This window comes from Streptomyces sp. YIM 130001 (assembly GCF_003574445.1).
In the GTDB taxonomy this organism is placed as follows: Bacteria; Actinomycetota; Actinomycetes; order Streptomycetales; family Streptomycetaceae; genus Streptomyces.
In genome coordinates, this window is the sequence record NZ_KZ984550.1 from 343,282 (window position 1) to 400,108 (window position 56,827).

Genomic DNA, 56,827 nt, shown 5'->3' on the forward strand with positions numbered 1-56,827 from the left:
ACCGGACCGGCAGCGGACACCGGACCGGCAGGAGACACCGGACCGGCGGGAGACGCCGGACCTGCTGAGTGGGCAAGCGGCCACCACGCAGAAGCGGAGAGCGGGCTGGATCAAGCCCAGAGTTGGCCGTGGAGGGCCGCGACCGCGTCCGCCGTCGTGGGGGCCGTGTAGATGCCCGTGGAGAGGTACTTCCAGCCGCCGTCCGCGACGAGGAAGACGATGTCCGCGCTCTCCCCGGCCGCGACGGCCTTGCGGCCGACGCCCAGCGCCGCATGCAGCGCCGCCCCCGTGGAAACCCCGGCGAAGATCCCTTCCTGGCCGAGCAGTTCACGCGTACGCGTGACCGCGTCCTCGCTGCCGACGGAGAACCGCGTGGTGAGCACGGACTCGTCGTAGAGCTCCGGGACGAACCCCTCGTCCAGGTTGCGCAGGCCGTAGACCAGGTCGTCGTAGCGCGGCTCCGCGGCGACGATCCGGACGTCCGGCTTGTGCTCGCGCAGATAGCGGCCGACGCCCATCAGCGTCCCGGTGGTGCCCAGTCCCGCCACGAAGTGGGTGATCGAGGGCAGGTCCTGGAGGACCTCCGGGCCGGTGGTGGCGTAGTGCGCGCCCGCGTTGTCCGGGTTGCCGTACTGGTAGAGCATCACCCAGTCCGGGTGCTCCGCGGAGATCTCCTTGGCGACCCGTACCGCCGTGTTGGAACCGCCCGCCGCGGGCGAGGAGATGATCTCCGCGCCCCACATGGCGAGCAGCTCCCGGCGCTCGGACGAGGTGTTCTCCGGCATGACGCAGACGATCCGGTAGCCCTTGAGGCGGGCCGCCATCGCCAGCGAGATGCCGGTGTTTCCGCTGGTCGGCTCGAGGATGGTGCAGCCGGGGGTGAGCCGGCCGTCCTTCTCGGCCTGCTCGATCATGTGCAGCGCGGGCCGGTCCTTGACGGAACCGGTCGGGTTGCGGTCCTCGAGCTTCGCCCAGATCCGTACGTCGTCGGACGGCGAGAGCCGCGGCAGGCGCACCAGGGGGGTGTTGCCGACCGCGGCGAGCGGGGAGTCGTAGCGCATGCGGATCAGGCCATTTCCGGCCGGAGCCCGGCCGGGAGCGCGTCGACGGAGCCGCCTGCCACGGCGGGCAGGATCGTCACGCTGTCGCCGTCGCTGAGCTTGGTGGAGATGCCGTCCAGGAAGCGGACGTCCTCGTCGTTCAGGTAGACGTTCACGAAACGGCGCAGCTTGGCGCCGTTGTCCGCGTCGATGATGCGGGCCTCGATGCCCGCGTGCCGGGTCTCGAGATCGGCGAAGAGGTCGGCGAGCGTGTCGCCGCTGCCCTCGACGGCCTTCGCACCGTCGGTGTACTGGCGGAGGATGGTCGGGATGCGGACCTCGATGGCCATGGCTGCGGGCTCCTGTCGGAAGGTGTCGGTCGGGAGGGTCGTTCGATGCGGCACGGCGGTCTGGCTGCCCGAGGCCGGCGGGGTACGAAGCTGCCGGTACGAACTGGCGGTACGCGGAGTCGGAGCGCCGCGCCCCGGCCGTACGGCGGCAGGGGTCAGCGCGGACAGATGGCGCTGCAGAGCCTGCACAGGTCGACGTGCAGCCGCGCCACGAGCAGTGCGCCCGGCGTCTTCTCGCTCACGTCGTGGGGAACCATGCGGTCATCGTATCGATTCCCGTCCCGCTTCCCGGAATGTGATCTCACATCGTGGATGACTTTGGTTCACCGGTCGGGACGGGGAGGGAATTGTCCACCTCTGTCCGGTGCGGCAAATGCCGGTGCCGGTCGGGCAGATACGTGATCGTGGGCGCTCCGGTGGACGGATGCTCGGCCACCTCCGCGCGTACGCCGTACACGTCCGCGAGGAGTTCGGCGGTCAGGACCTCGGCGGGCTGGCCGGACGTCACGGCCCGCCCGTGGTCGAGTACGTACAGCCGGTCGCAGTAGTACGCGGCCAGGTTGAGGTCGTGCAGGGCGATCAGGTTGGTGGTGCCGAGCGTGCGGACCAGGCCGAGGATCTCCAACTGGTGCCGTATATCGAGGTGGTTGGTCGGTTCGTCGAGCACCAGGAGCGTGGGCTGCTGCACCAGGGCGCGGGCCACCAGGACGCGTTGGCGTTCGCCGCCCGACAGGCTCGCGAACCTGCGGTGCTCGAGCGTGTCCGCGCCGACCCTGGACAGTGCCGCGTCCACGATGTGGTCGTCCTGCGCGGTGTCGGCGGCGAGGAAGGACTTGTGCGGGGCGCGGCCCATGGCGGCGATCTCGCGGACGGTGAGCTCGAAACCGGCCGGGGTGTCCTGCGGCACGGTCGCGAGCCGTCTCGCCCGCCGCTTCGCGCCGATCGCGTGCAGGTCGTCGCCGTCGAGCAGGGCGCGGCCGCCGGTCGGGGCGAGCGTGCCGTAGACGCAGCGGAGCAGGGTGGTCTTGCCGCTGCCGTTGGGGCCGACCAGGCCGACGGTCTCACCGGGTGCGGCATGCAGGGACACCGCGTCGACCAGGGTGCGGCCGGCCGTGCGGTAGCTGAGTTCTTCGGTCCTGAGCATCAGTCCTGGCCTCCGGGTCCTCGGTGCAGCAGCCACAGGAAGAACGGTCCGCCGGTGAGCGCCGTGAGCACCCCGACCGGGATGTCCTGGGGCGCGGCGACGGTACGGGCCGCGAGATCGGCGAGGACCAGGAACACCGCGCCCATCAGGGCGCACACCGGAAGCAGTCGCCGGTGCCCGGCGCCGACGAACATCCGCGCGGCGTGCGGCACCATCAGACCGACGAAACCGATCGCCCCGCTGTACGCCACGAGGAGACCGGTGAGTACCGAGGTGACGACGAAGACGGCGACCCGGAAGCGCCCGGTGTCGAGCCCGAGCACGGTGGCGCCCTCCTCGCCGACGAGCAGCAGGTCCAGGGGCCGGGCCAGGGCGAACAGGAACACGACACCGACGACAAGGGCCGCGGCCGGTACCAGGAGCACGTCCCAGCGGGCCGAGCCGAGCCCGCCGAGCGTCCAGTACAGGACGTCCCTGAGGTGCTCGGCGCGGGCCGATGTGACCAGGAGCAGGCTGGTCAGCGCGGACAGGATGTACGCGACGGCGACGCCCGCGAGGATCAGCCGGCCGGTGGTCATCAGCCCGCCCTTGCGGGCCAGCGTGTAGACGAGCACGAGCGAGCCGAGCGCCCCGGCGAACGACGCGATCGGCACCAGGACGGTGGTCGCGAGGCCGGTGCCGAAGCCGAACACGATGGCGGCCACCGCGCCCGTGGAGGCACCGGAGGAGACGCCCAGCAGGAACGGATCGGCCAACTGGTTGCGTACCAGGGCCTGTAGCACCGCTCCGACCACCGCGAGCCCGGCACCCACGATCGCGCCGAGCAGCACCCGCGGCAGTCGTACGTCGAGGACGATGGTGCGCAGTGGGGACGCCTCGGCGCGGCCGGTGAGGATCTCGACGACCTGTCCGGCCGGGATCCGCACCGACCCGAGCGCGAGTCCGGCGACGACGGCGGCGGCGAAGGCGGCCGCGAGGACGAGGAGGACCAGCGAGGTGCGGACCCGGCCGACCGGGTCACCCCGCTCCCTCACGGCGGCCGGCGGGTGATCGTCGGTGCGGGGCGCCGGCGGCGTCTTCTCGAGCGAGCTGGTCACCGTGCGGAGTCCGGGTGCAGCTGGTCGGCCAGCTTCTGCACCGCGGCCGGCGCCCGTACGCCGAGCACCGCGTCGGAGAGCGGGAGCACGGCGAACCGCTTGTTCACGATCGCCGGTACGTCCGCGAGCGCGGGGTCGTCGAGCAGGCGCTTCTTCTTCTGGGCGACGGTGGTGCCGCCGTAGTCGTAGATCACGACGACCTCGGGCTTGCGCTCCACGACGTTCTCCCAGGAGGCGTCGCCGAAGGACTTGTCGAGGTCGGCGAAGACGTTGCGGCCGCCGGCCCGTTCGATGATCTCGTTGCCGATGCCGGTGCCGCCCGCGGTGAAGGCCGTCTTGTCCCCGCTGTCGTAGACGAACGCGTCGAGCGGGTCGGTGTCCGCCAGCTTCTTCGCGGTCGCCGCGGACTCGGCCTTCGCCTCCTCGATCCAGCGCTCGGCGCGGTCCGGTACGCCGAAGGTCCGGCCGGTCTCGCGGACTTCGCGGTGCACGTCGGCCATGGTCACGGCCTTCTTGGTGCAGCCCTCGATGTTGAGGCGGCTCTCGATGCCGGACTTCTTCAGGGCGGCCCTGCTGCGTCCGGAGCCGGCCTCGAAGGCGCTGGTGTAGCCGCCGTACACGAAGTCCGGGTTCACCGAGAGGAGCTTCTCGTAACTGGGGTACTCGTCGGCGATCACCGGACGGGACTTGTACGCCTTCGCGTACTCGGGGAGGACCTTGTCGTCGAGGTAGGCGGTGCCCACCAGGCGGTCTTCCAGGCCGAGTTCGAGCATGATCTCGGTGACGTGCTGGTTCATGGTGACGACGCGCTTCGGCGGGGCGTCGAAGGTGGTGCTGACACCGCAGTTGTTCACGGTGTACGGGAACCCCTCGGCCTCGGCGGCCGGCTTCTTCGCGTCGTCGTCCGGGGCGCCGCAGGCGGCGAGCGGGACGAGCAGCGCGGCGGCTATCAGCGCATGGGCGCGGGGACGCCAGGTCATGGCGAGGCCTCCTCCGGGGGATTTCCACGTCCCCTCATCGGCGGGAGAAGGCGGCAGGTCAGTTCCTGACTCCCCGGCGCACCGCCCGGAAGGGGCGCGCGCCGGTCACAGTGGCGGGACCGTGCCGGATTCGCACCGGCTTCCTGGGTCCTGCCGCCTCGTTGTCACCGCTCAGTATGCCGGGCTCGAACACCCGGCTGATCCCAGGGCGGGCCCCGGGCGGGCTCAGCCCACCACTTCGACGTCCTCCTCCGTGACCTCGCCGTCGACGATGCGGAAGGAGCGGAACTGGAAGGGGCCGGCGTCGTCGGTGTCGGCCGTGGAGACCAGGACGTAGTGGGCGCCGGGTTCGTTGGCGTACGTGATGTCCGTGCGCGAGGGGTACGCCTCGGTGGCCGTGTGCGAGTGGTAGATGACCACGGGCTCCTCGTCCCGGTCGTCCAGGTCGCGGTACAGCTTGAGCAGGTCGCCCGAGTCGAACTCGTAGAACGTGGGCGAACGGGCCGCGTTCAGCATCGGAACGAAGCGTTCGGGACGGTCGGAACCGGCCGGGCCCGCGATCACGCCGCAGGCCTCGTCGGGGTGGTCCTTCCGTGCGTGGACGACGATCTGGTCGTACAGATCCCGGGTGATGGTCAGCATGCCCAGAGAATAGGCAGGTGGTCCCCGGATCCGAGATCCGGGGACCACCTATTGAGACGCCTTTGTCCGGGGAGTGAAAACGCTCCGCGGTGGGGCGGTCGCCGTCAGGACTTGCCGCCCGCCTGCGCCCGCTCGCCGATCTGCGGGTTGCGGGCCTTGAGCACCCGGTACGAGACGACCAGGATCAGGGCCCACAGGGGCGCGCAGTACAGGGCGTTGCGGGCCGTCGAGTCGATGCCCATCAGGACGATCACCAGGCCGATGAAGGCCAGCGCGAACCAGCTGGTGAACGGTGCGCCCGGGGCCTTGAAGGGGGACTCCGGCAGCTCGCCGCGGGCGACCTTCGCCCGGAACTTGAGCTGGCTGCACAGGATCATGATCCAGGCCCACATACCGGAGATCGTGGCGAACGAGACGACGTAGTTGAACGCCTCGCCGGGCCACTGGTAGTTGATCCAGACGCCGAACATCATCAGCGCCGCCGAGAAGGTGGTGCCGATCAGCGGGATGCCGCGGGTGCTCAGGCGCGTGAAGATCTTCGGGCCCTGCCCGTTGAGCGCCAGGTCGCGGAGCATCCGGCCGGTGGAGTACATGCCGGAGTTGCAGGAGGACAGGGCGGCGGTCAGGACCACGAAGTTCACGATCGCGGCACCGACGCCGAGACCCATCTGCTCGAAGGCCTTCACGAAAGGCGAGACACCGTCGCTGAAGACGGTCCACGGCACCACGGAGAGGATCATGATCAGTGCGCCGACGTAGAAGACGGCGATGCGCCACGGCACGGTGTTGATCGCCTTCGGGAGCACCGTCTTGGGGTCCTTGGACTCGCCCGCGGTCACACCGACCAGCTCGACGGCGAGGAAGGCGAACATCACGATCTGCAGCGTCATCAGCGTGCCGCCGATGCCCTTGGGGAAGAACCCGCCCTGGTCCCAGAGCATCGAGACGGACGCGGTGTCACCGGCGTCCGAGAAGCCGATGGTGAGAACTCCGGCGCAGATCAGGATCATGCCGAGGATCGCGGTGACCTTGACCATCGAGAACCAGAACTCGATCTCACCGAAGAGCTTCACCGAGATCAGATTCGCGCCGTAAAGAATGAGCGTGAAGACGAGCGCGGAGAGCCATTGAGGAATGTCCCACCAGTACGTCATATAGGTGGCCGCGGCGGTGACTTCGGTGATTCCGGTGACGACCCAGAAGAGCCAGTACGTCCAGCCGGTCACGAACCCGGCGAAGGGGCCGATGAATTCGCGCGCGTATTCGGCGAACGACCCGGAGACCGGGCGGTACATCAGCAGTTCGCCGAGCGCCCGCATGATGAAGAAGATGACCAGGCCGGCGATGGCGTAGGCCAGGATGAGACTCGGGCCGGCCTTGGAGATCGCCTTGCCCGCGCCCAGGAAGAGGCCGGTGCCGATGGCTCCGCCGATGGCGATCATCTGGATCTGGCGGGCGCCTAGGCCGCGCTTGTATCCCTCGCCCGACGTTTCGGCGGAGGGTCCGGCCGCTTTGCCGTCGTCGTTCTGCTCGACCTGCAACGAGGTCATGATGGTGCGCCTTTCTCCATGCCGGTCCGTGCCACGTGGCCGGATCGGCGGCGTGGGGGTCCCCCCGGACGAAACTGGGGAAATCCTGTGGCGATCCCCCGGATGCAGATGGACTCGCCTGCCGACGGTTTGCCGGTGGGGCGCACCCGGGAGACAGGGGTGGTGTCCCGCCGGGCGATCGTGAACTTTTATCACGCCACGATGGCCCGGCCGGGCATGAAAATGTGACCCACCACACAGGGAGAAGCGGACAAAATTCCCCCGCGGCGTCAAAGGAAGTCCGCGGGAGCTGCGCCCATTGACGCGATCGTTATGCGGATTTGAGTGTCCGTTGAGCGAACAGCGCTCCGCACGGGAGGCATGGCGCGAGAAGGCCCGCCCGCACCTTCAAGGGCACGGACGGACCCGGCGGAACCTCAGGGCAGCAGCGTCTCGACCAGCGTCTCCTGCAGGCCGCCCAGCCACAGGTACGCCATCACCATCGGCTTGCGCTCGTCGGAGTCCGGCAGCTGGTAGAGCAGTTCGGTGTCCTCGTCGTCGATGACGTCGAGGCGGGCCGCGATGGCCAGGCGCAGGTCGTTGAGCGCGCTGAGCCATTCCCGCGACTCGTCGGCGGAGAGCTTGAGGACGGCGCCGCCCTCACCCTCGATGGTGAGCGCGTCGAGGGTGCGCACCACGGTGAGCGCCTTGTCGCGCTTGCCCGCCCTCAGGTCGTTCTCCGTGAAGCGCCTGAACTCGGCGGAGTACTCCTTGAGTTGGTCGTCCGGTACGGCTTCCGGGTCGCCGTAGGCGTCGGGGAAGAGCCGCTGCAGGACGGGGTCGCTCGGGGGTTCGCTCGGCCCCTCGGCGAAGAGTTCGGCCAGCGGGTCGTCCTGGTCCTCGCCGCCGGGCCCCGGTCCGATCAGCTCGAGGAGCTGGACGGAGAGCGAGCGCAGGATGGAGATCTCGACCTCGTCGAGGGCGACGGCCGCGCCGCCGCCGGGCAGCGGTTCGAACTGGCCGGGCATCAGGTGCGCTCCTGACTCAGCGTCGCCCACAGGCCGTATCCGTGCATGGCCTGCACATCGCGCTCCATCTCCTCGCGCGATCCGCTGGAGACGATCGCGCGGCCCTTGTGGTGGACGTCGAGCATCAGCTTGTGCGCCTTGTCCTTCGAATAGCCGAAATAGCTCTGGAAGACATACGTCACATAGCTCATCAGGTTGACGGGATCGTTGTGCACGATCGTGACCCAGGGGACGTCCGGCTCGGTGACGGCGGACACGTCCTGAGCCGACTGGGGCTGACCGGTCTCTACGGGGGTCACATCGGGAGCCACACTCACTTGCCCCATGCTGCCACTCGGGACCGCTCGGCGCATAAACGGAATGCTGGTTTCCGCGCGGACGAGGCCCATTTTCCGGGGTCGGCACAGCCTCGTACCCCTGTCGCGACCCGGCTCGCACCCTGAAATCGTCAAACTGACGAGATGGGGGTAGGATCGCCGCCATGAACACTGCGGACCTACGGCTGCCGGTGGACGTTCCCTCGACAGCACTCTTCACGGACCATTACGAACTGACGATGCTGCAGGCTGCCCTGAAGGCCGGAACGGCCGATCGGGGCTCGGTGTTCGAGGTCTTCACCCGCCGCCTGCCGGAGGGGCGCCGCTACGGCGTCGTCGCCGGCACCGGGCGGGTCCTGGACGCCATCGAGAGCTTCCGCTTCGACACCCGCGAGCTGACCTTCCTGCGCGAGCGCGGCGTGGTCGACGAGCCGACCCTGCAGTGGCTCGCCGACTACCGCTTCCGCGGCGACATCTGGGGCTACCCGGAGGGCGAGGTGTACTTCCCCGGCTCCCCCGTGCTGCGCGTCGAGGGCTCCTTCGCCGAGTGCGTACTGCTCGAGACGGCGATCCTGTCGATCCTCAACCACGACTCGGCGATCGCCGCCGCGGCCTCCCGGATGGCCTCGGCCGCCGGCGACCGGCCGCTCATCGAGATGGGCGCCCGGCGCACCCACGAACTGGCGGCGGTGGCCGCCTCCCGGGCCGCGTACATCGGTGGATTCACCACCACCTCGGACCTCGCGGCCGGATTCCGTTACGACATTCCCACGGTCGGCACCTCGGCCCACGCCTTCACGCTGCTCCACGACAGCGAGCGCGACGCCTTCACCGCCCAGGTCGACTCGCTCGGGCGCGGCACCACACTCCTGGTGGACACCTACGACGTCTCCGAGGCGGTGCGCACGGCGGTCGAGGTGGCCGGCCCCGAGCTCGGCGCCGTACGCATCGACTCCGGCGACCTCCTCCTGGTCGCCCACCGGGTGCGCAAGGAACTCGACGAGCTGGGCGCGCACCGCACCAGGATCGTGGTCACCTCGGACCTCGACGAGTACGCCATCGCGTCCCTCGCCGCCGCCCCGGTGGACGCCTACGGAGTCGGCACCCAGCTGGTCACCGGCAGCGGGCACCCCACCTGCTCGATGGTCTACAAGCTGGTGGCCCGCGCCCGCTCCGCCGAACCGGACGCCCCGCTCGAGCCGGTCGCGAAGAAGTCACTCGGCGCCAAGTCCTCCAAGGGTGGCCGGAAATGGGCGGCCCGCAGGCCCGACGCGGACGGTTACGCCGAGGCCGAGGTGGTCGGTACGGGCCCGGTGCCGGAAGAGCTCGCCCCGCACCAGCTGCTCGTCGAACTCGTCAGGCGCGGCGAGGTGGTGGCCCGTGAGCCGCTGGACGCGGTGCGCGCCCGGCACGCCGCAGTCCGCGCCGCGCTCCCGCTGTCCGCGACCCAGCTGTCCCGCGGCGAGGCCGTCATCCCTACGGAATACGTCTGACGGCTCCCCCTCCACAAAAGGGGGCCCGACCGCCGCCGGAGCGCGGTGTATGCGCATCCCCCACCAGGTACCGGACACTCCGGCGGCAAAATCGTGCACCCTTGAACGAATACGCATGAACGATCGGTGAGCGGGCATGCAACGGCTGCTCCCGTCCACCGCCCGGACCACCCGTCCCCCAGTCGAAGGAAAGGCATCATGCGTCGCGCCCTGATCGTCGTAGATGTGCAGAACGACTTCTGCGAGGGCGGCAGCCTCGCGGTTTCCGGCGGTGCCGACGTGGCTGCCGCGATCACCGAGCTGGTCGGCCAGACCGCAGGCGCCGGGTACCAGCACGTGGTGGCGACCCGTGATCATCATGTGGACCCCGGAGACCACTTCTCGGACAACCCGGACTTCCACCGCAGCTGGCCACGGCACTGCGTGGCCGGGACCGAGGGAGTCGGCTTCCACCCCAATTTCGCTCCGGCCGTGGCCTCCGGCGCCATCGACGCCGTTTTCGACAAGGGCGCCTACTCCGCCGCGTACAGCGGCTTCGAGGGCTCCGACGAGAACGACACGGGGCTCGCCGACTGGCTGCGCACCCGTGAGGTGGACGAGGTCGACGTCGTCGGCATCGCCACCGACCACTGCGTGCGGGCCACCGCGCTCGACGCGGCCCGGGAGGGTTTCCGCACCCACGTGCTGCTCGACCTGACCGCGGGCGTCTCCGAGGCGTCCACCGACGCGGCCCTGGACGAGTTGCGCACGGCGGGCGTGGAGCTCACCGGGAAGCCGGTCGTCTGAGCCGCCCGCGGGGCTCACACCTTGCGGACGGCGCCGCCTCAGGCCGGCCGGGCGGGCCTCAGCAGCGCACGGATCGGGTGCCAGAGCTCCTCGGCGCAGTCCGGGGCCGTACGCCATACGAGCCCGTCGGGATGATGCAGCACCGCCGTGATCTCGTCCGGTGTCGGTGGCTGGCTGTTACCACGCAGATACACCGCGCGCAGGCCCAGGTTCCTGAGCCGGGTCAGAGCTCGCGCCCGGTTGCCCGCGTGCACCAGTACCCGCACCGTGCCGCCGCCCGGTCCCGTAGCCGGATCCGGTAGTGACAGGGCCACCACAACGCTGCCGTTCGGCAGCTTGCTGAAGCCTCCTCCTGCCATCCCTCTTCACACCCCCGTGAGACGTCGCGTCAATAAGAGAACCACAGGACGCACCTAAACACGATTGGCCGCGACCCGCTAGAGGGCCGCGGCCAATCACGCTCTGACCTGCAGTTTTACGCCTCAGCTGCCCGAGGGGCCCACTTGGAGCGTGATCGTCTCGCCGCTGCGCGGCTCCTTCACGATCTCGATCCTGGTGTTGGTGTCAGCGACCTTCACACTTCCCGCGGGGTTCGACGGGTCGTAGTACGAGACCCAGTGACCGTCGTCGAAGACGGACACTCCCTCCTTGCCGGGGACCTTCGTCGGCACGCCGTCGTTGTGCAGCGTGAAGCCGTCGGTGCGGTGCCGGCTGAACGGAACGTCGTAGGCCTGGATCCGGTTGCGCATCAGCGAACCGTCCGCCCACTTCTCGGCCTTCGGATGGGCGTCGACGGGCAGCACGAGCCCCTCACCGGGGTGCTGGCTCGTGTTGTTGTCCGACTGCGAGGTGTCCCACTGCCAGATCATCAGGCCGTTCTGGTAAGGGAAGTGCTCCACCCAGTTCGGCCGGTCCGTCGCCCAACCGAAGTTGTACGGGCCGGACTTGAGGGTCTTGTCGTAACTCACGTACTGACGGTTCTCGGCGATGTAGTACTGCGGGTAGTCCTTGGAGAAGGACTCGCCGACGCGGCTGAAGCCCTTCGCCTCCCAGCCGTTGTCGTCCTCTTCGGCGCCGTCCGCGAAGAGTTCCTCGCCGTCGGCGGTGATGCTGATCTCGTCCGCCGTGAATCCGCGCTCCGCCAGGCCCCCGTCGGTCTGGTACCGGAAGCGAAGGTCGACCTTCTTGCCCGCGTACTCGTCCAGCGGGAAGACCAGCTTCTTGTACTTCTCCGAGACACCGGTCAGGCCCGGCTTGTCGCCGCCGTCGCGCGGAATGGCCTGGCCGTCCGCGGTGCCGTCCAGCGGGGTGTAGCTCGCGCCGCCGTCGGTGGAGGCCTCGGCGTAGAGGAAGTCGTAGTTCTCCTCGATGGACCACCAGCCCGAAAGGTCGAGACTGGCCTCGGACTTGCCCGTGAGGTCGACGCTGCGGGTCAGGGTGTTCTTGAGGTCGTTGCCCTGGCCGCTCCACCACTGCTTCGTGCCCTCGGCGGGCTTGGTGATGGTGGTCTTCACCGACTTCTCGGGCAGCTCGACCACGAGACCCTGTTTGTTCTTGGTGTTGTACTCCGCGAGCCCCAGCTTGTGCGTGGACTTCGTCGCGGCCTTCGCCGTGTCGTAGTCGAGCCAGCCGAGCTGCAGCTTGTCCCAGGCGGTCATGTCGCCGGGCAGGTCGCCGATCGCGTCCTTGCCCCGGCCGAGCCACGATCCGGACGACATCAGGGTCCAGAACGAGGTGGAGTTCTCGCCGCCGTCGGTGTCGTAGTGGTCCGGCAGACCCAGGTCGTGGCCGTACTCGTGGGCGTAGACCCCGAGTCCGCCGTTCTCCGGCTGCATCGTGTAGTCGCCGACCCAGATGTCGGAGTCACCGATCTCGGTGCCGCCCGCCGGGTTCGCCTCGGGGCCGGTCTTGCCCGCGTCGGTGCCGTACGCGTACCAGCGGTGCGCCCACAGGGCGTTCTCACCCTCGGCCCCGCCTCCGGCGGACTCGTCCTCACCGGCGTGCACGATCTGGAAGTGGTCGATGTAGCCGTCCGGCTCGTTGAACTCGCCGTCGCCGTCGAAGTCGTTGCGGTCCCACTTGTCGTACTCGGCGAGCTGCGCCTTGATCTCGGCGTCCGTCTTGCCGGCCGCCTTCTGGCCCTCGGCCCAGGCGGTCACGCCGTCGCGGACCGCGTCCCAGACGTTGGGGCAGTTGGTGTCGCCGCAGTAATTGGACCCGTAACGGGCCTCGTTCCAGTCGACCTTGACCCAGTCCGAGACCTCGCCGTCCACCGAGTAGCGGCCCGAGGACTGCTTCTCGTAGTACTTCTTCACGGACTCCTTCTTCTTGTCCGTGGAGAAGTAGAGGTCCTGGAAGTGCTGCCGGTCGAAGTCCTCTTGCCAGTCCGTGGAGTTGTCGTCCTTGCGGTCCGGCTCCGCGATGGTGTTGTGCAGCGGGCCGGGCTCGCCGCCGTACTTCTTCACCGGCTCCTCGGGCCCGTCCGGGCCGTCCGGGTCGTACATGGTCTCGTCGTCGACCTTGTCCCCGAACTCGACCAGGATGGTGAAGATCTTGTCCGTCTTCTCACGGCCGAGCTCGACGTACTTGCCGTCGTCCAGCTTGACCACGTTCGATCCGCCGCGCTTCTTGACCTCTCCGTCGCCGGATATGACCTCGCGCAGTGCGTCCTCGCGCAGTTGGGCCTGGCGGTCGCTGAACGGGCCCTTGAGGTCGTGCTCCCCGTGTCCCTTCGCGGACGCCGGGTCGCGGCGCTCCACTCCGGGTGCCTCCGCGGACCGGTCGTCCGCCTGCGCGGTCGCATACGCCGAGGCGGTGGCGCCCGTCGCGGCGAGCGCCGCGAGCACGGCGACCGTGCGCATCGACCGGCGGTGTCTGCCGGTACCTGGCTCTCTCTTCACTTGGCATGTCCTCCCCCGCGGCCGCGCCTGCGGATGGAGGTGGATGTAGGGGGATGTGCGGAATCCGCGCGCCTGACCGCGTCACAAGTGACGACATTCGACCGGAGTTACGGAAGAAAAGACAGACCTTGACTTGAACCCGCCAAGTGCGTTACGCGGATGAGGAGTTGCGGTATCCGGACGGCGGGCGGCGCGTACGTCTCGGGTGCTGGAACGAGGAATGAACCTGTGCGCCCCCCGTGCACCGGCGCCGTGGGTTAGGTCACGCTTACTTCAGCTTCCTGGCGGGAATCCAGCGGACTAGAGTCAGTTGACATGCTGACGGTCCGACCCGGGTTCCGGTCCGCACCAGGACGGGATCCGTCCGGTCCGTGCGGTCGACAGGCTCCGCAGTGCAGTTCACCCCCGTAACCGCTGTTCCGAGGACGGATTACGCCATGCCTCGTCCGACTGCCGCACAGCTCGCTCTCGGCTCCGCCACCGTGGTCTTGTCGACACTCGCCATGCTGCTGCTCTCCGGAGCGACTTCGGCTCTCGGGGCCGCGGTCGCGGCCGTTGCGGGTCTCGGGCTCGGGCTGCTGGTCGCGGTCACCGTGCCGGCCCGGCAGCGGGCCGTGCCGCGCACGGTCCCGCAGCAGACCGTCGTCGCCTCCCCCGTCTCCGCCCCGGCCGAGACGGAGCGGGTCTCGGCGCTGCGCCACTGACACGCCGAACGGCGGGCCGTGAGTGCCACGGCCCGCCGTTCGTGTGCGCCGGCTGCGCTTATCCGGTGTGCGTGCTCAAGGGACCGTCACCACCACTGTCTTGGCCGCCTTGTCGTGCAGACCCTGCTTGTACGGCTTGTCGAAGAAGCTCCAGCCGCCACAGATCACGGTCCAGATGCAGGCGCAGCAGAACGCGAACGGCAGCCACAGGACCGCGGCGCGGATCAGCGCCGTCTGCAGGGTCGGGGTCGCCCCGTCGTTCAGGTTCGCGACCCGCAGTCCCATCCACTTCTTGCCCAGGGTCTGGCCGGTCCTGGAGATCATCACCGCGTCGTAGCCCATGTACAGGACCGCGGCGAGCAGCGACTGGCCGAACGACGTCCCGTAGTTGACTTCGTCGGGGTCCGTGTCGAAACGGACGCCGCCGAAGAGCAGCGACAGCAGGTAGACCACGATCGCGACCATGAGCATGTCGATGATCCTGGCGAGGACGCGCTTGCCGCTGTCCGCGAGCGGGGGCATACCGGCGAGTGGGTCGCCGCCGCCTCCGCCGTAGGGGTCGCCTCCGTACGGAGGAGGTGTGCCGTACGGGCCGCCGCCTCCCGGGGGAGGTGGACCGCCCGCGCCCGGCGGGGGGCCGTACGCGCTGCTTCCGCCGCCCGGGGCGTCGTAGGGGGAGCCGCCGCCGGGACCACCGGTGGGCGGTTGCTTCTTGAACGGGTCGTCGTCCGGCGGTTGGCCCGCGCCGGGGGGCGGCGGTTCACTACTCATGCGTCGAGTCGAACGCGGGGCCGGGGACGGCGCATCCGGGTGGGGGCCATTCGGGGTTGGGCCAGGGCCGGGCACCGGGAGGTGACGGGGTGCGGCGCAGTGCGGACGGAAGCGGTGTCGGCCTCCGTGCGCCGCGTGGCACGACTCAGAAGTCGTTGCGCACGATGTTCTCCACATTGCGCTCGGCGAGGGCCGTGATGGTCACGAACGGGTTCACCGTGGTGTTGCCGGGGATCAGCGCGCCGTCCATCACGTACAGGCCCGAATAGCCCTTCAGGCGCCCGTGGTTGTCGGTCGCCTTGCCCAGGACCGCGCCGCCCAGCGGGTGGTACGTGAGGTGGTCGCCCCAGATCTTGCCGGCACCGAACAGGTCGGTGCGGTAGATCGTCCCCTCCTTCTGATTGATCTTGTCGAAGATCGACTTCGCCATGTCGATCGAATCCTGCTTCCAGGCGGTCTGCCAGGACAGGCCGACCTTGCCGCTGCCCGCGTCGTAACCGAACTCGGCGCGGTGCGGGTTGTCGGTGATCGACAGGTAGAAGGAGGCGAAGGTCTCGATGCCGGTCGGCAGCGGGGCGACCTCGGCGAAGGCGCCGCCCGCGTCCCAGTTGTCGATGCCGGAGCAGGGGATGGTGGACTGCACGTCGCCGGTGGGGTCCCACAGGTGGTTGGCGCGTCCGCACATCACGTTGCCGTTGTCGCCCCACTCCTTGCCGACGGCGGCGTCGAGGTCCGGCAGTGCGCCGGTGGACCTGAGCTTGACCAGGAGCTTGCTGGTGCCGACGCTGCCCGCCGCGAAGAAGACCTTGCCGGCCGTGACGTTCTTGGTGGCCACCGTGTTGCCGTCGGTGTCGGTCTGCTCGAGCGTGACCAGGTAGCCGCCGCCGGAGGCCGGTTCGACGCCGGTGACCTCGTGCAGCGGGGAGACGGCGACCCTGCCGGTGGCCCGGGCCGCGGCGAGGTAGGTCTTGCCGAGGTCCTTCTTGCCGTGGTTGTTGCCGTAGAGGATCTCCTGGGCGAGTGCGGACTTGGGCACGGTGCCGTTGTCCTCCTCGACCATGTAGTCCCAGTCGTAGACGTCCGGTACGAACGTCCAGTCGAACCCGGAACGTTCGGCGTGCTTACGGCCCACCCGCGAGTACTGGTAGTACGAGGTCCGCTCGAACCAGTCGGGGTCGACAAGTCCCACGCCGAGCCCGGAGTTGGCCCGCGGGTAGTAGGTGCCGTACATCTCCTCCGCGTCGACCGTGGGCAGGATCGCGGCGAAGTTCTGCCGCTTGGGCGTGACCGCCATACCGCCGTTGACCAGCGAGCCGCCGCCGACGCCGCGGCCCTGGTAGACGGTGATCCCGGTGAATTCCTCGGCGTCGAGGATGCCGGCGAACTTCGGCACCTCCTTGTCGAGCGGGAAGCCGAGGAAGTTGGAGAGCGGCGCCTTGGTTTTCGTCCGCATCCAGTACGAGCGGTAGTCGGGCGCGGTGACCTTCGGGTGGATCCGGCCGTCGGGGCCGGGTGCGGCGGTGGACCAGTCCTGGCCCATCTCCACCATCCGTACGTCGACTCCGGCCTCGGCGAGGCGTAAGGCGGTGACCGCGCCGCCGTAGCCGGTGCCGATGACCAGGGTGGCGACCCGGGCCCCGTCCTCGATGGGGTCGGCTGCCGCGGGCGACGGGCCGGGAGCCGCGTAGGCGGTATGCCCGCCGATCACCGCGGCCCCCAGAAGAGAACCCGTTCCCGCGATGAATCTTCTGCGGCTCAGACGGGCGGATACGCCCGTGTAGTGCGATGTGTTTCCCATGTGCCTTACCTCGCTCTTGTCGGATAGAAACGGGTTCTAGTCGGACAAGCGTGAGATGTCGATGACAACGTTCAGGTAACTTCCTGACGATCTACCGCACGATCCGCCGCAGGATCCGGTAAAAGATCTCCGGCGAAGTGGACCCCGCGTGCGTCAGACGGAGCTGTGGCGCGGACGGATGCTGGACGTCAAGTGGCCGAGCACGCGCGGCACTTGACGGAGAAAGGGCGCTCGGCGCCTTCGCGGATCAGCCGCGGTCCGGGCCGAGGACGAACGTCCGCGCGGCCTTGTCGTGCAGGCACTGCCGCCACGGCCGGTCGAACACGCACCACAGCACGCCGACGACTCCGACGACCAGCACCCCCGGCACGATGTACACCAGCCACCGACGCAGCGCCGCACCGAAACCGGGCGGCTCGTGCGCCTCGATGTCACGGACCTGGAGCCCGAGCAGCTTCTTGCCGAGGGTCCGCCCCCACTTGGCCGTGGGCAGCGCCTCGTAGAGGACACCGAAGACGAGCAGTACGGCGAGCACGATGCCGAGGTACAGCGAGGTGGTGCCGTCGATCAGCCAGACCGTGACGGTCTCGCCGGACATCTTCGCCGCCTGCACCTTGCCGTCGATGTGGTCCGACACCTTGGTGACGAAGGGCAGCGCCGCGGCTCCGGTGACGGCTGCCAGGACGACGGTGTCGACGAGCCGCGCGAGGAGGCGCCGCCCGAGACCGGAGGGACGGGCCGAGGCCTGGGCCTGTGCGGCCGCCAGGAAGGGGTCGTTGGCCGGCGGCTTGAACGGCGTGACCGGCTGATCCGCCGACCCTGCGGCCGCGGGCTGGGCGGACTGGGCCTGGGCCTGGGGTGTCTGCGCCAGTTGGTGTACCTGCTGCGCCCAGGAGGCGGAGCCTCCGCCGGGGCCCGGGGTGACCGGTGAACCGGCCTGGGGGGCTGCGGCGGCTTGCGGGTAGCCGTAGGCGGCGGGGGTGGCGGGAGCGGGCGCCGGGGCCGCGGGCGCCGGGGCAGGGGCAGGGGCAGGGGCAGGGGCGGGTGCAGGCGACGCGGCGGCAGGACCCGACGTACCGGCCGACGCGGAACCGCCCGCCGCGGGGCTGGAGTTGGCCGCGCCTCCGGGCAGCGCCCGGATCGTCATCGTGCCCTCGGTCGCCGGCGCGGGAGGCGAGGACGGAGCAGAGGCGGGCGTAGAAGCAGCGGCCTCGTCCTCCGGGCGCCCGTCGCCGGCCTTCGCACCTCCGCGCCGCACCCGGCGCACCATCACCGTGTCCTCGGCGGGCTTCTGCTCCGGCACCCGCGCGGCGGTGTCGGTGGAGAGCGACCGGATCGCCATCGTCCCGTCCGGACGCCCACCCTCGTCCGAAGCGCCGGACGGCGTACTGGCCGCATCCGAAGGGGTGGCGGCGGAGGGGGCGGTTGACGCACCGGAGGCGGCCGCCGCCGCGGCGTCCTCGGGCTGCGCGGACCCGCCGTCGGGCGCGGAACCACGAGGATCGGGCCCACCCGGCACCCGCGGCGTACGCCCCGACCCCCAGGACACCCGCCGGTCGGCCTCACTGCCGAAGCCCGCCTGCCGGTTGGTGTCCGCCTGCCAGGCAGAGGCCGGTTCGGGACGGGAGCCGTGCAACTCCGCCTGGTCCTGCGGCTCCTCGTCGAAGAAGACGGGGCCGGTCTCGTCCACGGGGCCGCCGTGCGCGGGAGGTTGAGCTGCCGCGGCGGGCGGCGTCGGCATGGCCTCGCCCTCCGACGGGGCGGGCCGACTGGTGCCGGGCACCCATGCGACGCCGTTCCAGTACCGGACATAGCCCGGAATAGAGGGATCCGGATAGAACCCTGCCTTGGGGCTGCTGTCGCCGGGTGCCGGAGTTGGGGCGCTCATGGTCCGTCGTCCCGTATCTGCTCGGGGGTCTGTGGAGGGTCCACATTTATCAGACCCACGCTCGACTCCGGGCCGGTCCCACTGTTCCGTCCACTTTCCGGTCACGTTCCTTCCGCTTCTGCGGGCGGAGCCGGTCACAGTACAAGGGCGGCTGCTGAGACGGGAGTTGAGGAGCGCCACCCGTGCGGTACGCGGACCCGGGCCCCACGGGGACATCGCGCGGAACACCACGCGGGAACACGGCCACACGATTCGGGAAGAAGCACAGCAGACCGGCCGGGAAGCGGCGAAAGGAGAACGGTGGACGACGGCGAAGGGCCGGGCAGGCGCCCGACGGCCTCCGGGACGCGGGCGCGAGGCGACGGGATGCCGGCGGGCGGGAGCAGCGCAAGGGCCGGAATCCGGGAGTGGACGGGTCTCGGGGAGGCCCTCAGAAAAAAACTCCGGAAGTCGCGTAATGGATGGTGAGGACCGCGCTCTCTTCGGTTGCGGGCCTGCCGAAGGGCCCTGTCGCCGAGAGGAGCGCATCGAGATGAACACCGTCGTGGAACGCGAGCTGGAACTCAACCTGGTCCTGTCGCCGGAGCGGAGCATCCCCGTACCGGCCCGGCTGCTCTACCGTGCCGACGATCCGTACGCCGTGCACATCACCTTTCACATCGGCTCCGAGCAGCCCGTGAACTGGACGTTCGCCCGTGAACTCCTGGTCGAGGGCGTCTTCAGGCCGTGCGGCCACGGGGATGTGCGGATCTGGCCGACGAAGGTGGACGGCCGCAGCGTCGTCCTGATGGCCCTGACCTCGCCGGACGGTGACGCCCTGCTGGAGGCCCCGGCCGCGATCGTCTCGGCCTGGCTGGAGCGAACCCTGCGCGTGGTGCCGCCGGGCACCGAGCAGGACCGGCTCAGCCTCGACGAAGGGCTGGCCGATCTGCTCACCCCTACCCCGGCCGACGACCTGTGGCTGCAGAACCCGTGGCCGTCCGACGAGTCCAAGGACACCGACTGACCGGGTGCGGCCGAGATGGGCCGGCCGGCACGAGGGCCCCGTTCGCGGCTGGTGGGGGTCCCCGCCGGCCGTCCAGCGCGCGCCCGGGCACCGTACACACTGTTTTCACAACACTCGTTGGTCATAGAATTTGCCGTATGACCGCTGAGGAATCCACATTCGCGGCGCTGGGCATGCTGGGCGATCCGCTGCGCCGCCGGCTCTACGAGTGCGTTGCCGCAGACCCGGGCGAGGTCGGGCGGGACGCGGCCGCGGAGGCGACGGGGATCTCGCGGTCGCTCGCCGCGTTCCACCTGGACAAACTGGTGGAGGCCGGGTTGCTGACCACCTCCTTCCGACGGCTCTCCGGACGCACGGGCCCGGGTGCGGGCCGCCCGGCCAAGATGTACCGGCGGGCCGACGGCGAGCACTCCGTCTCCGTACCGCCGCGCTCGTACGACGCCGTGGGCCGGCTGCTCGCCCAGGTGGTGGAGAACGGCGGACTCGACCGGGAACTGCAGGCCGCGGCGCACGCGGCGGGCGCCGCGGATCCGGACGCGTCGGCCGAGGATCTGATCGCGGTACTGCGGGCCCGCGGCTACGAACCCTTCTTCGACGGGAAGACGCTGCGCCTGAACAACTGCCCCTACCGCGGCCTCGCCGACGAGTTCCCGGCGCTGATCTGCGGCATGAACCTGGCGCTGATCGAAGGGCTCGCGAACAGCGAGTGGTCACCGGCCATGGACCCGTGTCCCGGCGGCTGTTGCGTGGCCCTGGACTCTAAAAATAAAAATCATTGACGATAGAAGGCGCCCAGGCCATGCTGACCCCATGACTGGTTTCCACCTGGCCCAGGTCAACGTCGGCCGCATCGTCGCCCCGCTGGACAGCCCCGAGCTCGCCGGTTTCGTGGACCGGCTCCCCGAGATCAACGAACTCGCCGAGCGCAGCCCCGGATTCGTCTGGCGCATGGTCGACGACGAGGGCAACGACGCAACGAGCCTGCGCCCCGCGGAGGATGACGACCTGTTTCTGATCAACTGCTCGGTATGGGAGTCGGTCGAGACCCTGCGCGCCTTCACCTACGAGACCGGTCATCTGCGCGTACTCAGTCGGCGGCGCGAATGGTTCCGGCGCATGGTGGAGCCGCATCAGGCGCTGTGGTGGGTCCCGGCCGGCCACCGCCCGTCGATCGCCGAGGCGCTGGAGCGGGTCTCGCTGGTGCGCGAGCACGGCCCCGGGCCGGACGCCTTCACCTTCCGTACGCCGCACCCGGCGCCCGACGGGGCCGGGGAGGCCGCCGACGCAGGGCGAGCGGGCTGAGACCGCCGCCGCTCGGCCGGTTCAGAACACCTTCCCGGGGTTCAGGATCCCCAGGGGGTCGAACGTCGACTTCACGCCCCGGTGCAGTTCGAGGGAGACCGGGCCGAGCTCGCGGGCCAGCCATTCCTTCTTGAGTACGCCCACGCCGTGCTCTCCGGTGATCGTGCCGCCGAGCTCCAGGCCGAGGGCCATGATCTCGTCGAAGGACTCGCGTGCGCGGCGCGATTCGTCGGGGTCGCCCGCGTCGAAGCAGACCGTCGGGTGGGTGTTGCCGTCGCCCGCGTGCGCGCAGACGCCGATGGTCAGATCGAACTTCTCGGCGATCCGCGCCGTGCCGTCGAGCATGGCGCCCAACTGCGAACGCGGTACGCACACGTCGTCGATCATCGTCGTACCCTTCACCGCCTCGAGCGCGACGAGCGACAACCGCCGTGCCTGCAGCAGGAGTTCGGACTCGGCACGGTCTTCCGCCGGCACGACCTGGGTGGCACCCGCAGCCGTGCACAGGGCGCCGACCGCGGCGAGGTCGGCGGCCGGGTCGGCGGTGTCGAAGGCGCAGAGCAGCAGCGCCTCGGTGGTCTCCGGCAGGCCCATCTGCGCCATGTCGTTGACGGCCCGGATGGTCGTACGGTCCATGATCTCGAGCAGCGACGGCACGTGGCCCTCGGCCATGATCCGGCAGACCGCGTCGCAGGCGGCCGCGCCGGACGTGAACTCGGCGGCGAGCACCAACTGGACGGGCGGCCGCGGCTTCAGGGCGAGCACGGCGCGCACGACGACACCGAGGCTGCCCTCGGAACCCACGAAGAGGCGGGTGAGGTCGTACCCCGCGACGCCCTTGGCGGTACGCCGACCGGTGCTGAGCAGGCGGCCGTCGGCGAGGACGACGTCGAGGCCGAGGACGTACTCGGCGGTGACTCCGTACTTGACGCAGCACAGGCCGCCGGAGGCGGTGCCGATGTTCCCGCCGATCGTGCATTCCTCCCAACTGGAAGGATCCGGCGGGTAGTAGAGGCCCTGCTCGTCGACCGCGCGGGACAGCACCGCATTGACCACACCCGGTTCGACGACGGCGATGCGGTCGACGGGGTCGATCTCCAGGATGCTGTCCATCCGCACCAGGGACAGGACGATCCAGCCGTCGCCGGAGTTGGCCGCGCCGGACAGGCCGGTGCGGGCGCCTTGCGGGACGACGGGGACGCGCTCCTCGGTCGCCGTGCGCATCACGTGCTGCACCTGCTCGACCGTCCGCGGCAGAACCACCACCGCGGGGGTGCCGGCCTCGCAGAAGCTCGCCATGTCGTGTCCGTAGCTACGGGTGATGTCGGGGTCCGTGAGGACGGCGTCGGCGGGCAGGCCCGCGCGCAGGAGCTCGGCAAGCCGTTCGGAAGCAGCGTCCATGATCCAAGGGTGGCACTCGGGGCCATCGGTGTGAACCCGTATGCGAACCCGTTCCGGTGCACCGATGTGCTCGTCGTACTGGCGCACAGTGTCGGCCATGGAGCTGGAGATGGAGTACGAACAGGAATCGCCTGCGCGGACCGCGCCCTCGCCCGCACCGGCCCCGCCTTCGCCGACCCCGTCCTCGGGGACGTCGTCCTCGCGCACCCGGCCCCGTCGCCACTCCCCCGTCGCGCGGCGGGCGCTGTTCGCATCGGTGGCGGGCTGCGCGGCCGTGGCCGGTGTGCTGACCCTCGTCCCGTGGGGCGACGACGGAGCGCCGCCCGCGCCGGGGCCTTCGGGCCGGGCGACGCTGGCCGCCGGGGCGGGCGTACCGGCGGCGCTGCCCGATCTGACGGCGCTGATCAGCGAGCGCAGCGCGCATGTCACCAAGCATCCGAAGGACGACGAGTCGTGGGCGGTGCTCGGCTCGGCGTACGTGGAGCAGGGGCGCAGGACCGGCAACCACGCCGTCTACCCGCAGGCCGAGCATGCGCTGAAGACTTCGCTCGGCGTCCGGCCGCAGGGCAACGTGGACGCACTCCAGGGCCTCACCGCGCTGGCCAACGCGCGGCACGACTACCGGGCAGCGAAGAAGTGGGGCGAGCAGGCCCTGGCCGCCTCGCCGGCGCGCTGGACCGTGCACGCGCAGCTCATCGACACGTACACCCAGCTCGGCGACGCGAAGCGGGTCGACGCCTCGCTCGAGAAGCTGCAGAAGTACGGCAAGGGGCCCGCGGTCCTCGCCGGTGCCTCGCAGGTGTACCGGGACCGGGGCTGGCGGGAGGACGCGACGGCCGGGCTCTCGGACGCGGTGGCGCTGGCCGGCTCGCCCGCCGAGCAGGCGGAGTACCAGCACCGGATGGGCGAACTGGCCTGGGAGCGGGGCGAGGCGGCCGAGGCGCTGCGCTGGTTCGACGACGCCCTGCGGGCCGACCCGACGCATCACGCCTCGCTCGCGGGCCGCGCGCGGGCACTCACCGGACTCGACCGCGGGACGGAGGCGCTGACCGTCTACCGGTCCGCGTACACCAAGCAGCCACTGCCCCGATATGCCCTCGAACTGGGCGAGTTGTACGAGTCACTCGGCCTCGGTCCGGCGGCCCGCGCCCAGTACGAACGGCTGCGGACGCGGCTCGCCCAGGACGCGGCGGCCGGAGTCGGGGACGGCTGGGTGCTCGGCCTTTTCGAGGCGGACCACGGCGAACCGGACGCCGCGGTGAAGCGGCTCGAGGCGGAGTGGAAGCGGCATCCGGGGCACCAGGTCGCGGACGCGCTCGGTTGGGCGCTGCATCGGGCGGGCGACGACAAGAAGGCGGACAAGTTCGCGGAGAAGGCGATGAAGGACGGCCCGCACAGCGCGCTCTTCGCCTACCACCGGGCGGAGATCCAGCGGGGTTTGAAGGATCCGGGCGCGGCCCGGCGCTACTTCCAGGAGGCGCTGCGCATCAACCCGCACTTCTCCCCGCTGCTCGCCCCCGCGGCACGCCAGGCTCTGGAGGAACTCGGCGAGCCGACGGAGGACGGCCCGGCCCAGATGCAACCCCCGACCCCCGAGCCGGCCACCCCGCCCCGGCCGTCGTCCAAGCCGACCCCGCCCCGAGCCACCGCGAAGCCGAAGCCGGCTCCGCCTCGGCAGTCCACCGAACCGACCCCGCCCGCGCAGACGAACAAGCCGTCTCCGAAGCCGGAGCCCGCACGCTGAGCCCCGGGCGTCACCCCCGGCCGACGCCCGGCAGAACGAAACCGCGGCGGGGTGCGCACAATGCACGCACCCCGCCGAGACCCAGAATCAGAGATTCCCCCGCTTGTCCTGCTCCCGCTCGATCGCCTCGAACAGCGCCTTGAAGTTGCCCTTGCCGAAGCCCATCGACCCGTGCCGCTCGATGATCTCGAAGAACACCGTCGGCCGGTCCTGCACCGGCTTCGTGAAGATCTGCAGCAGATACCCGTCCTCGTCCCGGTCGACGAGGATCTTCTGCTCCCGCAGCGTCTCCACGGGCACCCGCGTCTCGCCGGCCCACTCGCCGAGCGTGTCGTAGTACGAGTCGGGGGTGTCGAGGAAGGAGACCCCGCCGGCCCGCATCGCCCGCACCGTGGCCACGATGTCGTTCGTGGCGAGCGCGATGTGCTGGACGCCGGCGCTGCCGTAGAACTCCAGGTACTCGTCGATCTGCGACTTCTTCTTCGCGACCGCGGGCTCGTTGATGGGGAACTTGACCTTGAGGGTGCCGTCGGCGACGACCTTGGACATCAGGGCCGAGTACTCGGTCGCGATGTCGTCGCCCACGAACTCCTTCATGTTCGTGAAGCCAAGGACCTTGTTGTAGAACGCGACCCATTCGTTCATACGGCCGAGCTCGACGTTGCCGACGCAGTGGTCGATCGCCTGGAAGGTGCGCTTGGCGGGCGGCTCCACGATCGGGGCGGCTGCCGCGTAACCGGGCAGGTAGGCCCCCTCGTACCCGGACCGCTCGACCAGGGTGTGCCGGGTCTTGCCGTACGTGGCGATCGCGGCGAGCACCACGACACCGTGCTCGTCCTTGACCTCGTGCGGCTCGGTGATGCCGCGGGCGCCGTGCTCGACGGCGTACGCGTAGGCGGCGCGGGCGTCCGGGACCTCGATGGCGAGGTCGACGACGCCGTCACCGTGCGCGGCGACATGGCTCTCGAGGAAGGCGCCCCACTCGGTGGAGGCCTTGATGACGGAGGTGAAGACGAAGCGGGCGGAGCCGTTCTCCAGAACATAACTGGCGGTCTCGCGGCTGCCGTTCTCGGGTCCCGAGTACGCGACGAGCCGCATGCCGAAGGCGGTCGAGTAGTAGTGGGCGGCCTGCTTGGCGTTGCCCACGGCGAAGACGACCGCGTCCATTCCCTTGACCGGGAAGGGGTCGGCCTCGCGCGCGGTGGGGGGAGTCTGGTGTGAGGTCTCAGTCATGGTCGAAGCGTCCCGCCGAACCACAAGGTGCGCAATAGTTCGCGCATTCCCTGGGCAATATGCACAGCGGTCGGGCAGTATCACCGGTCTATCTGTACAGGCTGACCACTGGGAGTGTGACACAGGCCATGGCGATCGACGCACTGGACGGAAGACTGCTCGTCCTGCTCGCCCGCGAGCCCCGGATCGGCGTCCTCGAGGCGTCCCGCAGGCTGGGGGTCGCCCGGGGCACCGTGCAGGCCCGCCTGGACCGGCTTCAGTCGAATGGAGTCATCCGCGGATTCGGCCCGAACGTCGACCCCGCGGCGCTCGGCTACCCCGTCACCGCCTTCGCCACCCTGGAGATCAAACAGGGTCAGGGAGCGGATGTACGGGCGCATTTGAGCGGCGTACCGGAGGTGCTCGAGCTGCACACGACGACCGGCAGCGGCGACATGCAGTGCCGGCTCGTCGCGCGCTCCAACGCCGATCTCCAACGTGTGATCGACCGGGTTGTGGGCTTTGATGGCATTGTTCGGGCCTCCACGGCGATCGTCATGGAAAATCCCGTTCCGCTGCGGATCATCCCGCTGGTCGAGCAGGCCGCGGAGGACGGCAGCTGAGTTCTCCGCCCCTCGGCGTCCGCGCACGGGGTGACCGAGGTGACCGAGGTGACGTGAGTGAACTTCTGGGAGTACCTGGACAGTCGCCACCAACAGCTCCTGACGGATGCCTATCAACACGCGAGCGCCGTCTTCCAGTGCATGGTGGTGGCCACCGTCATCGGCGTGCTGATCGGCGTGGCCACGTACCGCAGCGACTGGGCGGGCAGTGTGGCCACCACCGCGACGTCGACGATCCTGACGATCCCCTCGCTCGCGATGATCGGTCTGCTGATCCCGATCGTCGGACTCGGCGTCGCACCGACGGTGGTGGCGCTCACCCTGTACGGGCTGCTGCCGATCGTGCGGAACGCGATCGTGGGTCTGCGCGGAGTCGACTCGACCCTGGTGGACGCGGCCCGCGGCATCGGGATGTCCCGTACGGCGCAGCTGCTGAAGGTCGAACTGCCGCTGGCCTGGCCGCCGATCCTGACCGGGATCCGCGTCGCCACCCAGATGCTGATGGGCATCGCCGCGATCGCCGCGTTCGCCTCGGGCCCCGGGCTCGGCAACGAGATCTTCCGCGGCATCGCCTCTCTCGGCAGCAAGAACGCTCTCAACCAGGTGCTCGCGGGCACGCTCGGCATCGTCGTTCTGGCCCTGCTCTTCGACGCCGCGTACGTCCTCATCGGACGACTGACCATCCCGAGGGGGATCCGTGCCTGAATCCGCGACGACCAGCGGGGCCACGTCGAGCGGCGCCACGGCCGCGAGCGCCGACGGCGCAACGGGCTCCGGTTCCGGCGAATCGGCGACCACCGGCGCCACCATCGAGTTGGAGAACCTCACCAAGCGCTATCCGGGCGCCGCCGACGCGGCGGTGGACAGCGTCAACATGGAGATCAAGGCGGGCGAACTCGTCATCTTCGTGGGCCCGTCGGGCTGCGGGAAGTCCACCACCCTGAAGATGATCAACCGCCTCATCGAGCCGACCGGCGGCCGTATCCGGATCGGTGGCGAGGACGTCACCGACATGGACTCGGTCAAGCTGCGCCGCAAGATCGGGTACGCGATCCAGTCGTCGGGTCTCTTCCCGCACATGACGGTCGCTCAGAACATCGCCCTCGTACCGAAGATGGTCGGGTGGTCGAAGTCGAGGATCAAGGGCAGGGTCGAGGAGATGCTGGACCTGGTCGGCCTCGATCCGGGCGAGTTCCGCAGCCGCTATCCGCGCCAGCTGTCCGGCGGTCAGCAGCAGCGGGTGGGTGTGGCGCGGGCGCTCGCGGCCGATCCGCCGGTGCTGCTGATGGACGAGCCGTTCGGCGCGGTGGACCCGATCACCCGCGACCATCTGCAGGACGAACTGATCCGTCTGCAGCACGAGTTGCACAAGACGATCGTCTTCGTGACGCACGACTTCGACGAGGCGATCAAGCTGGGCGACCGGATCGCGGTGCTCAGGGAGCACTCGCACATCGCCCAGTTCGACACCCCGGAGGCCATCCTCACCAACCCGGCCGACGACTTCGTGTCCGGCTTCGTCGGCGCGGGCGCGGCCCTGAAGCGCCTCAACCTCACCCGGGTACGGGACGTGGAGATCAGCGACTACCCGACGGTGACGGTGGACGACCCGCTGCAGGACATCTTCGACAAGCTCCGCTCCGGCAAGGTCAACGAGATCCTGCTGCTCGACAAGCGCCGCCGCCCGTACAAATGGCTGCGTCGCGGCGATCTGATGCGCGCCCGGGGTTCGCTGGCCCGGGCGGGCACCCTGGTACACGACACGGTGACCAGGGACGCCACCCTGCGCGACGCACTGGAGGCGGTCCTCACCGACAACGCGGGCCGGGTGGCGGTCACCGGACGGCGCGGCGCGTACGAGGGCGTCGTCGACATGCAGACCCTGATGAACTCGGTGCACGAACTCCTCGAGGCCGACCGCCTCGACGCGGTGGAGCACCAGCACGAACTGGAGGAGCAGCGGGCCGACCGGACCAAGGACTCGCAGGAGGGCGGCGGTATCGGGGAGGTGTCCCGGTGAGCCGCGACAGCAAGTCGCCACCCGCCGAGACCCGGCACGAGGGCTCGCACGAGGTGAAGGGTCACTCGTTCCGCGACGCGGGCGAGGCGGAGGCGGAAGCGCTGCCACCGCAGCCCTCACGCGGACCCGAGCGCCGGATCGGCTGGCCCCAACTGGTCATCCTGCCGGTGGTGTTGGTGCTGATCCTGCTCGCCACCTGGCTCTGGTTCCAGCAGGCGAAGCTGGACTCCATCTCCGAGAACGCCTTGTCCGGGGACAAGGTGACCAAGGCCCTGTTTCAGCACATCAAGTTGACCGCGATCTCCACGTTCTTCGTCCTGATCATCGCGATCCCACTCGGCATCCTGCTGACCCGCGGCGCGTTCCGCAAGGCCGCTCCGGTCGCGATGATCCTCGCCAACATGGGCCAGGCAACCCCCGCGATCGGCCTGCTCGCGCTGCTCGTCATCTGGATGGGCACGGGCATGAAGGCCGCCCTGTACGGCATCATCATCTACGCCGTACTGCCGGTCCTCTCCAACACGATCGCCGGTCTGAAGGCCAACGACCCGACCCTGCTCGAGGCCGCCCGCGGCATCGGCATGTCCCCGGTCGGCGTGCTCAGCAAGGTCGAACTCCCGCTCGCCGTACCGCTGATCCTGGCCGGCGTACGCACGGCCCTCGTCCTGAACGTCGGCACCGCCACCCTCGCCACGTACGGAGGCGGCGGCGGGCTCGGCGACCTGATCACCACCGGCATCACCAACCAGCGGATGCCGGTCCTGATGCTCGGCTCCATCCTGACGGTGGTCCTCGCCCTGCTGATCGACTGGCTGGGTTCGCTCGCCGAGCAGATGCTGCGGCCGCGCGGTCTGGAGGGGACGACATGAGGTTCCGGCGCACCACACCGACCGCCGCACTCGCGAGCGCACTGCTCGCCGCCTCACTCCTGGCCGGCTGCGGCCTGAGCAGCGGATCACCGATGGTCGACGAGGTGGAGCCCGGCACGGTCGGCCGCGGAAAGCCCCTCGACGGGGCCAAACTGACCGTCACCTCCAAGGAGTTCACCGAGCAGCTGATCCTCGGCGCGATCATGGGCATCGCCTTCGAGGCGGCGGGCGCGGATGTCCTCGACCGGACCGGAATCCAGGGTTCGATCGGTGCGCGCGAGGCGGTCAAGAACGGCGACGCGGACGGCATGTACGAGTACACGGGCACCGCGTGGATCACCTACCAGGGCAACTCCAAGCCCGTGCCCGACCCGCAGAAGCAGTGGCAGGTGGTCCGTGACGCCGACCGGAGCAACGGCATCGACTGGCTCCCGCCGTCCGAGCTCAACAACACCTATGCGCTGGCCATGAACCAGGCCAACGTCAAGAAGCTGAAGACCAAGACACTCTCCGACGTCGCCGCCCTGCTGAAGTCGAACCCGGGGGTGGTCACCCTCTGCGTGGAGAGCGAGTTCAACAACCGCGCCGACGGACTGCCCGGCATGAAGAAGGCGTACGGCATGAACATCCCGGCCGGCAACATCACGCAGATGGACTCCGGAATCATCTACACCCAGGCGTCCAAGGGCAGTTGCACCTACGGCGAGGTCTACACGACGGACGGCCGCATCCAGGCGATGAAGCTGACCGTCATGGAGGACGACAAGAAGGCCTTTCCCAACTACAACGCCGCCCCGTCCATCAACTCCAAGGCCCTCGAGAAGCACCCGGAGATCGCAGAGATCCTCGCCCCGATCACTGCCGAGCTCGACAACACCGTCGCCCAACGCCTCAGCGCCAAGGTCGACGTGGACGGCGAGGACCCCCACCAGGTGGCCCTCGACTGGATGCTCGACGAGGGCTTCGTGAAGGAGTGACACTCCGGGGCCGCTGACCGCCCGCCGTCTGTCGTCGGCCGCCGGCCGTCAACCGCAGACTTCTCTCTGCAAAGCACTTGGTGCAAAGACTCCATTGCAGCCGGTCCTTGGCATTTCTACGCTCGCCGCCATGACCGATTCACGCGACCTCGATCCCCGTTCCCTGCGCGGCCTCGCCCACCCGTTGCGCATGCGCCTGCTCGCCGTACTGCGCGACGACGGTCCGGCCACCGCCTCTCAACTGGCCGCCAGGCTCGACGAGTCGAGCGGTTCGACCAGCTATCACCTGCGCCAGCTCGCCCGGCACCGGTTCGTGACCGAGGAGCCGGGCCGCGGCAAGGGCCGCGAGCGGTGGTGGCGGGCCGTACACCACTCGATCAACTCCGACACCGAGGATTTCTACCGCAACCCGGACCCCGAGGTCCGCGGCGCGGTGAACACCCTGCTCTACGAGATGGCCACGGGCCACGCACAGGAGCTGGGCACCTACCTGGGCACCATGCACGAGCGTCCCGAGTGGATCGGTGGGGCGATCATGAGTGACTGGACGCTGAAGCTGACGATCGATCAAGCCCGGGCGCTGAAAGCCGAGTTGCTCGAAGTCATCGGTCGCTACGAGTCGCCCGGAACGGGTCCGGAAACCGGGGCAGGGGCAGGAACAGGAGCGGTAGCACGAGCGGAGGCAGGGCCAGGGGCAGGGCCAGACGGGGAGACGGGCGACGCGGACGAGCCGGAAGCCGCCGTGTACCGCCTGCAGGTGCACGGCTACGTACGCCCACGAGCTTCGCACCACCCCGCGTCATGAACCGTGACCGGCGGCCGCTGTACGCCGCGCTGGTTGCCAACACCGTGTCCATCGCCGGGAATTCACTGACCCTCATCGGGATCCCCTGGTTCGTGCTCGAGACGACGGGCAGCGCCACCCGGGCGGGCGTGGTGGCGTTCTGCGCGATGGTGCCGGTGATCGTGGCCTCGCTCGTCGGCGGGCCGCTCATCGACCGCATCGGCAGACGGCGGGTCAGCATCGGGACCGATCTGCTGTGCGGCGCGGCCGTCGGCGCCGTGCCGCTGCTGCACCGTGCGGGCCTGCTCGAGTTCTGGACGCTGTGTGTACTGATGGCCGTCAACGGCCTGTTCCACGCCCCGGGTGAGACCGCCCGCAGCGCGCTGCTGCCCGAGCTCGCCGAGCGGGCCGGCACAACCGTCACCCGAGCGGCGAGCCTCTTCGACGGGGTCTCGCGCGGGGCCCGGATGCTGGGTGCGGCGGTCGGCGGCGTACTGATCGCCGCGCTCGGCGCCGAGACGGTACTCGCCTGGGACGCCGCGACGTTCGCGATATCCGCCGCCGTGGTGGCCGTGGGACTGCGCGGTCTCCCGGCCGGCGATCCCGTACACCGCAGGGCCCGCCGACCCTCCTACCGCCGCGAACTCGTCGAGGGTTACGCCTTCTTGGCCCGCTCGCCGCTCCTGCTCGCCGTCTCCGGGCTCGTGCTCGTCACCAACGCCCTCGACCAGGGCGGGTCCGCCGTACTCCTGCCGGTGCACGCCGAGCGGGAGTTGGGCGGGCCGGCGGCCCTCGGCCTGATATCGGCGCTGTGGGGTGTGGGCGCGGTGGTCGGCGCATTCCTCTACGGGGCGTACGGCACGCGCTTCCGCCGCTGGCCGGTGTTCGCCGTCTGCGCCCTGCTGATCGGGCTCCCCCGCTACGCGACCGCCGCGTTCTCGTCCGAGACGGCCCCGCTGGCGGTGGTCATGGTGTGCAGCGGTATCGCCGGCGGCATGATCAACCCGATCATCTCGACGGTGACCTTCGAGCGAGTACCGGACGCCTTGCGCACCCGTGTCCTGGGCGTCTCCCGCGCGGGATCGATGATGGCCACGCCGCTGGGCGGTCTGGCCGCGGGGCTCCTCGTCGACGGCGTCGGACTCACGGCCGCGTTCCTGGCGGTCGGAGGCATCTACTTCGCGGTGACGCTCGCGCCCCTGTTGTTCCCGGTGTGGCGGGGGATGGACGCCGGGCAGCGGACGGCGGTAGTGGCCGAGCAGTCGGCACAGTCGGCGAAGGCCGGCCGGTGAGAAGGCGTCAAACCGTTTGCCGCCGGGCGGCCCGGTCGGTTAGGAAACGTGGATGCTAAAGGGGAGCAAGGTCGGGCTCCGGGCCCGGCACGAGGACGACATCCCGGTCCTGCGGGCCGAACTCTACGAGGACGTGGTCACCGCCTCGCGGGCCGAGGGCCGGCCGTGGCGGCCGATCACACCGGGCGCGAAGGACGCGCCGTTCGTGGTCGACGAAACGGATCCGGGGTACACCCCGTTCTCCGCGGTGGACCTCGAAACCGGCACGCTGGTCGGCACGGCGGGGCTGTGGGGCATCGACACGCACCACCGGTCCGCGCACATCGGCCTCGGACTGCTGCCCTCGGCCCGCGGCAAGGGCTACGGCACGGACATGATCGCGGTGCTCTGCCACTACGGCTTCGTGGTGCGCGGCCTGAACCGGCTGCAGGCCGAGACGCTGTCGGACAACATCGCGATGCTGCGCTCCGCCGAGCGCAACGGCTTCACCCGCGAGGGCGTGCTGCGCTCCTCGGCCTGGGTGCTCGGCGCGTTCATGGACGAGGTGGTCCTCGGACTCCTCGCGCAGGACTTCCCGGGCAAGCGGTAGGGGCCCCTACCTCGCGTGCGCGGGGTGCCCCGCGCACCGGCCCGGGCCCCGAGTCAGCAGCTGGGGACGTTCTCGCCCTTGTCCAGGGCACGCAGCGAGTCGACGGTCCTGGCGAGCGTGGTGACCGGGATCAGACGGAGCCCGTCGGGGCGGTGGGCCGCGGCGTCGGCGCACTCCGCCTTCGGCACCAGGAAGACGGTGGCGCCGTCGCGGCGGGCCGCCTGCGTCTTGAGCGCCACACCGCCGACCGGGCCGACCTTCCCCGAGCCGGTGATGGTGCCCGTACCGGCGATGGTGCGGCCGCCGGTGAGGTCGCCGCCGCTGCCGTTCCCGTCCAGCTTGTCGACGATGCCGAGCGAGAAGAGGAGACCGGCGCTCGGACCGCCGACGTCGGCGAGTTCGAGGCCGACGTCGATGTCGTCGGGGCTCTTGTCCAGGTGGTTCAGGGCAGCCTGCACGGCGGAGTTCTGGGACTTCACCATCTCGTCCGCGTTGTGCTGCTCGATCTCCTTCGTGGACTCGCCGCTCGGGTACACCGCCTCCCGCGGCATCACCGCGCGGTCGTCACGGAACCAGCCGTCGAGCACCTCGCCGAGGTGGACGTCCGCGTCCGGGCCGGTGGCGAGGATCGTCGTCATACGCAACTGGCCGTCCGTCTCCCGGGTCGGAGCACCCTTGACCGTGATGACGGGTTTGCCCTTGTTGTCGCCCAGGACGTCCGTCGTGGTACCCGGCTGCGCGACGGCGAACGGCAGGGGCGAGAACGAGGCGACCGCGAGCAGCGCGACGAACGGGACGGCACTGATCGCGAGGGCCTTGGGCCGGGAGATGGGCCTGGAGAGACGATTGAGCACGGAGCCAATCTAACGTGACCGCCGAGGTGCCGCCCCGGTCGGCCGGTGCGGGGCCCCGCGCCCGCACGGTTCCGGGCCCGGGGCCGACTCCCGTCACGAGCGCCCCGTCCCGTACGCCTCCGGCTGCCGTGGCACCGTGCAGGGCTCGCCCGAGAGACGGCCGGGGGACCTCCCCGGGCCTGGGCGGAAGCTCCTGGGCGGGACACATCGGGCGGCTTCGGGGGCAGGCGCGCGCCGGACGGCGAGCGGGTCCGTGCGCCTTGCGCCGGTCGTGCGGATCGAGGCCACTCGGCCGGCCATCCCGGCCCGTTCCGAGGTCAGCGCAACGCGTCGGCGACCTCACGCGCCGCGTCCATGACACGTACACCCACCCGCTCGGGCACGGAGTCCGAGAGCATCACCACACCCACGCTGCCCTCTACACCGGTCACCCCGAGCAACGGAGCCGCCGCCCCGCTGGCGCCCGCCTCGAGCTCGCCGTGGGTGAGCGTGTAGCCGGGGTCGTTCACCATGCCGCGGCGGGCCGCGAGGATCGCCTTGCCCGCGGCGCCCTTGTCGAGCGGATGCCGGAAGCCCGTGCGGTACGCCACGTGGTAGTCCGTCCAGGTCGGTTCGACGACCGCGACGGCGAGCGCCTCCGTACCGTCCACCATCGTGAGATGCGCGGTGGCCCCGATGTCCTCGGCGAGGGACCGGAGCGCGGGCAGAGCGGCCTCACGGACGAGCGGATGCACCTGCCGGCCGAGCCTGAGGACGCCGAGCCCGACGCGGGCCCGGCCGCCGAGGTCGCGCCGTATCAAGGCATGCTGTTCGAGGGTGGCGAGCAGACGGTAGACGACGGTCCGGTTGACTCCGAGCTTGTTGGACAGCTCGGTGACGGTCAGCCCGTGATCGGTGTCGGCGAGAAGCTTGAGGACTTTGAGTCCCCGGTCGAGCGTCTGGGAGGTCTCCGCGGTCACGACGGCCTCTCCTTAGAGGTGAGTCGACGGCCCCTTCGGCGGCGCAAGCGTCACCGGTCCCATCGGCGACGCGCGTGAAGAAGCCGCCGGACGAAGCCGGACTCGGGACCCGCTGCCCCGTAGCCGCCCGGCACCGGCTGCGCTCCGCGGCGTCGCTGCCACGGGGCGTGTGCGTTGCCGGGACACTAGCGAGCCGGTCCCGCTGAGCGGAAGACTCCGTCCAGAATCCGGTCACCGGAGAGGGGAATTCCGTTCCGGATCGCCCGTGATCTCCGCAATGTCCGGGGAACTCGGAGGCTCGATACGGCCACGTCGGCGGCCGAGCCGCCACTGCTTGCGACGACGGGCCCGCACAGCTCCACTTCCGCACCGCACCGCGAAGGGACAACCCCTCCGCCGCCACGGTCACTTCATCCGCGTGGCCCACTCCTGAACCTTGGCGATCCGTTGCCGGATCTGCCCGCCCGTCGCCTCCGCACTCGGCGGACCACCGCACACCCGGCGCAGTTCCGTGTGGATCACCCCGTGCGGCTTCCCGGACTGGTGGGAGTACGCACCGACCATCGCGTTCAGCTTCTTGCGCAGCTCGAGGAGCTCCTTGTGGGAGACCACCGGCCGCCGCTCGGCGGGCAGTTCGAGCAGATCGGCCTCGTCGTCCGGCTTCTTGCGGCTGTGCGAGATCTGCCGGGCCTGCCGCTTCTGGAGCAGCATCTGCACCTGGTCCGGCTCGAGGAGCCCGGGGATGCCGAGGTAGTCCTGCTCCTCCTCGCTGCCCGGATGCGCCTGCATGCCGAACTCGGCGCCGTCGTAGAGCACCCGGTCGAAGACCGCGTCGGACTCGAGCGCCTCGAACGGGAGCGCGTCCTGTTCGCCGGTGTCCTCGTCCTCCTCCTTGTTCGCCTCGTCCATCTCCTTCTCGGACTCGGCGTACGGATCCTCCTCGCTGTCCTTCTTCGGCTTGTCGAGGACGTGGTCGCGCTCGACCTCCATCTCGTTCGCGAAACCGAGCAGGTCCGGGATGGTCGGCAGGAAGACCGACGCGGTCTCGCCACGCCGCCTCGACCGGACGAAACGGCCCACGGCCTGCGCGAAGAACAGCGGGGTCGAGATCGTCGTCGCGTAGACGCCGACCGCGAGCCGCGGCACGTCCACCCCCTCGGACACCATGCGGACCGCGACCATCCACCGGTCGTCGCTCTTGGTGAAGGCGTCGATCCGGTCCGAGGAACCGCTGTCGTCGGACAGGACCACAGTCGCCTTGCTCCCCGTGATCTCCCGGATCAGCTTCGCGTACGACCGCGCCGAGTCCTGGTCCGCGGCGATCACCAGACCGCCCGCGTCCGGAATGCCCTTACGGACCTCGGTGAGGCGGTGGTCGGCGGCCCGCAGGACGTTCGGCATCCAGTCGCCGCGCGGGTCGAGCGCGGTGCGCCAGGCCTGCGAGACCGCGTCCTTCGTCATCGGCTCGCCGAGCCGCGCGGCGACCTCGTCACCGGCCTTGGTGCGCCAGCGCATGTTGCCGCTGTACGAGAGGAAGATGACGGGCCGCACGACACCGTCGCCGAGCGCGTTCCCGTAGCCGTAGGTGTAGTCGGCCACGGAGCGCCGGATTCCGTCGTTCCCCTCCGCGTACTGGACGAACGGGATCGGATTGGTGTCCGAGCGGAACGGCGTACCGGTCAGCGCGAGGCGGCGGGTGGCCGGCTCGAACGCCTCCAGGCACGCCTCGCCCCACGACTTCGAGTCACCGGCGTGGTGGATCTCGTCGAGGATGACGAGCGTCTTGCGCTGCTCGACCCGGTTGCGGTGCAGCATCGGCCGCACGCCCACACCCGCGTACGTCACGGCGACGCCCTGGTACTCCTTGCTGAGCGGGCCCGCGCTGTACTCCGGGTCCAGCTTGATGCCTATCCGCGCGGCGGCCTCGGCCCACTGCTTCTTCAGGTGCTCGGTCGGCGCGACCACCGTCACCTGCTGCACGACATGGTGGTGCAGGAGCCAGGACGCCAGCGTCAGCGCGAACGTCGTCTTGCCGGCCCCCGGAGTCGCCACCGCGAGGAAGTCCCGCGGCTGCTCCTGGATGTACCGGTCCATGGCCCCCTGCTGCCAGGCGCGCAGCTTGCCGGCCGTACCCCAGGGTGCACGGCCCGGGAAGGCGGGAGAGAGGTGGTGGGAGGTGGCGGTGGTAGTCACGGTCTCCGGTTCGGGTCAGGCTTCACACACGTACTCGTCACGGATGACACAGCTGCGTATGACACGGCTACGTATGACAACCGGGCCACCCTACCGGTGGCGCCCCCGCACCCCACGAGGCCGACGCGGAGTGGGAGGCGAGTGGGAGACGGGTCACATCGCACACGCCGCGCGGTCGCTGGTGAACGCGGCGAAGCGGCGCGTGTGAACGGGGCATGGCAGTCGCGTTGCGGCAGGTCCGGGGCCCTTGAGGCAGAGGATGCGGAGGCCTAGCGTCGTACGTACGGAGCACGGCCGTGTGCCCGAGTGGTTGAGGGACTCGCCTGCAAAGCGAGTTACGCGGGTTCGATTCCCGCCACGGCCTCCGAGGCTCACAGGCCTGCAAGGCCTGCAAGCCTCTGAGTAGGCAGACGAATGGACGGCGCCCTTCCCGGGGGCGCCGTCCATTCGTTCGTCCGTCTCAGATTCCGTCTCAGTTCCCGTCCCAGTCCCCGCCTCAGTCCCCGCCTCAAGGCGTCTCAAGACATCTCGAGACGCCTCGAGACGCCTCGAGACGCCTCAGCCGTCGTACGCCTTCCTCAGGGCCTCGACATCGATCTTGCCCATGGCGAGCATCGCCTTCATCACGCGGCCGGCCTTCTCCTCGTCCGGGTCGGCCAGCAGCTCCGGCAGGACCCTGGGCACGATCTGCCAGGACAGGCCGTACTTGTCCTTGAGCCAGCCGCACGGGCCCGGCTCGCCGCCGCCCTCGATGAGCTTCTCCCAGAGGTCGTCGACCTCCTTCTGGTCCGCGCAGTCCACGGAGAACGAGATCGCCTCGTTGAACTTGAACTCCGGTCCGCCGTTGAGCCCCTGGTACTGCTGACCGTCCAGCTCGAACTCGACGGTCATCACGGATCCGGGCTCTCGCATGCCCTCCTCGCGGTAACGCTCGATCCCGGTGATCCGAGAGTTGTCGAAGAGGGAGACGTAGAAGTTCGCCGCCTCCTCCGCCTCGTTGTCGAACCACAGACATGGCCTGATCTTCTGCATCGCCCAGCCTCCTGCCGCCTCGCGCGCGGGCCGTCCGCCCGCGCTCACGGTCTCTGGTCTGTAGACCCTGCGCGGCGGCGGAACTCATCGGGCCGAGTGCGGTGGGGTGGGGGGTGGTGGCGGTGGCGCTGGCGGTGGCGGTGGCGGTGGCGGTGGCGGTCGGCTGGGTGCGGCCAGTTGGGCAGGTTCAGTTCGCCGGGTTCAACTCGGTGGGCTCAGGTCGGTGGACTCAGCTCGGTGGGCTCAGTTGCCAGCGGCGTTCGCCGTCGTGCAGGTGGCCGGTCGGTGCGAGGCCGGCCGCTGCGGCGACGGCGGCCGAGGCGTGATGGTCGGGGTGCACGTGTGCGACGACGACGGTGACGCCGTACTGCTCCCGCAACAGCTCGACGAGTGCGCGCGCCGCCTCCTTGGCGATGCCACGGCCCTGCCAGCCGGTGCCCACGACCCATGCGATCTCGGCGGTGCGGGTGTCCGGCGTGACGGTGGCCTGAACGGTGCCGGCGAGGCGGCCGGTGGCGCACCATTCGAGGACCCAGTTGCACCAGACGACCGCCGGGTCCGGGGACCCGGCAGTCAGTCGCTCGTACCGGCTGCGCAGCGCGTCGGTGTCCAGCGGAGCCCCGCCGGTGAACGCGTGCAGGGCGGGGTCGGACAGCACCTCGGCCATCTCCGCCGCGTGCTCGACCCGCAACGGGACCAGGACGAGCCGCTCCGTCCGGCATGCGGGGACGCGGGTGGGGGCGTGGCGAGGGTCAGGCATGGGTCACCGTGTGCTGCCAGACGTGCAGGACCAGGGGGCGGCCCTTCTCCGTGACCTTCTGGGGCGGCACGTCCAGCTCCTCGTAGCCCGCCGCACGGGCGACGGCCACGCTGGCCCGGTTGTCGGGTTCGATCTCGAGCAGGACCTTCGCCAGTCCGAGCGTGTCGTGGGCGTACGCGGTGAGCAGCCGAGTAGCCCGGCCGGCGAGCCCCTGCCCGCGGTACGGCGAGCCGACTGCGTAACCGATCGCCCCTCGCGCGAAGTTCACCAGCACCTCGCCCATGGGAGCATCCCCGTCGGTCGTGATCGCCAGGTGCAGACGGGCCCCTTCGGCCCGCTTCCGGCGGATCATGTCCAGGTACGCGCGGGCCGCGGACTCGTCGAACGGGACGGCGAGCGGGGTGCGGTAGCCGATGTCGGGGTCGTCGAAGAGCTCGGACATGACGGGCAGGTCCGCGTCGTCCCACTCCCGCAGGATCAGGCCTTCTCCGGATATCCGGACACGTTCACGATGCTCGGTCATCCCTTCACGGTACGACTCACGGCACAGCCGCCGGCACCTCCAGAGGCACGACAGGCTTGTTCGTACAGCCCAACCCGTCCACGACTACTCGGGTGGCGTGCAGGAGATGCCGAAAGTGCGACCTGGGGCTGTCGGCGGTGGGGAGGGTGTCGGTCATGGTGCCTTGAAGTGGAACCTGCAGCTCTTGCTCTGGAGCAGCCCCTTCAACCTTGCACTTGACGTAAGTGCGGTACGCGACATTGCCCCGTTCACCGAGACGCCCCCATACCAACCTGACACTTGAATTTGATTCAGCCACGCTTTGACGATCCAGATATCTCGAAGGTTCTCCAAAGGGGAATCGGAAGGAGTAAGTAGACGGGCCGAATCGAACTTGGAGGGAGTCGCCTGGTTCGGCCGACCGCCCCGTCACCTGGCAAATATCCGTCCGCCCAAAATTCACCACAGCACCTCTCTCCGGATCCCAAGATTCAACCTGCTTGCGGAATAGCGCCTGCGCACGCTCCACCTCCTCGCCGTCCCTGAAAATCACACCGCCGTAGGCGTCAACACGTCCCCGCAGCCAATCTGCACCGCGCTCCCCCATTGCATCGCCGCACGCTCCTGAACTGTCTACCTTGTGCTTCGTGTCAGATCCAGAGCATCCGATCACTCCCGCGACCAATGCCGCTGCCACGAACACCAACAACGTTCCCCTCATGGCCCTACTTTCGCGAATTCTGCGTATCCGCATACCTGGCACCCTGGCCATAGTTCTCGGCCGCCCTCTCGACCAGCCGCCGCACTCCATCACCCTTCACATTGTTCGCTTCCGCGTAATTAAGAATCGATGCCATCGCATTATTCTCACCCTCGCGCTGCGCCCGCTGAATTCCCTCCGTCGCCTCCTGACTGTTGTCGTATTCGCGGGCGTTGAGCCAGTCGATCGTGTTCGTGGCCCAGGCCGTTTCCGCCGCGCCCTGGGAGGCGTCGAAGGCCAGGGGTGCGACGACCGCGGCCGCTCCCGCCGCGGGGACGACGAGCGCCGCGCCCGCGCCCGCGACGACCGCCACCGACGCCCCGACCGCGTACGAGCGCCACTCGCCCTGCTTCTCCAACTCCCGGTTCCGCTCGTCCGCTTCATCGGCGTACTGCTTGCCGATCGCTTCCGTTCGGGCCTCGTCGAGCAGTCCGTGTACGACCGTGCCGGCCATCCCGGCGTCGATCGCGTCGTCGTGACGGTTGCCCTGCGCGGCCATCAGGCTGGACGTGTACGCCTGTTGGGCCGCGGACACCGTGTCGTACGAGCTCTTCTCGGAGGCGAGTGCGGTGAGGAAGTTGACCGTGTCCGACTGGCCGAAGTCGGCCAGACGGCGTCCCTCGGCGTCGAACAGGCCGTCCCGGTCCGTGAGTTCGCCACTCCCGCCGAAGTTGGCCATCGTGTACGAGATGCTGTCGACATGCCCGGCGGCGATGCGCGCCAGGCTGTCCCGCACGCCGGGCTGCGCGTCGATCGTCTCGGCCGACCCGTAGTGGTCGACGATCCGGGACGTCAGGGCCGTCCTCGCCTCCCGCGCCTCGATGTCCGCGGCGGAGTCCAGGGGCGGCGGGGTGGGGTTGCGGGCGTCGTACGCGTAGCCGAGCGTCGCCGACTCGAGGGCGTGGCCGAGGTTGTCGTGGCCGACCGGTTCCCCGTCCTCGCCGGGTGGCCAGGCACGGACGTCGTCCCCGTTGCCGACCAGGTAGTCGAAGTTGTCCGTACGGGCGAGGCCGTCGCGTCCCCCTCCCGTCGATTCGTTGAAGAAGCGCAGCGAGGCCTCCGGGTTGTGTCCGAGCGCTTCGAGGTAGCCGGCCATGGGGTCGTTCGGGGCGCCGGTCGGTGGGTGGTCGAGGGTGGCGCGGCTGCGCCAGACGACTTCGGGGTCGGCCGGGTAGCGGCGTTCGAACTCGACCAACTCTTCGCCGTAATCGTGCAGATAGCCGGATTCGTACTTGCCCTTGTTCATGAGGCTGCTCATGATCTGGAACCCGTACGGGCCGGTCCCGGTCCTGCCTTCGCCCGGGAAGTAGGTGCCGCCCGCCGAGATGACGTCACGCTTCCAGGCGTCCATCGCCGGGCTCTCGCTGTGGGTGGCGCTCGCCAGGGTCATGCTCAGGTGATCCTGGGTGTCGCCGAGCAGCGCGGAACGCGCCGAGTCGACGCCGCCCTCCGGGGACGCGAGGTCCCGCCAGAACTCGAGGGTCCCGCGTCCGCCGAGCGCCACCGCGAAGGCCTCGGTGAACGCACTGTTCCCCCGTTGCAGCGCCAACGTCTCGTTGAACCGCCCGAGTTCGTCGTCACTCCAGTCGGCCACGTCACCGCGGGCGATCTTCTCTGCCCAGTACGCGGCGTCCGCCGCGCCTTGGCGGGCCGCGGCGTCCTTGAGGCCGGCGACGGGCCGCCCGGCGAAGTCGTGTCGGTCGCGGGCCAGTGCGCGCAGTGCCCTGGCGGCGACCCGGTCGGTCTCGTCGGCCTCGCGCAGGATGCGGGCCACGTGCTGTTCGACCGCGGCCAGTTCGTTCTTCGTCGGACCTTCCGGGCGGTCCTCCTGGGCCACGACGCCGGGCGGCGCCGACGGTGGTTGGGCGCCTCCTTTGTCGTTGACATGGATGTTGCGGCGGGTGGCGTCAGCGACGGCCGAGGCGAGGGCGTCCTGGTGCCGGGTCAGGCCGGAGTGGGCGTCGCGCAGCACGGCGTGGACACTGCGGGCGGCGGTGGCCGCGTCGTTGAACTCCGCGGCGGTACGGGTCACGAAGCCGCGGCCCACGTCCGCGTTGACCCCGCTCCAGTCCGCCCCACGAGCCCGGGCGTCGAGTTGTTCTGCGCCTGCGTCGCCGTCGGTCCCCGTGGCGAGGGCGCGGAGTCTGCGCGCCATGGATCCCCAGTCGTCGACGGCCGACTTCAGCCCGCCGAGTTGCAGGTCCAGCAACTGCCGTACGGTCAGCGCCACTCACCCACCGCCTCCCCGCGACCTCGACGTCCGCACCGCGCGCGACGCGACGCCTGGCATCCTGCGACTATGAGCGAACTGGTGGAACGTGTCGACGCACACGACCGTGTACTGGGCGTCGTCGACCGCGCCGAGGCGGTCCGGCGCGGCTGGCTGCACCGCATCGCGACCATCGTGTGCCGGGACGTGGAGGGGCGCTTCCTCGTGCATCGCCGCCCGGACCACTCGCCTCGCTTCCCCGGGCAGTACAACTGGATGCTCGGCGGCGCCGTCGCCGTCGGCGAGTCGTACGAAGCCGCCGCGGCCCGGGAGCTCGAGGAGGAACTGGGGGTTCGCGCCGCACCGCGCCTGGTGCTCACGTTTCTGTGCGCCGGTGCGATCAGCCCTTATTGGCTCGGGCTGCACGAGGCGCGCATCACGACGCCGGTGCGCCCGGACTCCCGGGAGGTCACGCGGCACGACTGGCTCGACGCTTCCGCACTCGAAACCCTCACCCGCACGCGGGAGTTCGTCCCTGATGCGCGTGAGGCCTACGACCGGTACCGGGCGGAAGGCCGGGTGCTGGGGTGAGTGGTCATCGGGTGTGCCGTCCGTCCGGGGCGCGATCCCGTTGCCCGTCATCGCATGCCCCCGTACTTGCGCCCGTGCTCGCAGTGGTCCTCATCCTCGTCGTCGTACATGGCCGGCCTCAGCGGTAGTACTCGGTGATGCGGGAGGTGCTCACTTCTGTGGCCACCTTGCCGTCGTCCTTGGCGTGTTGGGCCTGGGTGAAGTCGAGATGGTTGGAGATGTGTCCGCAGGCGTCGACGAGGGTGCGGGACTGGGTGTTCCAGGCCTCGGACAGCTGAGTGAGGGCCGCACCCAGATCGAGGCCGCCGTTGAACAGGCCGGTGGCGGCGGCGAAGCTGCCCGCACGGGCGTGGTCAGCGTCCCGACGCAGGCGCTCGCGGAGGCCGTAGGCGAGCGACCCGAGGGCACCGAGCTCGTCGTCCAGCACCACGAGGTCCCGTCCAGCTCCACCGGACGAGGCCGCTGCTCCTGGGGAGACTCCGATGCCGGTCGCCGCCCCGAACCCGGAGCCCGAACCGGATCCGATCCCAGCTCCGAGGTCGGCGCCGCCGCCCGTGAGGCCCGGCCCCGACGCACCGAGACCCGATCCCGACCCACCGATCCCTTGCCCCGATCCAAACCCGGAGCCCAGCCCTGCTCCCGCTCCGGATCCCACTCCCGGCGCAGGATCGGCGGACGACTGACCGCCACCCGCAGCCGACTTCAACTGCTCCCACTCGGTCCAAGCCATGTGCTCACGCGCGGAACGCGCGCCTCCTTCCTGATCAGTTCACCCACATCCACCAGCCGCCCGGACACCCTGCCCAAGTCCAGTCCGACGCTCCGCCCATCCCGCGTCACCGCCCCTGGTCACTCATCTCTCGGCGCCACCGAGCCGACCTCCCCCAGGGCCCGCGGCACACCACCACCTCCGGCCGGCGGAACCCGGGTGCCTCCCCGCGCCCCGACAACACCGTCCCCACCGCCACCCGCAGCCGCCGACCGGCGACCAGCCGCTCCCGCACCACCGATCACCGCACCACCGACCACTGCCCCCGAAGCCCGTCGCCTCTCCGACCGCACGGGTGAACCCCCCTCCACCGAACGGGAGATGGCCACCGAGCCCGAACCGATTCCTCCGCGCGCCCCTCCCGCCGCACCCGGCATCACCGTCTGCGCCATCGGCACCGGATGACCACCGACGACCCCACCGACGCCGCCGCCGCCCTGCACCGGCGTACGCCCGCCCCCGGGGCCCTGCCCGGCGGGTCCCGCATGCCCCCCGTTCACCTGCGAGGCCCCCGGCACAGCACCGCTCGCGTAGGACGACGCGTACGGATAGGGATGCGGTGTCGAGTGGGCCCCGGCGGCCGCCGCACCTCCACGCCCGCCACCACCCACAACCGGCGGCACCGCAACCGTGCCCCCGGGGTACACCCCACCGCCCCCATCACCGGCCGCCGCGCCGCCTCCTCCCCCACCGGGCCCCGCTCCCGGCACCGGCGAGGCGTTCGAGGACGCGGTCGCCCCGGGGCCCGTTGCCGTCGCGCCGGACACACCGTCGATCACCATCCCGACGCCGCTGTCCGGACGGACCCCAGGCACCACCGATCGCCCGCTCTCGACGGCACCGGCACCACTCACCGCACCGCTCTCCGCCACCACAGAACCCGTAGAACCCGTCGGCCATCCCCCACCCGCCGACGCGGCGAACCCACCACTCGCCCCTTCCGCCGCACCTCCAGCGACACCCCACTCCCCCATGTTCCGCCCGACCGAAGGCCCACCCACAGCCGCCGCCCCGCCACCCACACCCGAACCGCCACCGCTCCCCGCACCCGCACCCGCACCCGCACCCGCACCCGCCGGCATCAACTCCCCAGGAACCGCAGGGAACTCCGGCCGCTCCAGGCCATGCAGACGCGACGCGGACATCGCATACGCCTGGCTCAACTTGCGCAGCTCCGCCACCGCCTCCAGACGCACCCGCTCCCGGGCAGCCTTCAACACCGCTTCCCGCACCGCGAGTTCACTCGCGGTGGCATCGCCATCCAGGGGCAGTGCGCCGCCGGAGCGGCCAGCACCGGACCGAACCCCTCCAACGGCCAACCCCGACGGCGGGGCCACCCCCACACCGTCGCCCTCCCGCGGCACAGCAGCCTGCGCCCGAGCGATCGCCTCCGCCGCGCGCGTGAGCCACGTGGCCGCCTCCTCGCCCAGCTCACCGAACCTCCGGGCGGCACCGGCCACGTCCGCGCTCCACGCACGGAAGGCGTCGGCTCCCTCTCCCTGCCAGACCAACCCCTGCGGACGTGTCCGCAGCTCACCGGCGATCCGGTGGATCATCCGGGAGGCCGTCACGAGCCGGTCGGCCGCGGCCTGCACGGCCCCGCTGTCGGCCTGGTCGAGCCAGCGCAACAGCTCGGCATGCGACATCCCCTCGAACGAAGCGCCGCCCCCACTCCGCTCACCGCCCATGACGGCCCACCCCGCCATCAGCGCCCGCCCCGCCGGCAGCGGCCAACTCCGCCCCGGCCGCGGCCACCTGACTGCGCACCTCGCCGTCCACGTTCTCGTAGCCGTGCCGTGCGGCGAGTGCCGTGGCGCCGACCGCTTCGACCGAGGCCTCCAACAAGCGGGCGTACGAGCCCAGTTCACGCGCCAGAGCCGCGCAGGCGCCGTGCATCCCCGCCGCCTCCACCCAGGCGTCCGCACCGCCGCCCAACTGGCCGCGCGCGACCCGCTCCCGACCCAACTCTGCGCTACACGCGGGCGACTCCCCGAGATCGCGCAGCAACTCACCCACGGCCGACTGCAGCCCACGCAGCGAAGTGAACTCCGACACCAGCGCCCCGGTCACAGCCGCCGCCCCGGGAGCCACACCCGAAACCGCTCCCGCACCGACCCACCGGCCAAGCGCCGCCACCCTTTCGGCACCGTCGGCCTGCGCACCCCGTACGCCCTGCACGCCCTGCACGCCCTGCACGCCCTGCTCCCTCACCGCGCCCCCAACTCCCGCATCACGCACTGTCGGCTATCGACCACACAAGGTAGCCGCACCCGCCGACAAACCACCCCGAGTTATCCACAGGCGCACGGTTGTCCACAGCCCCAGCGCATCCCGGACCGCATGAAAAAGCGCGCCACCGCCCCCGCGGCAACGCGCTCACCACTCCGGCTTCCGACACCGCGATTCAACCCAAAGGGCGACCCCGGATCAGAAACAGCTGACGACGACCCCCAGCGGGAAACCCCTGGCCCTACTCCCCCACCGACACCACAGCGGCCTGCGGACGGATCGGCAGCCGGTTGACCGGCCGCCCCGTCGCCGCCCGCACCGCGGCCGCGACCGCCGCCGGGGACGTCACGACGGGCGCCGCGGACGCCGCCTTCGCGCCGAACGGCGCCACGACGTCCCGTTCCTCGACCAGCTTCACGATGCGGATCTCTGGTGCGTCCAAGGCCGTGGGCAGTGCGTACCCCGTGAGGTCGGGGTGCCGGACGAGCCCGCGCGGCGCGCGCAGATTCTCCATCAGCGCGGCGCCGACGCCCTGTGTGACACCGGCCTCGATACGGGCCCTGAGCTGCGCCGGGTTGAGCACCCGGCCCACGTCCTGGGCGACGGCCAGTTCGACGACCCGGACCGCGCCGATCTCCACATCGACGTCGACCACGGCACGTACGGCGCAGAACGCCATGCCGACGAACGCGTCTCCCTGTCCCGTCTCGTCGAGCGGCTCCGTCGGGTGCGGGCGGCACTGTGCGGTCGCCCACAGCTCCTTGCCGTCCATGGCCTCCATGACCGTGGTGGACAGCACACCGTCGTACGAGGTGATCTTGCCGTCGGTGATCTGGAGCAGCTCCGTGGACATGCCGAACTTGGCGGCGAGCGGCTGCAGAAGCTGGGTCCTGACCATCTTCGCGGCCCGTTCCACCGCACCGCCGGAGACCCAGGTGTGGCGCCCGCGGCAGGCGGGGCCCGCCGGCGGCTGGTCGGTGTCGGCGGGGGCGACGTGCACCTCGTCGATGCCGAGCGTCTCCTGCACGACCTGGCGGGCGAGTGTGGCGAAGCCCTGGCCGGTGTCGACCGCGGCACAGATCACGGTGGCCACACCGTCCTTGACCTTCACGGTGGCCGTGGAGACTTCGTCGGCGCCCTCGGCGCCGAGCATGTGGACCATGCCGAGTCCGTAGCCGACACCGCGGCGGACCGCGCCCGGTTCGCCCGCGCCCTCCGGGCCCCCGGGCAGCAGCCAGTCCTCCTCGGGGGTGTCCTTGGGCAGCTGGGGCAGCGGGAAGTCCCGTACCTCGCGCAGCAGTTCGGCCACCGGTGCGGGGCAGGTCACCGTCTGGCCGGTGGGCAGGATGTCGCCGGTGGACAGGGCGTTGCGCAGGCGCAGCTCGGCCGGGTCCGCGCCGAGGCGGGCGGCGAGCTTGTCCATCTGGGCCTCGTAGGCGGCGCACACCTGCATCGCGCCCTCGCCCCTGACGTGTCCTGACGGCGGGTTGTTGGTGCGTACGGCCCAGCCCTCGATGAAGGCGTGCGGGACGACGTACGGGCCGCAGGCGAACGCCACCGCGGCGGCGAGCGATTCGGACGAGGCGTCCGCGTAGGCGCCGCCGTCGAGCAGGATCTGCGCCTCGACCTTCACCAGCCGCCCCTCGGCGTCGGCGTGGTGGCGGTAGCGCAGCAGGGTGGGGTGCCGGTGCGGGTGGCCGAGGAAGGCCTCCTCGCGCGTGGCGGTGATTTTCACCGGGCAGCCGGTCTTCAGGGCGAGCAGTCCGAGCGGCAGTTGCAGACCGGGGTCCTCGCGGTCCGCGGTGGCGCCCGGTACGCCGGTGACGACGACCTTCACGCGGGACGGTTCGAGCCCGTAGCAGGCGGCCGCGAGGTCGCGGTCCGCGTGCGGGTCGGTGGAGGCGACGTAGAGCTCCACGCCGCCGTCCGGCCGCGGCACCGCGAGGCCGGCCTCGGCGCCGATGGGGGCGGGGTCCTGGCGGCCGATGCGGTACAGGCCCTCGACGACGACCTCGCCGGTCGCCTCGGGGTCGCCGTAGCGCAGCGGGATGTGGCGGATCAGGTTCCCGTCGGGGTGCAGGGGCTCGGCGCCGAACGCCTCTTCGGGGTCGGTGACCGGTTCCAGGACCTCGTACTCGACGGCGATGGCGGCGGCGGCCATCCGCGCGGTGTCGGGATGGTCCGCGGCGACGGCGGCGATCGGCTCGCCGTGGTGGCGCACCAGGTCGGAGGCGAAGACCGGGCGGTCGGCGATGCGGCGGCCGTGGGCGGCGTCGCCGGGGACGTCCTCGTGGGTGACGACGGCGTGCACGCCGGGCATGGCCGCGGCGAACGAGGTGTCGATGGAGACCACGCGCGCGTGGGGGTGCGGTGAGCGCAGGATGGCTGCCCACAGCAGTCCCTCGGCCCACAGGTCTGCGGCGTACGGGAAGGTGCCCTCGGTCTTGGCGCGGGCGTCGTCCGGCTTGAGTGAGGTGCCGAGCCCGTGCGGCGGCGGGGCCGGGGCCGTCCCGGTGGGGTCGGCCGCGGTGGCGGTCTCGTTGCTCACGCCTGGCCTCCGTCGTGCGGGTACTGCTCGGGGTCGTGCGGGTACTGCTCGGGCCCCTGCCCGTACGGGCCGGGGTGCGCGCTGCCGGCGCCGGGCGGCGCCTGGTGCGGGATGCGGGCATCCCGTTCCGCGGCATCTGCCTGCTGCTGCTTCTCCTCGGCCTCGGCGGCCGACGCGGCGCGCCGTTCGGCGACGACCTCGCTGACGGCGTCGAGCACTCCGCGGTAGCCGGTGCAGCGGCAGAGGTTGCCGCTGAGGGCCTGCCGGGCCTCGCGCTCGCTCGGGTCGGGGTTGCCGGCCAGCAGGTCGTGCACGGTCATCGCCATGCCGGGGATGCAGAAGCCGCACTGGACGGCGCTGCCACAGGTCAGGGCGCGCTGGACGTCGGAGGGCCGCCCGTCGGCGGCGAGCCCCTCGACGGTACGGATCTCGCTGCCCGCGGTGGTGGCCGCGGGCACCAGGCAGGAGGCGACGAGCCGGCCGTCGACCTGGACCGCGCAGGCTCCGCACTCACCCTGCGAGCAGCCGTCCTTGGCGCCCGCGAGGCCGAGGCGTTCGCGCAGCACGTAGAGCAGTGATTCACCGATCCAGGCGTCGGTGACGGGCCGGTCCGCCTCGTTGACGCTGAGGACGTAGGAGGCGAGGGGGCGGTCGTCGTGGAAGGCGGGCTGCGGCGCTTCGGCCGGCGCCGGGTCCTGGGCCTCGTCGGCCGTGTCCTCGGCCGGTGCGTCCGTCTGCGGGGCCTGGGCGCCGGGACCTTGGGCGGCCTCGTCGTCCGCGGCTTGCTCGTCCCGTGCCGGAGCGGTTTCCTCTGCGCCGGTCTCTTCGGGGACGGCTGCTACGAACTCGTCGTCCCCCCTCCCCGCGCGCGTGGAGGCCGTTTCGTCGGCAGCGGCGGCGCCGTCGTCCCGAGGCTCACTGCGCGGTTCCTCCCGCGGCGCCCAGGGCGCCGGTGCGCCGCCCGGCAGGGTCGCCGGAGCCGCGGCCGCCCACTCCCTGACGAGCGCCGACCGCGTGAACTCGCCCGACTCGTCGGGCAGATCGCCCCGCGCCACGGGAATGGACCACTGTCCGGTGACATTCGCCGCGTCGTCCGCGGCCGTCACGCCGTCGCCGACGCTCCCGTCCTCGGGGCGTCCCTGCGCGTCCTGTGCGAACTGCGCATCCGCGAACGGCGCACCGCCCTGCGCACCTTCGGTGAACGACCACGATCCCGTCGCCGCCGACGGATCCGGAGCGGGCTGCTGCGGCGCGTTGGGCTCGGGCCAGTGCACGGCCTGCCCGCCGTCCCCGGCCCCGGTCCGCGGCCCGTCGAAGTTCGGCACGATGAACGCGCCGGTGGCCGCCGGGTCGGTCGCGGCACCGGGCGCCACGGAGATCGGCGGCGGCACGAACCCGCTGCCGGGCGCCGCGAGCGGGATGTCCGCGTAGCCCTCGGGGAGCTGGACGAACGCCGTGGCGTCCGCGTCGAACGCGCCCTGCGGGGTCGGCTGCCAGCCGCCCTCGGCGCTGTCCTGGTCCTGGCCTGCGGCCTCGTCGCCGTAGCCGCCCTCGCCGGGCTGCGATCCGTACCCCCGCGGCTGTCCGTACGTCACCGGCGGCCCGTACGCGGCGGGCTGTCCGTAGGGGTTCTGGTAGTGCGCCTGGGGCGAGCCCTCGGGGCCACCGCTGTGCGGTCCGTACCCGCCGTTCTCCGCGTCGTACGCTCGCTGACCGGCGTTCTCGGCGTCGTACGCGCCCTGGCCGCCGTTCTCGCGGTCTTCGTCACCGTTGTGCTGGGTGTTGCTCACGCCAGTGCCCTTCCGAGTGCTCGCCGGGCCAGCGCGGCGACCGTGCGACGCAGGTGCAGTACCCCCGGCGAAAGCTGCTCAGGCGTCCCGTCGGGCGCCGTGCGGTCGGGGATGCAGGCCGCTGCCACGTAGTCGCCGAAGGCTGTGAGGGCCTCCGGCGCGAGGGCGCGGCCCGCGCCCCAGTCGATGTGCGAGGCGACCCAGGCCTCGGCCTCCAGGGGGCGCAGCGGCATCGGCGCTATGGCGCCCACCGCGCAGCGCACTCCGCGCCGAGCCGGGTCGAGGACCACGGCCACGGACCCGGTCGAACGCCCGGGTCCGGTCCGTCCGGTCGCCTTGAGGAAGACCTGCGGCGCGTGCAGCAGCGGTACCCGCACGTAGCCGATGAGTTCACCCGCGCGCAGGTTGTCCATACCGGCGAGCAGGTGGGACACCGGGACCTCGCGCAGCGCACCGCCGGGTCCTGCGATGACGAGAGTCGCCTCGAGGGCGGCGAGTACGGGCAGTGAGTCACCGGTCGGTGCCCCGGAGGCGATGTTGCCGCCGAGCGTGCCCGCGTTGCGGATGGTGGGCGGGCCTGCCGCACGCGCCGCTGCGGCGAGGGCCGGGATCAGGGCGGCGAAGTCGGGGCGCCCTATGCGCGCGTGGGTGAGCCCGGCGCCGAGCAGCGCGTGGCCGTCCTGGTACTGCCAGCCCCGGATCTCGCTGATCCGGCCGAGGCCCACCAGGGCGGCGGGCCGCAGCTGTCCCGAGTTGACCGAGGTCATCAGGTCGGTGCCGCCTGCCACCGGCACGGCTGCCGGGGTGGCCGCGAGCGCCTCCACGGCCTCGTCGAGCGAGGCGGGAAGCAGCACGGACGGCGCGGCGTGCGTCGAATGCGGTGCGTGCGTGGTCAACCGGCTGCCCCTTCCCAGTGCCCTGCCCGTCGGGCTCGTTCCGCCGTACGGTACGTGCTCCACAACTGGACGTGGCAACTCTGGCACATGTTGCGGGCCCGCCGACGAACGGGTCCGCTACGAGCTTTTCCTACCTCTTCGCGAGGTAGGTCCGTAATCATCGAATCCGGGCTCGAAGTACCACTGGTGGCTTTTTGCGAACCCTTGTCCGTGTTCTGTCCCGCGACGTGCCGTCCCACGACGTGCCGTCCCACGACGTGCTGTCCCACGACCCCCCAGAGTCCCAGGGCCGCACCCCTGGGACGTGCGCTCCGCGGGACACTCACACGTTCGGGGGCGCTCCCTCGATCGGGCGTCCGAGAACACCGGGCCGCTGCTGCCACGGCAACGGCCCGCCGGGCGGCCGGTATCCGACGCCGAGTGCGTCAAGTCGCGCGTAGTGGGCGGTCATCCGTGAGCCGAACCCGGCGTAGTCCCGCTCCTCGGGCGCGGGCAGCACACTCCAGGCGACCTCGCTGAAGGCGACGAGCCGCGGGAACGCCTGGTAGTCCACGCGCGCCTGGCTCTCCATCACCTCGGTCCACAGGTTGGCCTGGGTGCCGATGACGTGCCGCGCCTGTTCGGGCGTCAACTGCGGCGGTACGGGCTCGAAGCGGTAGACGTCCTCGAGGGTGCGGACGTACCCGATCGGCACCGGCTCGTTCTCTCCGCCGTGCTGCCGGTGGTCCAAGTACACCTGTTGTTCGGGGCACATGACGACGTCGTGGCCCGACTGCGCGGCCGCGATACCGCCCGCGTAGCCACGCCAGGAGGACACCGTGGCGCCGGGTGCGAGGCCGCCCTCGAGGATCTCGTCCCAGCCGATGAGCCGGCGTCCGCGCTCGGTGAGCCAACTGTCGAAGTGCCGGATGAACCAGGACTGGAGCTCGTCCTCGTCGGCGAGACCGAGCTCCTTGATGCGGGCCTGCGCGGCCGGGGACTGCTTCCACTGGTCCTTGGGGCACTCGTCGCCGCCGACGTGCACGAAGGTCGACGGGAAGAGTTCCAGGAGCTCCTCGAAGACGCCCTCGTAGAAGCGAAGGACGTTGTCAGTGGGGGCCAGTACGTTCGGTGTGACGCCCCAGGAGTCCCAGACGGAGAGGGTGGTGGTGTCGATGACGTCGGTGTTGCCGAGTTCGGGGTACGCGGAGATGGCGGCCTGCGAGTGGCCCGGGATGTCCACCTCGGGGACGACGCTGATATGCCGCTCGGCGGCGTAGGCGACGATCTCGCGGATGTCGTCCTGGGTGTAGTAGCCGCCGTGCGGCTTGTCCTCCCACAGCGGTGAGGCGCGATGGCCGTACTTGGTGCGCGAGCGCCAGGACGCGTGCTCGGTGAGCTTCGGGTAGCGCTTGATCTCGACGCGCCAGCCCTGGTCGTCGCTGAGGTGGAAGTGGAAGACGTTCAGCTTGTGCGCGGCAAGGAGGTCGATGAAGCGCAGCACGCCGTCCTTCGGCATGAAGTGCCGTGCCACGTCGAGCATGCTGCCGCGCCAGCGGAAGCGCGGCCGGTCCTCGATCGAGGTGCCGGGCAGCGTCCACTGCCGCTGGGCGACGGGAGCACGGCGGAAGGCTTCGGGGCCCACGAGTTGACGCAGTGTCTGGGCGCCCCAGAAGACGCCTGCCGCGCCGCCACCGAGGATGGTGACGCCACTGTGGGCCACGTCGAGCCGGTAGCCCTCGGGTCCGGGCGCTCCGGCTCCGTCCGGGTCGATGCGCAGGCGCACCGCGTGCGGATCACCGGCCGCTCCGGGGGCGAGGGGCAGTCCGGTGGCCGCGCCGATCGTCCCGCGCAGCCAGCGTGCGGTGCCCTCGGTGCCGGGGCCCGCGTCGATGACGGTGTGCTCGTCGAGTACGAAGTCTCCCGGGGTCGCGCGGCGGGCGCGCGGTGCCGGGATGAGTCCGGGATCTGTCATGGGGCGAGCCTGCCACGCCGCCGAGACGGTGGGACAGCACCCCCGGCGGTCGATCACGCCTGTGACGAGGGAACTTGGCGCGCCGTGCGGGCAGCGGAGGACCGCTGAGCCGGTTCGTGCCGGACCCCGGTACGGGATCCGGGTTCCGGCACGAACCACCCTGCGGAGGTGCAGAGGTGCGGGCCTCGATGGCCGCGACTACTTCTTGTCGCCGCCCTTGCCGCCCTTGCCGCCGCCCTTGTCACCGTCTCCGCCGGCGCCCATGGACTCGTAGATCTCCTTGCACATGGGGCACACCGGGTACTTCTTCGGGTCGCGGCCCGGGACCCAGACCTTGCCGCAGAGTGCCACGACGGGCGAACCGTCGAGCGCGCTCGCCATGATCTTGTCCTTCTGGACGTAATGGGCGTAGCGCTCGTGGTCACCGTCTCCGTGCGACGTCTGCGGCGTCGGCTCTACGAGGGTCCCCGTACCTGCCCCGCGCTCGGGCTCGAGAGTGCTCATAACTGCCAAGGGTACCCAGGCCCCGGAGATGCCCGCAGCGCCTGCCGCGACGGACACCACGACGGGCCGCGGCGTACGGACCGGGCCGGGCGGGTCCGACGGCAGGACCGTCACGGGGCGGTCAGTTGAGGGACGGATCGTCCGGATATGTGGCGACCATGGCGAGTTCGCTGCGCTGCCGCCGCAGCACCGCCCGCCACAGACTCTCCGGTACCGGCGAAGAGACGTCCCCGGGCTCGGATTCGACCACGTACCAGGCACCCTCGGTCAGTTCGTCCTCGAGCTGGCCGGGCCCCCACCCGGCGTACCCGGCGAAGATGCGCAGCGAACCGAGGGCCGCGGCGAGCAGCTCCGGCGGGGTCTCCAGGTCCACGAGGCCGATCGCGCCGTGCACCCGCCGCCAGCCGATCGGATCCCGTACGCCCGGCTTGGGCCCCGTGTGATCGTCGCCGGGGACCACTCCGACGCCGAGCGCCGAGTCGAGGGAGACCGGTCCGCCCTGGAAGACGACGCCGGGCTCACCGGTGAGCGAGGCCCAGCCCTCCAGGATGTCGTCGACCCCGACGGGCGTCGGCCGGTTGAGGACGACGCCGAGCGAGCCCTCCTCGTCGTGGTCGAGGAGCAGCACCACGGCCCGGTCGAAATTCGGGTCCGCCAGGGCAGGCGTGGCCACGAGCAACCGCCCTGTGAGCGAGGACACCTCGGTCATGCGAGACATGATCCCGCATCCTGCCCCTCGATGGGACGGCAACGGCCACAAGCACCCGGCCGGGCACCTCAATCCGCTGGCAGCGGCCGGATCCGGTTCCGCACCCGAGCCCCTCGCGTCCCGTCCGACCCGACCCCGATCCGGTGACCCTGTGCGGCCACCGGTGCACCGCTCGTGTCTGTTCGCGATCCGAAACGACTCGGGCCGCCCTCGCCCTTACAAGAAGGGGGTTGGCGCCCATTACGCTTGCGCCCGGGACTCGACAGGAGCTCGACAGCCCACCAGCCCTCAGCCCACCTCACCGGAACGCGAGATACATGACCGTCAACGGCAATGACGACGTACTGCTTGTCCACGGCGGGACCCCGCTGGAGGGCGAGATCCGCGTCCGCGGCGCGAAGAACCTGGTCCCCAAGGCCATGGTCGCCGCGCTGCTCGGCAGTGGTCCGAGCCGGCTGCGCAACGTGCCGGACATCCGCGACGTCCGCGTCGTACGCGGCCTGCTGCAGCTGCATGGGGTGACCGTCCGCCCCGGCGACGAGCCGGGTGAGCTGATCATGGACCCGTCGCACGTGGAGAGCGCGAACGTCGCGGACATCGACGCGCACGCCGGCTCCTCGCGGATCCCGATCCTGTTCTGCGGTCCGCTCCTGCACCGGCTCGGCCACGCCTTCATCCCGGGGCTCGGCGGCTGTGACATCGGCGGTCGGCCGATCGACTTCCACTTCGAGGTGCTCCGCCAGTTCGGCGCGACGATCGAGAAGCGCGCGGACGGCCAGTACCTGGAGGCCCCGCAGCGGCTGCGCGGCACCAAGATCGAGCTGCCGTACCCGTCGGTGGGCACGACCGAGCAGGTGCTCCTGACGGCGGTACTCGCCGAGGGAGTCACCGAGCTGTCGAACGCGGCGGTCGAGCCCGAGATCGAGGACCTCATCTGCGTACTGCAGAAGATGGGCGCGATCATCGCGATGGACACCGACCGGACGATCCGGGTCACCGGTGTCGACCAGCTCGGCGGCTACAACCACGCAGCCCTGCCCGACCGTCTCGAGGCCGCCTCCTGGGCGTCCGCCGCGCTCGCCACCGAGGGCAACATCTACGTCAAGGGCGCCCAGCAGCGCTCGATGATGACGTTCCTGAACACGTACCGGAAGGTCGGCGGCGCCTTCGAGATCGGCGACGAGGGCATCCGCTTCTGGCACCCGGGCGGGAACCTGAAGTCGATAGCGCTGGAGACGGACGTCCACCCGGGCTTCCAGACGGACTGGCAGCAGCCGCTCGTGGTCGCCCTCACGCAGGCCACCGGCCTGTCGATCGTGCACGAGACGGTGTACGAGTCGCGGCTGGGCTTCACCTCCGCGCTCAATCAGATGGGCGCCCACATCCAGCTCTACCGCGAATGCCTCGGCGGCAGCGACTGCCGGTTCGGGCAGCGCAACTTCCTGCACTCCGCGGTGGTCAGCGGCCCCACCAAACTCCAGGGCGCCGACCTGGTCATTCCCGACCTGCGCGGCGGCTTCTCGTATCTGATCGCGGCGCTCGCGGCGCAGGGCACCTCCCGGGTGCACGGCATCGACCTGATCAACCGCGGTTACGAGAACTTCATGGACAAGCTCATGGAACTCGGCGCGAAGGTCGAACTGCCGGGCGGCGCGCTGGTGTAGCGCCTCGTCACCTCACGACGAACGGCGTCGTCCCGCAGCTCGTGCGGGACGACGCCGTTCGTCGTACGAAGGCGCTCCGCTAGCCGACCGAGAAGGTCGTGAGGACCGCCGCGTGGTCCGTGGGCCAGGCGTTGTCGGCCTGGTCCGGGTACGGCGCCGGGTCGCCATCGACGATCACCGAGGAGTCCTGGACACCGAGTCCGCTGCCCGCGTAGGTGATGAAGTCGATCCGGTCCTGCGGTTCGACCTCCCCCGTGGAGCCGTCGTGGTTCGGGTAGATCGGCGACCAGGTGGTGGCCGGGTCGGCGGCCGGGTCCGGGTGCGCCTGGCGGTAGGAGTCCGTCATCCCCGCGTCGGCGACGATCTTCGTGGCGGGCCAGTCGACCTGTCCGTATCCGCAGTGCTGGTTGGCGTCCGTCCAGTCCAGGTGCGAGGGCGAGTTGAAGTCACCTACGAGGAGTACCGGGGTGGTGTCGGCGTCCGCGATCTTCCCCTTCAGCTTCTCGGCGAGCTCGGTCGCCTGGCCGGTACGGCCCGACTCCGCCTCCCGCTCCATGATCGTGTCGACCGGCATCTGGTCGAAGCAGGCGTCGTAGGGCCCGTACGGGGTGTAGCCGAGGTGAGCCGTCCACAACTCGACCTCCTGGCCGGTGGATTCGTCGATCCGGATACGCACGCCCGCCCCCGCGCCGCCGCCGATGGTCTCGGCGTCGGAGGTGATCGGGTGCCGGCTGATCACGCCGAGGCTGCCGTCGGACTGCCAGTGGTCCCAGCCGAGCCGCTCGGCGAGATCCTTCGCCGCGTGGCCCGAGGTCTCCTGGAGGCCCACGACGTCCGGCCGGTGCTTCTCGATGACGGCGACCTGCTTGTCCAGGCCGTCGTTCACCTGGGCGCCGCCGTGCCAGAGGTTCATGGTGAGGACGCGCAGTTCACCCGCCGCGGCCCGGTCCGGTCCGGCCTGTGCGGAGGCGGTGGTGGTCGCGGCGGCCACTGCGGTGGCGGCCACGGTCAGGAAGATGCGCCGTGTGACGGTCACGAGGTAGGTCACTCCTTGTGGACGGTACGGGGCCGGGTCAGGACTGTCCGGACACGGCCTGGGCGACGAGCACGGACTTGTCGTGCGGTGTGATGGTGCAACGGGAGCCCGGGGCAAGGCCGTCGGCGTCCCTGCTGGACAGGTCGGCCTTGACGGACGTACCGGACTCGGTGGTCAGCAGGAGTCGTGTGGTCGCGCCGAGGAAGGTCGCGACACGCACGGTGGCCGGCTCGCCCGCGCCGTCCGGGCCCGCCACAGCGAGGCCCTCGGGCCGCAGCAGTACGTCGACCTCGGTCCCGGCGGCGTACTCCCGTTCGCCGTGGGCGGGCAGCCGGCGGCCGAGGAGCTCGACGGTGCTGCCGTCGCTCATGACGGCCGGCAGCCGGTTCATGGTGCCGACGAACTCGGCGACGAAGGGCGTGGCCGGGCGGTCGTACAACTCGCTGGGAGCGGCGCACTGTTCGAGCCGGCCGTCCTTCATCACGGCGACGCGGTCCGCCATGGACAGCGCCTCCTCCTGGTCGTGGGTGACGAAGACGGTGGTGATGCCGAGTTCGAGCTGGATCCGGCGGATCTCCTCGC

51 protein-coding genes, 1 tRNA gene and 1 riboswitch (1 of these 53 cut by a window edge) are annotated in these 56,827 nt (G+C 70.6%); of the genes, 18 read left to right on the top strand and 34 right to left on the bottom strand.

What is annotated here, in order from left to right; all coding sequences use genetic code 11:
• Positions 1–110: 110 nt before the first annotated feature.
• The 10 genes from DSC45_RS07140 to clpS all read right to left on the bottom strand — a co-directional run bounded on the left by DSC45_RS07140 (position 111) and on the right by clpS (position 8,136).
• The gene (locus DSC45_RS07140; RefSeq protein ID WP_119288179.1) at positions 111–1,061 is read right to left on the bottom strand and encodes a PLP-dependent cysteine synthase family protein; all 951 of its coding nucleotides are present in this window, start codon (positions 1,059–1,061) and stop codon (positions 111–113) included.
• 5 nt (positions 1,062–1,066) lie between these two features.
• Positions 1,067–1,390 (bottom strand): MoaD/ThiS family protein, encoded by a 324-nt coding sequence (locus DSC45_RS07145; protein ID WP_119288180.1) that lies wholly within the window; start codon positions 1,388–1,390, stop codon positions 1,067–1,069.
• A 155-nt stretch (positions 1,391–1,545) separates the two neighbouring features.
• Complete coding sequence (locus DSC45_RS36905) at positions 1,546–1,647, bottom strand: putative leader peptide (RefSeq protein ID WP_346426649.1); 102 nt, start codon at positions 1,645–1,647, stop codon at positions 1,546–1,548.
• Positions 1,648–1,691: 44 nt separating this feature from the next.
• The gene (locus DSC45_RS07155) at positions 1,692–2,534 is read right to left on the bottom strand and encodes an ABC transporter ATP-binding protein (RefSeq protein ID WP_119288184.1); all 843 of its coding nucleotides are present in this window, start codon (positions 2,532–2,534) and stop codon (positions 1,692–1,694) included.
• Positions 2,534–3,526, bottom strand: a complete 993-nt coding sequence (locus DSC45_RS07160; protein WP_240434529.1) for a FecCD family ABC transporter permease — start codon at positions 3,524–3,526, stop codon at positions 2,534–2,536. The genes DSC45_RS07155 and DSC45_RS07160 overlap by 1 nt, the downstream gene beginning before the upstream one ends.
• Before the next feature lie 101 nt (positions 3,527–3,627).
• Positions 3,628–4,611, bottom strand: a complete 984-nt coding sequence (locus DSC45_RS07165; RefSeq protein ID WP_119288186.1) for an ABC transporter substrate-binding protein — start codon at positions 4,609–4,611, stop codon at positions 3,628–3,630.
• Positions 4,612–4,670: 59 nt separating this feature from the next.
• Positions 4,671–4,757, bottom strand: a riboswitch (cobalamin riboswitch).
• Between the two features lie 79 nt (positions 4,758–4,836).
• Positions 4,837–5,253 (bottom strand): M67 family metallopeptidase, encoded by a 417-nt coding sequence (locus DSC45_RS07170; RefSeq protein ID WP_119288188.1) that lies wholly within the window; start codon positions 5,251–5,253, stop codon positions 4,837–4,839.
• Positions 5,254–5,357: 104 nt separating this feature from the next.
• Positions 5,358–6,803 (bottom strand): amino acid permease, encoded by a 1,446-nt coding sequence (locus tag DSC45_RS07175; RefSeq protein ID WP_119288189.1) that lies wholly within the window; start codon positions 6,801–6,803, stop codon positions 5,358–5,360.
• A 416-nt stretch (positions 6,804–7,219) separates the two neighbouring features.
• Entirely contained in the window at positions 7,220–7,810 is a 591-nt protein-coding gene (locus tag DSC45_RS07180; protein WP_119288191.1) for a DUF2017 domain-containing protein, read from the bottom strand.
• Complete coding sequence (gene clpS, locus DSC45_RS07185; protein ID WP_119288193.1) at positions 7,810–8,136, bottom strand: ATP-dependent Clp protease adapter ClpS; 327 nt, start codon at positions 8,134–8,136, stop codon at positions 7,810–7,812. Before clpS ends, DSC45_RS07180 begins: the two co-directional genes overlap by 1 nt.
• A gap of 155 nt (positions 8,137–8,291) precedes the next feature.
• Between clpS and DSC45_RS07190 the strand changes: the two genes are divergently transcribed.
• Positions 8,292–9,620, top strand: a complete 1,329-nt coding sequence (locus DSC45_RS07190) for a nicotinate phosphoribosyltransferase (RefSeq protein WP_119288195.1) — start codon at positions 8,292–8,294, stop codon at positions 9,618–9,620.
• A 198-nt stretch (positions 9,621–9,818) separates the two neighbouring features.
• The gene (locus tag DSC45_RS07195) at positions 9,819–10,406 is read left to right on the top strand and encodes a nicotinamidase (protein WP_119288197.1); all 588 of its coding nucleotides are present in this window, start codon (positions 9,819–9,821) and stop codon (positions 10,404–10,406) included.
• Between the two features lie 38 nt (positions 10,407–10,444).
• On the opposite strand, the gene DSC45_RS07200 is transcribed toward DSC45_RS07195, so the two are convergent.
• Together DSC45_RS07200 and DSC45_RS07205 are read right to left on the bottom strand one after the other, a co-directional pair.
• Entirely contained in the window at positions 10,445–10,765 is a 321-nt protein-coding gene (locus tag DSC45_RS07200) for a hypothetical protein (RefSeq protein WP_119288198.1), read from the bottom strand.
• 123 nt (positions 10,766–10,888) lie between these two features.
• Entirely contained in the window at positions 10,889–13,267 is a 2,379-nt protein-coding gene (locus DSC45_RS07205) for an immune inhibitor A domain-containing protein (protein WP_119288200.1), read from the bottom strand.
• 476 nt (positions 13,268–13,743) lie between these two features.
• Between DSC45_RS07205 and DSC45_RS07210 the strand changes: the two genes are divergently transcribed.
• Positions 13,744–14,010: a hypothetical protein gene (locus tag DSC45_RS07210; protein WP_119288202.1), complete on the top strand. Its 267-nt coding sequence runs from the start codon at positions 13,744–13,746 to the stop codon at positions 14,008–14,010.
• Positions 14,011–14,085: 75 nt separating this feature from the next.
• Here DSC45_RS07210 and DSC45_RS07215 read toward each other — a convergent pair whose 3' ends face one another.
• The 3 genes from DSC45_RS07215 to DSC45_RS07225 form a co-directional block, all read right to left on the bottom strand.
• Positions 14,086–14,781: an RDD family protein gene (locus tag DSC45_RS07215; RefSeq protein WP_119288203.1), complete on the bottom strand. Its 696-nt coding sequence runs from the start codon at positions 14,779–14,781 to the stop codon at positions 14,086–14,088.
• Between the two features lie 145 nt (positions 14,782–14,926).
• Positions 14,927–16,579, bottom strand: a complete 1,653-nt coding sequence (locus DSC45_RS07220) for a GMC oxidoreductase (RefSeq protein WP_119288205.1) — start codon at positions 16,577–16,579, stop codon at positions 14,927–14,929.
• A 247-nt stretch (positions 16,580–16,826) separates the two neighbouring features.
• Positions 16,827–18,467: an RDD family protein gene (locus DSC45_RS07225; protein WP_119288207.1), complete on the bottom strand. Its 1,641-nt coding sequence runs from the start codon at positions 18,465–18,467 to the stop codon at positions 16,827–16,829.
• Positions 18,468–18,999: 532 nt separating this feature from the next.
• On the opposite strand from DSC45_RS07225, the gene DSC45_RS07230 reads away from it, so the two are divergent.
• From DSC45_RS07230 to DSC45_RS07240, 3 genes are all read left to right on the top strand, one after another.
• Positions 19,000–19,473 (top strand): SsgA family sporulation/cell division regulator, encoded by a 474-nt coding sequence (locus DSC45_RS07230; protein ID WP_119288209.1) that lies wholly within the window; start codon positions 19,000–19,002, stop codon positions 19,471–19,473.
• Between the two features lie 137 nt (positions 19,474–19,610).
• Entirely contained in the window at positions 19,611–20,252 is a 642-nt protein-coding gene (locus DSC45_RS07235; protein ID WP_119288211.1) for a helix-turn-helix transcriptional regulator, read from the top strand.
• A 31-nt stretch (positions 20,253–20,283) separates the two neighbouring features.
• Positions 20,284–20,775 carry a DUF3291 domain-containing protein gene (locus DSC45_RS07240; RefSeq protein WP_119288213.1) on the top strand — a complete coding sequence of 164 codons (492 nt, stop codon included), beginning with the start codon at positions 20,284–20,286 and terminating at the stop codon, positions 20,773–20,775.
• A 21-nt stretch (positions 20,776–20,796) separates the two neighbouring features.
• On the opposite strand, the gene DSC45_RS07245 is transcribed toward DSC45_RS07240, so the two are convergent.
• Positions 20,797–22,176, bottom strand: coding sequence for an FAD-binding oxidoreductase (locus DSC45_RS07245; protein ID WP_119288215.1), 1,380 nt, complete (start codon positions 22,174–22,176; stop codon positions 20,797–20,799).
• A 97-nt stretch (positions 22,177–22,273) separates the two neighbouring features.
• Here DSC45_RS07245 and DSC45_RS36785 point away from each other — a divergent pair, with 97 nt between their 5' ends.
• Positions 22,274–23,920 (top strand): BTAD domain-containing putative transcriptional regulator, encoded by a 1,647-nt coding sequence (locus tag DSC45_RS36785; RefSeq protein ID WP_276145446.1) that lies wholly within the window; start codon positions 22,274–22,276, stop codon positions 23,918–23,920.
• An 87-nt stretch (positions 23,921–24,007) separates the two neighbouring features.
• Here the strand turns inward: DSC45_RS36785 and hppD are convergent, their stop codons facing one another.
• Positions 24,008–25,153, bottom strand: coding sequence for a 4-hydroxyphenylpyruvate dioxygenase (gene hppD, locus DSC45_RS07255; RefSeq protein WP_119288217.1), 1,146 nt, complete (start codon positions 25,151–25,153; stop codon positions 24,008–24,010).
• Positions 25,154–25,281: 128 nt separating this feature from the next.
• Here hppD and DSC45_RS07260 point away from each other — a divergent pair, with 128 nt between their 5' ends.
• The 8 genes from DSC45_RS07260 (at position 25,282) to DSC45_RS07295 (ending at position 32,286) form a co-directional block, all read left to right on the top strand.
• Positions 25,282–25,755, top strand: a complete 474-nt coding sequence (locus DSC45_RS07260) for an Lrp/AsnC family transcriptional regulator (protein WP_119288219.1) — start codon at positions 25,282–25,284, stop codon at positions 25,753–25,755.
• A 57-nt stretch (positions 25,756–25,812) separates the two neighbouring features.
• On the top strand, positions 25,813–26,460 hold the full coding sequence (locus DSC45_RS07265; protein ID WP_119288221.1) for an ABC transporter permease: 648 nt from the start codon (positions 25,813–25,815) through the stop codon (positions 26,458–26,460).
• Positions 26,453–27,775 carry an ABC transporter ATP-binding protein gene (locus tag DSC45_RS07270; RefSeq protein WP_119288223.1) on the top strand — a complete coding sequence of 441 codons (1,323 nt, stop codon included), beginning with the start codon at positions 26,453–26,455 and terminating at the stop codon, positions 27,773–27,775. The genes DSC45_RS07265 and DSC45_RS07270 overlap by 8 nt, the downstream gene beginning before the upstream one ends.
• Entirely contained in the window at positions 27,772–28,644 is an 873-nt protein-coding gene (locus DSC45_RS07275; protein ID WP_119288225.1) for an ABC transporter permease, read from the top strand. Before DSC45_RS07270 ends, DSC45_RS07275 begins: the two co-directional genes overlap by 4 nt.
• Complete coding sequence (locus tag DSC45_RS07280; RefSeq protein WP_119288227.1) at positions 28,641–29,621, top strand: glycine betaine ABC transporter substrate-binding protein; 981 nt, start codon at positions 28,641–28,643, stop codon at positions 29,619–29,621. Before DSC45_RS07275 ends, DSC45_RS07280 begins: the two co-directional genes overlap by 4 nt.
• A 130-nt stretch (positions 29,622–29,751) precedes the next feature.
• Positions 29,752–30,426, top strand: a complete 675-nt coding sequence (locus DSC45_RS07285; RefSeq protein WP_205571265.1) for an ArsR/SmtB family transcription factor — start codon at positions 29,752–29,754, stop codon at positions 30,424–30,426.
• On the top strand, positions 30,423–31,697 hold the full coding sequence (locus tag DSC45_RS07290; RefSeq protein WP_119288229.1) for an MFS transporter: 1,275 nt from the start codon (positions 30,423–30,425) through the stop codon (positions 31,695–31,697). The genes DSC45_RS07285 and DSC45_RS07290 overlap by 4 nt, the downstream gene beginning before the upstream one ends.
• A 52-nt stretch (positions 31,698–31,749) precedes the next feature.
• Positions 31,750–32,286: a GNAT family N-acetyltransferase gene (locus DSC45_RS07295; protein WP_119288231.1), complete on the top strand. Its 537-nt coding sequence runs from the start codon at positions 31,750–31,752 to the stop codon at positions 32,284–32,286.
• A gap of 53 nt (positions 32,287–32,339) precedes the next feature.
• Here the strand turns inward: DSC45_RS07295 and DSC45_RS07300 are convergent, their stop codons facing one another.
• The 3 genes from DSC45_RS07300 to DSC45_RS07310 all read right to left on the bottom strand — a co-directional run bounded on the left by DSC45_RS07300 (position 32,340) and on the right by DSC45_RS07310 (position 36,292).
• The gene (locus tag DSC45_RS07300; RefSeq protein WP_119288233.1) at positions 32,340–33,140 is read right to left on the bottom strand and encodes a YlbL family protein; all 801 of its coding nucleotides are present in this window, start codon (positions 33,138–33,140) and stop codon (positions 32,340–32,342) included.
• Positions 33,141–33,457: 317 nt separating this feature from the next.
• Positions 33,458–34,099, bottom strand: a complete 642-nt coding sequence (locus DSC45_RS07305) for an IclR family transcriptional regulator (protein WP_119288235.1) — start codon at positions 34,097–34,099, stop codon at positions 33,458–33,460.
• A gap of 405 nt (positions 34,100–34,504) precedes the next feature.
• Positions 34,505–36,292: a DEAD/DEAH box helicase gene (locus tag DSC45_RS07310; protein ID WP_119288236.1), complete on the bottom strand. Its 1,788-nt coding sequence runs from the start codon at positions 36,290–36,292 to the stop codon at positions 34,505–34,507.
• A gap of 292 nt (positions 36,293–36,584) precedes the next feature.
• Here DSC45_RS07310 and DSC45_RS07315 point away from each other — a divergent pair.
• Positions 36,585–36,656, top strand: a tRNA-Cys gene (locus tag DSC45_RS07315).
• A 194-nt stretch (positions 36,657–36,850) separates the two neighbouring features.
• Here DSC45_RS07315 and DSC45_RS07320 read toward each other — a convergent pair.
• The 4 genes from DSC45_RS07320 to DSC45_RS07340 form a co-directional block, all read right to left on the bottom strand.
• On the bottom strand, positions 36,851–37,324 hold the full coding sequence (locus DSC45_RS07320; protein WP_119288238.1) for a VOC family protein: 474 nt from the start codon (positions 37,322–37,324) through the stop codon (positions 36,851–36,853).
• A gap of 229 nt (positions 37,325–37,553) precedes the next feature.
• On the bottom strand, positions 37,554–38,084 hold the full coding sequence (locus DSC45_RS07330; protein ID WP_119288240.1) for a GNAT family N-acetyltransferase: 531 nt from the start codon (positions 38,082–38,084) through the stop codon (positions 37,554–37,556).
• Positions 38,077–38,607 (bottom strand): GNAT family N-acetyltransferase, encoded by a 531-nt coding sequence (locus tag DSC45_RS07335; RefSeq protein ID WP_119288242.1) that lies wholly within the window; start codon positions 38,605–38,607, stop codon positions 38,077–38,079. Before DSC45_RS07335 ends, DSC45_RS07330 begins: the two co-directional genes overlap by 8 nt.
• 704 nt (positions 38,608–39,311) lie before the next feature.
• Complete coding sequence (locus DSC45_RS07340; protein WP_119288244.1) at positions 39,312–41,576, bottom strand: hypothetical protein; 2,265 nt, start codon at positions 41,574–41,576, stop codon at positions 39,312–39,314.
• Between the two features lie 69 nt (positions 41,577–41,645).
• Between DSC45_RS07340 and DSC45_RS07345 the strand changes: the two genes are divergently transcribed.
• Complete coding sequence (locus DSC45_RS07345; protein ID WP_119288246.1) at positions 41,646–42,146, top strand: NUDIX domain-containing protein; 501 nt, start codon at positions 41,646–41,648, stop codon at positions 42,144–42,146.
• A 118-nt stretch (positions 42,147–42,264) separates the two neighbouring features.
• Here DSC45_RS07345 and DSC45_RS07350 read toward each other — a convergent pair whose 3' ends face one another.
• From DSC45_RS07350 to DSC45_RS07385, 8 genes are all read right to left on the bottom strand, one after another.
• Positions 42,265–42,573: a hypothetical protein gene (locus DSC45_RS07350; protein ID WP_240434506.1), complete on the bottom strand. Its 309-nt coding sequence runs from the start codon at positions 42,571–42,573 to the stop codon at positions 42,265–42,267.
• Positions 42,574–44,592: 2,019 nt separating this feature from the next.
• Positions 44,593–45,111, bottom strand: coding sequence for a hypothetical protein (locus DSC45_RS07355; RefSeq protein WP_162929164.1), 519 nt, complete (start codon positions 45,109–45,111; stop codon positions 44,593–44,595).
• Positions 45,112–45,385: 274 nt separating this feature from the next.
• Positions 45,386–47,692: a xanthine dehydrogenase family protein molybdopterin-binding subunit gene (locus tag DSC45_RS07360; RefSeq protein ID WP_119288249.1), complete on the bottom strand. Its 2,307-nt coding sequence runs from the start codon at positions 47,690–47,692 to the stop codon at positions 45,386–45,388.
• Positions 47,689–49,482, bottom strand: coding sequence for a 2Fe-2S iron-sulfur cluster-binding protein (locus DSC45_RS07365; protein WP_240434507.1), 1,794 nt, complete (start codon positions 49,480–49,482; stop codon positions 47,689–47,691). Before DSC45_RS07365 ends, DSC45_RS07360 begins: the two co-directional genes overlap by 4 nt.
• A complete protein-coding gene (locus DSC45_RS07370) occupies positions 49,479–50,378 on the bottom strand; it encodes an FAD binding domain-containing protein (protein WP_119288251.1) in 900 nt (299 codons plus the stop codon). The genes DSC45_RS07365 and DSC45_RS07370 overlap by 4 nt, the downstream gene beginning before the upstream one ends.
• Positions 50,379–50,700: 322 nt before the next feature.
• Entirely contained in the window at positions 50,701–52,332 is a 1,632-nt protein-coding gene (locus DSC45_RS07375; protein ID WP_119288253.1) for a beta-N-acetylhexosaminidase, read from the bottom strand.
• A gap of 198 nt (positions 52,333–52,530) precedes the next feature.
• The gene (locus DSC45_RS07380) at positions 52,531–52,836 is read right to left on the bottom strand and encodes a DUF3039 domain-containing protein (RefSeq protein WP_119288255.1); all 306 of its coding nucleotides are present in this window, start codon (positions 52,834–52,836) and stop codon (positions 52,531–52,533) included.
• Positions 52,837–52,957: 121 nt separating this feature from the next.
• Positions 52,958–53,545, bottom strand: coding sequence for a YqgE/AlgH family protein (locus tag DSC45_RS07385; RefSeq protein WP_119288257.1), 588 nt, complete (start codon positions 53,543–53,545; stop codon positions 52,958–52,960).
• A 317-nt stretch (positions 53,546–53,862) separates the two neighbouring features.
• On the opposite strand from DSC45_RS07385, the gene murA reads away from it, so the two are divergent.
• Positions 53,863–55,209: a UDP-N-acetylglucosamine 1-carboxyvinyltransferase gene (gene murA / locus DSC45_RS07390; RefSeq protein ID WP_119288259.1), complete on the top strand. Its 1,347-nt coding sequence runs from the start codon at positions 53,863–53,865 to the stop codon at positions 55,207–55,209.
• Between the two features lie 79 nt (positions 55,210–55,288).
• On the opposite strand, the gene DSC45_RS07395 is transcribed toward murA, so the two are convergent.
• Complete coding sequence (locus DSC45_RS07395) at positions 55,289–56,245, bottom strand: endonuclease/exonuclease/phosphatase family protein (protein WP_119288261.1); 957 nt, start codon at positions 56,243–56,245, stop codon at positions 55,289–55,291.
• A gap of 37 nt (positions 56,246–56,282) precedes the next feature.
• Positions 56,283–56,827, bottom strand: the 3' portion of a protein-coding gene (locus DSC45_RS07400) for an ABC transporter ATP-binding protein (RefSeq protein WP_119288263.1). 520 nt of this gene lie beyond the right edge of the window; the window shows 545 of its 1,065 coding nt (coding positions 521–1,065); its start codon lies beyond the right edge, outside the window — the gene reads right to left on this strand; its stop codon occupies positions 56,283–56,285.

Coding starts and splice junctions, on each gene's coding strand:
- DSC45_RS07140 (WP_119288179.1), bottom strand. CDS start 1,061: ATGCGCTACGACTCCCCGCTCGCCGCGGTCGGCAACACCCCCCTGGTG.
- DSC45_RS07375 (WP_119288253.1), bottom strand. CDS start 52,332: ATGACAGATCCCGGACTCATCCCGGCACCGCGCGCCCGCCGCGCGACC.
- DSC45_RS07210 (WP_119288202.1), top strand. CDS start 13,744: ATGCCTCGTCCGACTGCCGCACAGCTCGCTCTCGGCTCCGCCACCGTG.
- DSC45_RS07215 (WP_119288203.1), bottom strand. CDS start 14,781: ATGAGTAGTGAACCGCCGCCCCCCGGCGCGGGCCAACCGCCGGACGAC.
- DSC45_RS07200 (WP_119288198.1), bottom strand. CDS start 10,765: ATGGCAGGAGGAGGCTTCAGCAAGCTGCCGAACGGCAGCGTTGTGGTG.
- DSC45_RS07245 (WP_119288215.1), bottom strand. CDS start 22,176: ATGGACGCTGCTTCCGAACGGCTTGCCGAGCTCCTGCGCGCGGGCCTG.
- DSC45_RS07155 (WP_119288184.1), bottom strand. CDS start 2,534: ATGCTCAGGACCGAAGAACTCAGCTACCGCACGGCCGGCCGCACCCTG.
- DSC45_RS07330 (WP_119288240.1), bottom strand. CDS start 38,084: ATGCCTGACCCTCGCCACGCCCCCACCCGCGTCCCCGCATGCCGGACG.
- DSC45_RS07240 (WP_119288213.1), top strand. CDS start 20,284: ATGACTGGTTTCCACCTGGCCCAGGTCAACGTCGGCCGCATCGTCGCC.
- DSC45_RS07290 (WP_119288229.1), top strand. CDS start 30,423: ATGAACCGTGACCGGCGGCCGCTGTACGCCGCGCTGGTTGCCAACACC.
- DSC45_RS07205 (WP_119288200.1), bottom strand. CDS start 13,267: ATGCGCACGGTCGCCGTGCTCGCGGCGCTCGCCGCGACGGGCGCCACC.
- DSC45_RS07335 (WP_119288242.1), bottom strand. CDS start 38,607: ATGACCGAGCATCGTGAACGTGTCCGGATATCCGGAGAAGGCCTGATC.
- DSC45_RS07175 (WP_119288189.1), bottom strand. CDS start 6,803: ATGACCTCGTTGCAGGTCGAGCAGAACGACGACGGCAAAGCGGCCGGA.
- murA (WP_119288259.1), top strand. CDS start 53,863: ATGACCGTCAACGGCAATGACGACGTACTGCTTGTCCACGGCGGGACC.
- DSC45_RS07195 (WP_119288197.1), top strand. CDS start 9,819: ATGCGTCGCGCCCTGATCGTCGTAGATGTGCAGAACGACTTCTGCGAG.
- DSC45_RS07220 (WP_119288205.1), bottom strand. CDS start 16,579: ATGGGAAACACATCGCACTACACGGGCGTATCCGCCCGTCTGAGCCGC.
- hppD (WP_119288217.1), bottom strand. CDS start 25,153: ATGACTGAGACCTCACACCAGACTCCCCCCACCGCGCGCGAGGCCGAC.
- DSC45_RS36905 (WP_346426649.1), bottom strand. CDS start 1,647: ATGGTTCCCCACGACGTGAGCGAGAAGACGCCGGGCGCACTGCTCGTG.
- DSC45_RS07295 (WP_119288231.1), top strand. CDS start 31,750: ATGCTAAAGGGGAGCAAGGTCGGGCTCCGGGCCCGGCACGAGGACGAC.
- DSC45_RS07380 (WP_119288255.1), bottom strand. CDS start 52,836: ATGAGCACTCTCGAGCCCGAGCGCGGGGCAGGTACGGGGACCCTCGTA.
- DSC45_RS07170 (WP_119288188.1), bottom strand. CDS start 5,253: ATGCTGACCATCACCCGGGATCTGTACGACCAGATCGTCGTCCACGCA.
- DSC45_RS07320 (WP_119288238.1), bottom strand. CDS start 37,324: ATGCAGAAGATCAGGCCATGTCTGTGGTTCGACAACGAGGCGGAGGAG.
- DSC45_RS07230 (WP_119288209.1), top strand. CDS start 19,000: ATGAACACCGTCGTGGAACGCGAGCTGGAACTCAACCTGGTCCTGTCG.
- clpS (WP_119288193.1), bottom strand. CDS start 8,136: ATGGGGCAAGTGAGTGTGGCTCCCGATGTGACCCCCGTAGAGACCGGT.
- DSC45_RS07285 (WP_205571265.1), top strand. CDS start 29,752: ATGACCGATTCACGCGACCTCGATCCCCGTTCCCTGCGCGGCCTCGCC.
- DSC45_RS07385 (WP_119288257.1), bottom strand. CDS start 53,545: ATGACCGAGGTGTCCTCGCTCACAGGGCGGTTGCTCGTGGCCACGCCT.
- DSC45_RS07190 (WP_119288195.1), top strand. CDS start 8,292: ATGAACACTGCGGACCTACGGCTGCCGGTGGACGTTCCCTCGACAGCA.
- DSC45_RS07165 (WP_119288186.1), bottom strand. CDS start 4,611: ATGACCTGGCGTCCCCGCGCCCATGCGCTGATAGCCGCCGCGCTGCTC.
- DSC45_RS07145 (WP_119288180.1), bottom strand. CDS start 1,390: ATGGCCATCGAGGTCCGCATCCCGACCATCCTCCGCCAGTACACCGAC.
- DSC45_RS07280 (WP_119288227.1), top strand. CDS start 28,641: ATGAGGTTCCGGCGCACCACACCGACCGCCGCACTCGCGAGCGCACTG.
- DSC45_RS07345 (WP_119288246.1), top strand. CDS start 41,646: ATGAGCGAACTGGTGGAACGTGTCGACGCACACGACCGTGTACTGGGC.
- DSC45_RS07180 (WP_119288191.1), bottom strand. CDS start 7,810: ATGCCCGGCCAGTTCGAACCGCTGCCCGGCGGCGGCGCGGCCGTCGCC.
- DSC45_RS07260 (WP_119288219.1), top strand. CDS start 25,282: ATGGCGATCGACGCACTGGACGGAAGACTGCTCGTCCTGCTCGCCCGC.
- DSC45_RS36785 (WP_276145446.1), top strand. CDS start 22,274: ATGGAGCTGGAGATGGAGTACGAACAGGAATCGCCTGCGCGGACCGCG.
- DSC45_RS07235 (WP_119288211.1), top strand. CDS start 19,611: ATGACCGCTGAGGAATCCACATTCGCGGCGCTGGGCATGCTGGGCGAT.
- DSC45_RS07225 (WP_119288207.1), bottom strand. CDS start 18,467: ATGAGCGCCCCAACTCCGGCACCCGGCGACAGCAGCCCCAAGGCAGGG.